Origin of the sequence: Mycobacterium kyorinense (assembly GCF_001672775.1) — a bacterium.
GTDB lineage: Bacteria > Actinomycetota > Actinomycetes > Mycobacteriales > Mycobacteriaceae > Mycobacterium > Mycobacterium kyorinense_A.
Map to the genome: position 1 here is coordinate 1 of NZ_LZKJ01000154.1, position 56770 is coordinate 56770.

Below are 56770 nucleotides of genomic sequence, written 5' to 3' on the forward strand. Positions count from 1 at the left end.
GAGTCGGCCATCGCGCGGGCTCCGGCTTCCGACATCTCGATCTGACCCGGCTCGCGGTGCAGTAACTCGTCGATCCATAGCCGCACTTTCTGGCGGTGCTCGGCAGGTACCCCGAGCATCCGGGTGATCACTTCGACCGGAAACAAGGCCGAAAAGTCTTGCACGACATCGAATTCGTCAGGACCAGCTGCCGCCAGAAATCGCTCGACTTGCTCAGTCACCATCGACTTGAGCGCCGTGATCGCCCGAGGGGTGAACACCTTGTTCACCAGGCTGCGCATGTGGCGATGGTCGGGCGGATCCATGAAGATGATCGATTTCTGGGGCACCTCGCCCGAACGCACCATCGCCAAATCGCAACCGCGGGCCGACGAGTAGGTCTCGAAATCCTTGAATGCGGCCGCCACGTCTTCGTGGCGGGTCAGCGCGTAGAAGTCTTCTTGCTCGTCGTAGTACAGCGGCGCGTCCTCGCGCATCCGTCGGTATGTCTCAAACGGATCGTTGAAATATTCCTCAGAGAACGGATCGAAGACCACCTTCGGCTTGGTCATTGCATCTCCTCAGCAGCGGCCCTGGGCTGGATCGTTACGACGGAAGGCGTGACTGTAACGCTAACGGTAAAACATTCACGGCGGGAAAGAAACACCCATTTACCCTTTCGACGCCGCGTCGATAACCTGGTCGAGCACGCCGAGGTTACTGCCGAGTTCGGTTGCGATACTTCTGGCTATCGCGACGTCTTTGCCCACGAATTCACCGGCCATCTCGGTGAATGTCGCGACGGAACCGCCGCCGGCAATCAGGTCCAGCACACGGCTGGCTGCGCTGCCGTGCGGAAGCGCCGCCAGCAGCGTCGACTCCGGTACGCCGAGCCGCTGTCCGAGGCCGACGGCCTCGGACAGCAGTCCGATATTCGCGGCGAACAGCGCATTGTTGACCAGCTTCACCTTCTGCCCAGCGCCGAGTGGGCCGACGTGCAAGACCGGATCGCCGTAGCAGCTCAAGACCGGCCGCACCCGAGCGACCGTTTCATCGGCTCCACCTACGAACACGGTCAGTTCACCGGCCGCGACGTTGTGCGGGCCGCCGCTGACCGGGGCATCCACCACCTCGACATCAGATGAGGCTGCGATGGTTTCCACGGTGCGCGGACTTCCGGTGGTATGTACCACCAGGGTCGAACCGGCCGCCATCGTGGCGAGCAGGTCGTTGTCCAGACAAACCTGGCGTACTTGCTCGTCGGTGAAAACGCAGACCACGACGACGTCGGCGCCGGCGCTCAATTCGGCCACCTCGGACACGCCCGTCGCACCCAATTGCGTGATGACAGCCCGTTTCTCGTCGGATCTGCCCAATGCCCGGACGTCGTGGCCGGCGTCGACGAGGCGGGCAACCATCGGCCGGCCCATCCGCCCTGCGCCGATGAAGCCGATTTTCACCGCGGGTGTTCCATCCGGGTCAGGGTGGCGTCGGCGGCGTCAAGCACGGCGCCGCAGGCGACGGCAGCCGTATCGGCAAGGTCGGCGACCAAGCGGGCGTCTTTCTGCAGTAGCGCGCCCGCAAGGCCGGCAAGCCGGTCCAAACCGCCGGCATCTCCACCAAGAGCATTGAGCGCGAAGCTGTTTCCGCTGCCGCGCGAGATGACCTCGGCGAGACGGGCCGGCAAGACGCCGAGCGCCTCGCCGAGCGACAGTGCGCTGGCCGCCGTCCCCAGGTTTGCGGTGAACAGCAGATTGTTCAGCAGCTTGGTGGTTTGACCAGAACCCAGGTCGCCGAGGTGCACGATCGGGTTGGCGTAGGTTTCGAACACCGGGCGGCAGCGCTCGACGACGTCGGCGTCGCCGCCGACCATCACCAGCAGACGACATTGTTCGACGGCGGGTGCCCCGCCGCTCACCGGAGCGTCGATCACCGAGACGCCCTGTGCGTCCGCCTTTTTGGCTAAGTCATGGCATGTCTTGGGATGTACGGTGCTGTGTACGGCGATGACGCTGCCCGGTTTGATGCCGGCCAGTAACCCGTTCTCGCCGCCCGCGACCTCCTCGATGTCCGCATCACCGACGACGCACAGGCAGACGAGGTCGCTGGCGGCAGCGAGCTCGGCCGGCGATTCGGCGACCTTGGCTGCGGTGTCGCCGAACGGCTCGAGGGAGGCCGGTCTGCGCGCCCACAACGTCGTCGGAAATCCGGCTTCGACGATCCGTCTGGCCATGGGAGCGCCCTGACTGCCCAGCCCGATGAATCCCACCTGCATCAACCGGCCTCCAAATCAGCTTGGGTAGCGAGACACTCCTCGACGAACGCAAAGACCTTCTCGTGGTACGCCCTGGCGGTATGGCCGAGGCTGAGATTGTGGCCCGCATCGGGTTGTTCGTTGATCACGAAGCTCGGCGCGGCGGAGAACAGCGCAGCGATCTCATCCAGCGCGGCCGGGTCGGACTGCCAGACCTTTTCGTGCTCGGCGACACTGAACTGTACGGGGATGCGCACTTGCGCGGCCACCAGCGGGAAGTCGTGACGGGGCCAATCGGTGACCATCGCCGCCTCGTAAGGTGCACCGCTGGCGGCGTTGGTGATTCCGCCCACCACTTCGGCGGGATACAAATGCGCCGGATGCCAAAGCAGTTCACGCAGCCCGGGCGGCCGGTGCGTCGGGCTTGCGGTCTTCAACACCTCCCGGGCCGCCGGGTGGTAGCGCAGACCGGTACCCGACATTTCCATCCCGAGCAGACCATGACCGCGGTCGTCGGCGGCCATCCGCAGCGCCAATTCGCAGCCGTTCGAATGCGCGATCAAGAACAGCCCGGCCCCAGAGGACCGTTCGCCGAGGATGCGGTCGACCGCGCCGTAGGCCAGGCCGACCCGCTGCTCGGGTTCTGCCAGCGCCTCCGGATACGGCGCAGAACTGCCGTAGCCGGGCCGGTCGAGCGCAATCACGGTGAAGCCGAGCGCAGCACCGGTGCGCAGCAACGACAGTGCCGGGTGGCCAGGGCAGTCGAAATACGCGGCGGTCGTACCGCCGCCATGCAATGCAACAACCGTCGCTCGGGGTTCCGGTGCTTCGGCGACAAGCGCGGACATCGGCACTCCGTCGACGATCACCACCCTCGGGTGGGGGTTCATGTGTCCGTCCGCAAGAGCAAAACGCCGCTGGGCGTCAACCCGCCGCTGCTGACCACGCCGACCCGCACGTCGGCGACCTGCCGGTCGCCCGCTTCACCGCGCAGCTGGCTGACCGCTTCGTGCAGCAGGCCCATGCCGTGCGTGCGACCGTGGGACAGCTGCCCGCCGTGGGTGTTGAGCGGTAGCTGGCCGTCGCGGGCGATGTTTTTACCGCCGTCCAAAAACTCACGGGCTCCGCCGATCTCACAGAAACCCAGCGCCTCGATCCAGGACAGGCAATTCATCGTGAACCCGTCGTAGAGCTCGGCCACGTCGACCTCGTCGGGTTTCAGCGACGTGCGCGACCACATGTGCGCCGACTGGCCCAGCACCTGCGGCTCATGAGTCAAAGTGCTCTGGTCCCAGTCAATTCGCTCGATGATCTGCGTTCCCACCGCCTCCACCAAGACCGGTGGCTTGGGCAGGTCGCGTGCAGCGTCCACGGCCGAGACGATGACGGCGATCGCCCCGTCGCACGGCACATCACAGTCGTAGAGCCCGAACGGCGTGGTGATCGGCCGCGCGGTCAGATAGTCGTCCATGGTCATCGGCGAGCGGTAGACCGCCGACGGATTGAGTTCGGCATTAGCGCGCTGGTTCAGCGCGATCCAGCCCAGTGTTTCCTTCGTCGTCCCGTAGCGGTGGAAGTGGCGTTGCGCGTTCTGCGCCAACGTATGTGCCGCCGAAGTCGCACCGAATGGCATCATCCAGCTGGTCGTACGTCCGTCGGGCGGGGCGATTTTGCCCTGCTTCATCAGCTCGTTGTAGGTGGCTTCCCACAGTGTTCGGAAACACAGCACGTGGCGGGCCAGTCCACCGGCGACGGCGAGCATCGCGGCGATCACCGAGCCGCCCGGACCGAACGTTTCGATACCACCGTTGTGCCACACGGGCCGAATTCCCAGTGCCGCCTCCAGGGCGGTGACGCCGCCCTCGCCGAAGCCGCCGAGGTTGCCGCCGCCGGGATATGTTGACAGGCCGTCGATGTCGTCGAGTGTCAACCCGGCATCGGCGACGGCGGCCTCGCAGGCCTGTACCGTCAGGGACAGCGGAGGCACCATCAGTCGACGGCCGATCTCCGACATGCCGACGCCGGTGAGGGCGACTTTGTCCTCGAACTTTTCCTGGGTGAGCATTGGCCGGACATGCTCACCGAAGCGCTCGGGCGCGATCTCGTCGACCGGCAACGGCGCCACGGCACCCCCGGTGGGGCGGAACAGCGGCAGCCATACGTCGTCGACCTGCTCGAAGACGACCTCCACTGGCTGGCCCAACTCCAGCTGATCGGGTTCGCACTCAACGATGTTGGTGGTCAACCGAACCCGCGGGTCTTCCTCGATCGCGACCTGCGCGACGACATAGGGAGCCGGCAGATCAGGCAGGCTGAATCGATGATTGACGGTGAACCCGGCCAGCGTCGCCCGACCGGACACTGCCCGCACCCCCATCTGCTGTGAGCGGCAGTACCTGCACACCGGCGCGGGCGGATGGATCAGCGCCGCACAGTCGGTGCACTCCTGCAATCGCAAGGTGCCGTCGGCCCCTGAGGTCCAGAAGAACTCATTCTCCGGCGTGATCAAGGGTAGCGGTCGTCCGGTCAACGGGTGAACCCCCACTCGGCCTCATTCTCTTCGGTTTTGAGGTCGGCGGCCGGATCCTCTGCGCAGTCCGACGGCGGATGGCTGTCGTCGGGTCTGCGTTCACCGATCTCCATGATGGCGTGCACCGGACAGTCCATCAGCGCGCGCATGACCGCGTCGTGGTCGTCCTCGGCGACGGTGCCGTCTCCGATCAGCGAGGCATACCCCCAGTCATCGAGCGAAAAGTACTGCGGCGCATGCTTGGCGCAGACACCGAATCCGTCGCAGATGGTGCGGTCGAGTCGAACCTTCATGGGTTCACTCATGCCGGCTCCACTTCGTAGGGCCGCCGGGCGTGGAACACTTCGGCTTGACATGCCGCGCAGCTATTGTCGCGATGACGTTCTACGGCGTGCGGAAACTGGTCGAGAAGGGATGCCGCGACATTGCATGCGGCGTCCAGCGTCGCGCAGGCACCGCGGCCGGGCAGCACCACCGACCAGCGCCGCAGCCGGACCAGGTCCTCGTCGGTGGCGACGCCGTCGCGCAGCGCGGCGGCGACGGCTGCCATCGCCGCCGTGCCGTTGAAGCACGAGCCGCACTGCCCGGCGTTTTCGCGGTCGAAGTAGGCCAGCACCGACGCAGCGACGGCCACCACGCAGTCATCGGTAAGCACCGTGACCGCCCCGGCGCCCAAGCCGCTGCCCAGACCACGCAGCGTCTCGTGGTCCATCGTGGCATCCAGCACGGTGCGGTTGAGCAGGCCGGCGAAGTAGCCGCCCATCAGCGCGCCTTTGACCTGGCCAGGTGAAACACCGTGCAGGGCAAGCAGGTCGGGGAACGCAACGCCGTGCGGAACCTCGTAGAGACCCGCGGGCCGTCCGGCGCCGGTGATCGTCATCAAGAAGGTCCCGGGAGACAGCGCCGTGCCCTGTGCGCGAAACGCTGTCGCGCCGTGTCGCTGCAGATACGGCAGATTGGCCAAGGTCTCGACATTGCTCACCAGCGTCGGGCGCCCGCCGACGCCCTGCTGGAACGGCCGGGGAGGCTTGTCGGTCGGCTTGACCGGCCCCCCGTTGAGTGCGCGGACCGCCGCGGTCTCTTCGCCGGCGACATATCCGGGATCGACTACCCGAATGTCGACGCTGACATCGCCGAGGGCGCTGGAGTCAATGTCGTTCAACGCGGATTCGACGCTGCGGGCCGATTCCAGGTCGGACATGTACACGTAGACCTGGTCGGCCGACACGATTGCCGCGGCCAACCGCAGCCCGTCGAGCACCAGGTGCGGTCGGTTGCGCAGCAGCCATCTGTCCTTGATCGAGGCGGGTTCGCCCTCTTCGCCATTCGCCACGACGACGGCGCCAGATCCACCGCGGCGGCCGTTGTCCCGCACGGCGAGCAGCTTGACCGCCAGCGGATAGGCGGCCCCGCCGCGGCCCAGCAATCCGCTGCGTTCAACGTCGTTCAGCAGGTCGTCGGCGGACTCAAGGCGGCGGTAGCCCCCCGATTCCCGATAGGACGCAAAGCCTTCGCGCCCGGGGGGATCGCGCAGCAGTCGCGGTTCGCAGCCGGGCCAAACGGCGACGGTGACCGCCGATGCGGTGGTGGTAGTTTCCATCAACGCTCCATCGCTACGCCTGGATCGCCCGACTCCTCCTCAGGCCATGCTGGCCTGCATCGTCGCCGGGCTAGGCTGGTGCGCATGCGAACCGCGGTGGTGCGGGTGAGTGTCGACCCGTCTGGTGCGCTCACCCCGGCGCAGTTAGACCAGGGCATGACCATGCTCCTGGAACTCGCTGAAGAAGCCGGCGCCGACGTGCTGGACATCAGCCTTGGCGCCATGCCGATCGGTCGGCGCGAGGTGCAACTGCTGATCGGCGGCAACGATGTCGAGACCCTCAAGCGGACCGCAGTCGAGCTGTGTCGCAAGGCGTTCGGTACCGATCCGGTGGCCGGTGTGGTGACCTACGTCAGCAGGGGAACCGACGACGATGTACACGGCGTCCTGGCCGGATTCGGGCTTACCGGCGAGATCGAGCGCGTAGCTGGGGACGACGGATTCGACGTCGTCTACGTGAGGCTGCGCCAGGCCGACCTGGACCGGATGCCGGAGAGCCGCATTCATACCGCGCTGGAATCCGCCCTCAACTCTGAGGTCCACATTCTCACCACGTAGCGTCATCGGCTGCCTAAGAAGTCCAGAATCGCGGGCGCAGCCTGCACCCAGGTGTCAAACATGTTGAAGCGATCCACCTTTCCGGTGGCCCGCTCTTCACCGGCTCGTTCCCAGGCATCTTCCGGCCACGGTGGATCGATGAGCTTGGAACCCTTGATCAGGCAATTGACTTCCAGCGACGTCCGCTTGGGATGATCCCAATCGTTCTCGCCCCCGCGGATGATCAGCGTGGGAACCGTGATCCGGTCGAACATCTCGTCGTCGACACCGGGGATGGTCTGGCCCGGCTTGGAGACGAACGCATTGAGCCAGCGCAGCATCACCGTGAGGAACTCGTCGCGGTCGAGGTCGAGCAGCCGTTGCTTGTTGTTCGGGTTCTCCTCGATGCGCTCGCGCCATTCGGGAACCTTGAGCAGTCCCTCGATCCCGCTGCCCCGGACCGCCAGAATGCTGGGGACCACGTAATACGAACCCAAGACGAAGGTTCCGTAGATACCGCCGACGATGTTCCACACCACCAGCTTGGTGACGAGCTCGGGGTAGAGCATGGTGGTCAGCATCGAATCCCGCGCTCCGCCCGAGCCACCGGCGATGATGCACGGTCCGGTATCGAGTGTGGTCAACAACCCGTGCAGCGTCTCGGCCCGCATGTGCGACTCGCTCTGACCATAGAACTGCACGTCAGAGGCCCCGCAATTCGGCCGGTCCCACAGCAATACCCGATATCCGCCGTCGACCAACGCATCGGCCAGGGGACGAAGCCCGGGGATCTCCTTGCTGAACCGGCCGCCCGGTGTCAAAACGATGAGATCACCGGTAGAGCCGAGGATTTCGTAGACGACCTCGCCGCCCTTGATCTCGATAGTCGACACGCGCGTTCTCCTCAACCTCAGGCCATTACCAGCACGTCATTGCCGACGACCCGGACCGGGTAAGTACGGATACTCCACTCCGGCTTGACCGCGGTGGTCCCGGTGGCCAGCTCGAAACCCCATTGGTGCCACGGACAGTAGATGTATTCGAGGTCACGGACCATCACCGCGTCGCCGGGTGCGCTCTCGTCGACGATGGTGCGGCCCCGGGCACGTCCCGAACACAGCGGACCGCCTTGATGCGGACAGTAGTTGGCGATGGCGTAGAACGTGCCGTTGACGTTGTAAACGCCAACGCCGTGACGTCCGATCGGCACCAACTTGTGGGTGCCCGGCGGGATTTCGTCCACGGTCGCGACGACATGCTCGCGGCCCTGTGCCAGCCGGGGCCGCTTGACTTCTTCGGGCATTCAGAGCACCCGTACCTGACCTTCGAGCACCGGAACCGTTTCCGGCAGATGATAAGTCGCGATGCCGTTCTTGAACATGACCGCCTCGCGGGCCGCCTTGGGCAAGTGCTTGACCAGCCAGCGCGGGTCGTCGAACGTCCAGTGCGGGTAGTCCGACGAGTACAGCAGAATCTTGTCGCACTCCATCCACTCCAGGGCACGGGTCAACTCGGTCTTGTCCTCCGGGTAGTCCAGTGGCTGGGTGGTGAACTTGATGTGCTCCTTGAGGATTTCCGACGGCTTGCGTTTGATGTCCAGCCACGACTTGCGGGCCTCGTAAATTGCGTCCATCCGCCACATCAGCGGCAGCACCCAGGTGAAGGCATGCTCGACGAACACGATCCGCAAAGTGGGGAAGCGGTCGAAGACGCCGTCGAAGATCAAGCTCATCACCTGATTGGCGGCCAGCAACGAGTAAGTCACCATGAAATCGTGGTTGTAGCTGGGGAATCCGACCGGCGGCATCGGCAGCTCTTCGAAGTGGCTGCGGGACAAGTGGCAGCTCACCGTGATGTCGTGCTTGGTCGCGGCGGCCCAAATCGGGTCGTACTTCGGATCCCCCCATGACGGACGCGGCTCGGCTTTGATCAGGATCTGCGCCATGTAGGGATGTCCGGCCCACCGCTCGATTTCGCGAACGGTGGCCTCCGGTTCCTCGATGGCGGCGCAGATCGACCCGCGCCACCGCTCGTGCCAGTTGTTGTGGCTATCGAGCCAATGGTTGGCCTGCCAGTCGTTCAAGGCGCACGACATCGCGTGCTGCGCCCCAGGTAGCCGTGCCGGGTAGGCGCCGGGTTCCAAGATCGCGATGTCGGAGCCGGCCTCCATGATCAGCTGCCGGAATGCCATGTCCGGATCGCTACCGGGGAACTCCCCGCCGGAGGGAAAGGTGTCGACGCGCATCGCATACGCGTGCGCGTAATCGGGAGCGTCGTAGTAAATCTGCTCGCCCACATTGCGGGCGAGGAAATACTTGCTGCGCCACGGTTCCGGGATGTACTGGGTCAGCTCACCACGTTTGGGTACCGGATGGACATCGGAGTCGACGCATCGGACAGCGATGCGCTCGGCTGCGGGGACCCGCTCCTGAGTCTGAATCGTCGTCATCGTGGTCTCCTTGCTTGACTTCTACTGTGCAGCCACGCCGGCCTGGACGTCTATGCCGTAGAGCTCTGCCGCGTTGCGCCAGCACAACTTGTCGCGCTGCTCGGCGGTGAAGGCACTGGGGATTTTTATCTCGTTGAACTGCCAGTGCGGGTAACTGGAGCCGAACATCACCATGTCGTCCTTGCCGGTGAAGCTGAACCATTCCCCGGCGAATTCCGCATCGCCGGGGCCGTCGAGACTGCCCTGCACGAAATAGACGTGGCCGGGCAGGTAGTCGCTCGGCATCTTCGGTGCCCACGGCGTCTGCTCGAGGTGCGGCCGGCCGAAACAGTCCATCCGCCAACTGAACGGCGTCACGAAATCCGCGGCGCCGTCGGCCCACACGAACTTGACTGCCGGGAACCGCTCGAACACACCCTCGGCGATCATGTTCATCAAGTGGTAGAGGTAATTCAGCGCCATGAAGCTGACGTACTGCTCATAGGTGCGGGTGTTGCCGGACGGCGTCGGTGGAAAAGCGATGCCAGAGCCGACCTCGATGTGCACGGCCACAGGTAATTTCGCGTCGGCTGCTGTTTCCCACAGTGGCCAGAACTGCGGTTTGCCGTAGAGCTCGCGCGACTGCAGCGGGATGCCGATTTGGACCACCTGCGGGTGGTCTTGGTACTTGGCGATCTCGCGCAGCGCACCGGCGATGTCGTCAGGGTTGACCCGGATGGTGCCGCGGAACCGGTCGCCGAACTCGGGGGATTCCAGCCAACGCGACACCATCATCTCGTTGTGCGCGGCACACAGTGCGCTGCCGAGGTGACGGTCGGGCATGATCCCGCGGCCCATCGGATGCAGCACTGCGATGTCGACTCCGCGTTCGGCAAACAGGTGGTTGCCGACCACCGCAGGGTCTGAGCCCGGGTAGCCGAGCTCACGCCCGCCGGTGCCTTTCGCGTACTCGCCGCCGGGTGCCCCGTACCAGTCCATCTCGTAATCGGGAAAGCCGCGGCTCTTGAACGGCTCACGGAGGAAGTCGCGAAGGTCGGGCGTCGACGCGGAGAAGATGTGCACGCTCGCGTCGATAACCGGTGTTCGTGTCCCGTCAGCGTGTTCGATCACGAAGGCCACCTTCCGGCTGCAGCGGGTTGACCGGCCGGGCCCATGTTGCCTGTCGATAGGTAATCTAACATTCTCGTTTGCCGCCAATCAACGAATTTCCGGTAAGCGTTTCGATTAATCACTGGGCTGCTGCTGGAGACCTGCTGTAAGCAAAATTCTTCCAGTACGAGAATAACATTCTGACCACGCGCGCGGCGGCCGGTCCACGTCGTGCGGCTTCTCGCCTTGTAGCTGCGGTTCATGCGGGTTGTTCGACGACAGGCGGTTTCGCCGCGGCCGAGACGGTTACTTTCGATAACGAGAATGCTATTCTCGAACGGTTGGCCACAGCAGCGAGGAGGCGTGCGAATGCTTTTGGAGTTCGATGCTGATCAGCGGCTGTGGCAGGACACCGTGCGTGATGTCGTCGCCAAGCAGTGCCCGCCGGCCCTGGTGCGAAGCGTTGCCGAAGACGACGCTGATCCGAGCCCGGTATGGAAGGTCTACGTCGATCTCGGCTGGACCGAGTTGAACGATGCGGCCAGCGCGGTGGAACTTGCGATTGTGACCGAAGAGTTGGGGCGTGCCACCGATCCCACCCAGTTCCTGGCGACAATGACCCAGTTCGCGCCGTTGGCAGTCGATCGGTTCGATCCGCACCGCTCCGGGACTGCGGTATACGCCGGCGTGTCCGCGCGCCGCGACGACGACGGGTGGGTACTGGACGGCACCGCCCGCCACGTGCTGGACGGCGATCGTGCCGAGCAGCTGGCCGTCGTCACCGACGCAGCGGTGTTCATCGTCGACGCCGGTGCGGTAACCGCCCGGCGCACTTCGGTGTTCGATCCGGTGCTGCATGTCGCCGACGTGACGTTTGCCGGCGTTCGGGTGCCTGACGCGGACCGGGTCAGCGTCGACACCGACCGGGCGTGGCACGTCGCGCTGACCGGTATGGCCATGACGATGGTCGGTGCCTGCCAACGCATCTTGGATCTGGTCCTCGAGCATGTCCGAAGCCGTCAGCAATTCGGGGTGCCGATCGGTTCATTCCAGGCGATCCAGCACAAGGCCGCCGATATGCACGTGGCGATCGAACGCGCCCGTGCCCTCGGCTATTTCGCCGCGCTGACGATCGCTGAAGACGATCCGCGCCGCCGGCTGGCCGCGGCGATGGCCAAGGCGGCGGCAGGGGAGTGTCAGTCACTGGTGTTTCGGCATGGTCTGCAGTCGTTCGGCGCGATGGGCTTCACATGGGAGAACGATCTGCAGTTCGCGCTCAAGCGCGCCAAGGCGGGCGAGCACATGCTCGGCGGCGCCGCCGAGCATCGCGCAATGATCGCAGAGGAATACCGTGCAGCTCACCTTTGATCCCGACGTCGAGACGTTTCGCGCTGATTTCTCGGTCTTCCTCGACGAACATCTGCCTGCCGAAGTCGAGACCCTCGAGCGCCCACGGTCGGTGTCGCATATGCCGGCATGGGCACGCCGCTGGCAGCGGTTGCTGTTCGACAACGGTTGGCTGCTGCCCGGCCAACCGCCGGAGTTCGGTGGCCGCAACGCGACGGTGTTGCAGCAGTTCGTCCACCTCGAGGAGCTGTGTCGTCGGCGGATCTACCACAGCTTCAACCCGCAGGGCGTGAACATCATTGCGGCATCGCTGTTGTCGTTCGGCAGCGACGAACAAAAGCAACGCTGGGCGGTGCCGATCCTTCGGGCCGAGATCACCGCGTCGCTGGGCATGAGCGAACCCAGCGCGGGCTCCGATCTGGCGTCCCTGCGTACCCGCGCGGTGCGCGATGGCGACGACTTTGTCGTCAATGGCCAGAAGGTGTGGACGTCGGGGGCTCACGATGCCGACGTGTTGCTGACCTTTGTGCGCACCGACCCCGACGCTCCAAAGCACAAGGGAATCAGCGCCTTACTGATCCCGACCGATACTCCCGGAGTGGCGCGCCGCCCGTTCCCGTCGATCTGCTCGATCGACGACCTCGATTTCAACGAGGTGTTCTTCACCGATGCACGGGTGTCGGCCGCGAACCTGGTCGGCCCGGAGAACCAGGGCTGGCGGGTGGCAAACGGATCTCTGGGTCACGAGCGCACGATGATGTGGCTGGGTTTCGCTGATCGGCTGGATAACCTGCTCGCCGATTTCCGTCCTGCCACGCCGCTGGAGCGTGACCAGTACGCCACGTTGGCGATGGATCACCAGGCCCTCCGACTATTGGGCTCGGTGGCGTTGGCGCGCGCCGCGCGCGGTGAGGAAGACGTGGCGGCCATCTCGGTGCTCAAACTGCTTGGCTCCGAGGCAGAGCGAAGCGCCAGCGAACATGCCTTGTCGGCGGCGGGCGCCGAGGGGCTGCTGCATCCCGCATTGACCGGACCGTATGCGCCGATGAACCTCGATCACTACTTCGCGAGTTGGTTTGAGCGCTATGCCCGCAGCTTCTCGGGCACTATCGCCGGTGGCACGTCGGAGATCCAGCGCAATATCATCGCCCAGCGCGTGCTGGGCCTGCCGCACTAGTCGGCGGAGCGCACTTCGAAACGGTCGAGATAGCGCTCGATGAAATCACGGGCCGCATCGTGGCCACGGGTGATGCCGAGACTTTGTTCGAGCAACATGATGCGCGCCAGACTCGTCAAGATCATCGACATCACCACCGGCGGAAACTCTTTCATGTCGACGCCGTGGGCGGCCATCGCCTCGGTCAGCGCGGCCGACTCCATGTCCCCGTATCGTTCGGCATAGGCGGCGATTTCGCTGCGAATCGCCTTACGGTGATTGGCCAGCGCCATGAACTCCAGCATCAACTGGGCACCTTGTGTGCTGTTGAGCCGCCACAACGTGTGTAGCGGCGCTTTGCCCGCCAAGGCTTGGTGTTGACGCTGCAGGGTGGCATCTGCCCCCGCTCGCAGGACGGCCACATAGAGCTCATCCATGCTCGGAAAGTAGTAGTGCACCAGCGCCGGCCGGACGCCGGCCTTGGTAGCGACTCGTCGCGATGTCGCGGCGGCGTAGCCCTCTTCGATGATGATCTCGGCTGTCGCTCGGATCAACGAGCGTCGGGTCGCCGAATCGCGAGCGCCAACCCTTGACCGCCCGCCCGAAGGGCTGCTAGACATGGCCTCAGCATAATAATTGGGCGATCGCCCAAACAAGGAGGACGTCATGGCGGGTCGCGTCGAAGGCAAGGTCGCGTTTGTCACCGGCGCGGCGCGCGGTCAGGGCCGCAGTCACGCGGTGCGGCTGGCCCGGGAGGGCGCCGACATCATTGCGGTCGATATCTGCGAGGGATTCGACAACTCGCCCGCGCCGGGCTCGACGCTCGAGGATCTCGCCGAAACGGCGGAGATGGTCAAAAACCTCGACCGCCGCGTCGTCACCGCCGAGGTCGACGTGCGCGACTTCGACGCCCTCGCAAAAGCATTGGACGGCGGCGTGGAGCAGCTGGGCCGACTCGACATCATCGTCGCCAACGCCGGCATCGGGACCATGGCCGACAAGCTGCACAAGACCAGCGAGCCGATCTGGCAAGAGATGATCGACGTCAACCTGAGCAGCGTGTGGAAGACGGTGAAAGCCGGCGTCCCGCATCTGCTGGCCGGTGGCGCAGGCGGGTCGATCATCCTGACCAGCTCGGTGGCAGGCCTGAAGGCCTATCCCTACATGGGTCATTACGTGGCCGCCAAACACGGCGTCGTCGGTCTGATGCGCACGTTCGCACTGGAATTGGGCCCACAGTCGATCCGTGTCAACTGCGTACACCCCACGCACGTCTGCACACCGCTGTTGCTCAACGAAGGCACCTATCGGGGCTTCCGGCCCGATCTGGACAACCCGGGCATCGACGACCTCGCGCCGATCTGTCAGACGTATCACGTGCTGCCGATCCCGTGGGTGCACGCCGAGGACATCAGCAACGCGGTGCTGTTCTTGGCTTCCGACGAATCCCGCTACATCACCGGCGTCACGCTTCCCGTCGACGCGGGAAGTTGCCTGAAGTAAAGGAAATACGCAGTGACACTCGCCAATGACACCGAGGTCTACTACGACCCCTACGACGTCGACATCGTCGCCAGCCCCTACCCGGTCTATGCCCGGTTGGTCGAAGAATCGCCGATCTACTACAACGAGCGCTACAACTTCTGGGCGCTGTCTCGCTATACCGATGTCGAACAGGCGCTGCTGAACTGGGAGACGTTCTCCAACAGCCGCGGCGACATCCTCGAACTCGTCCAATCAGATTTCGACATGCCGCCAGGCGTCATGATGTTCCAGGATCCGCCCATGCACACCATGCTGCGCGGAGTGATGTCGCGGGTCTTCACACCGCGCCGGATGGCGGAGATCGAGGATCAGGTCCGGCGATTCTGCGCGCGCTGCCTGGATCCGCACGTCGGCTCGGACGGTTTCGACATCATCGCCGAACTGGCCTCGATGATGCCGATGCGGGTGATCGGTATGTTGATGGGCATCCCGGAATCCGATCAGGTCAGTGTCCGAGATGCCAACGATGCCAACCTGCGCACCAAAGCGGGCGCGCCGATGAAGGTGATGGACCCCGACCGGATCGCCGACGGCCGAATCTACGCCGACTACATCGACTGGCGGGCCAAGAATCCCTCCGATGATCTGATGACCGCACTGCTCAACGTCGAATTCGACGACGAACGCGGCGTACGGCGAAAGCTGACCCGCGACGAGGTGCTGCGCTACACCCAGGTCGTGGCCGGGGCCGGCAACGAGACCACCGGACGGCTCATCGGCTGGCTGGCCAAGGTGTTCGCCGAGCACCCCGATCAACGCCGCGACGTATTCCAGGACCGGTCGCTGCTGAACCGTGCCATCAACGAAACCCTGCGGTTCGAGCCGACGGGCCCGCACGTGGCACGTTGGATGGCAAAGGATTTCGAGTGCTACGGCACGACGGTGCCGGCCGGCAGCGCCATGCTGTTGTTGTTCGGCGCTGCCAACCGCGACCCGCGCCGGTTCACCGATCCCGCTACGTTCAACATCCACCGCAACGACGGCCCACACCTGACCTTCGGTAAGGGTGCGCACTTCTGTCTCGGATCGAACCTGGCCCGCCTGGAAGGCAGGGTAGCGCTCGACGAGTTGCTCAACCGCTGGCCGGACTGGGACATCGACTACCAGACCGCACAACTGGCGCCGACCTCGACCGTCCGGGGCTGGGAGCGGCTGCGCATCGTGGTGGGGTGAAAGGCGCCGCCGACCAGCCCTAGTCGATGACGGCGACTTCCTTGCGCTCCGTGATCGGACGGGCGAGTTCCTGGTCGTCGCAGATTCTTTGCAACTTGTCCAAGGTCTCGTCCAGGCCGGCCCCCAGCGGACGGCCAGGGCTGAAGGTGGCCGGCAGGTGCCGCATGCCCTGGATGACCCCGATAGTTTCGTAGTGCACCGTACCGTCGGGGTCGCAGCGATAGTCCGGCATCCGGTCGAGCACCGCGGTCAGCATGGACTTGAATACCGTTCGCGCAACGTTGGAGCCGATGCAGCGATGCACACCGAGGCCGAAGCTGAAGTGCCGGTTGCCTTTGCGGTCCATGATGATCGTGTTGGGGTCGGCGAACACCGCCGGGTCACGGTTGGCCATCGCCCAGGAAATCCACAGTCGCTCGCCCTCTTTGAAGCGGGTTCCTTCGATTTCGACATCGTCGGAGAAGGTGCGGCCGTCACCGGGCGCAGGGGTGAAGTAGCGCAGGAATTCTTCGGTGGCCGAGTCGAGCAGGGTATCGCGCTGCCGGCTGAGCAACTCGCGTTGGTCGGGATTCTGCGAAAGCCATTCCATCGCATGCGCGGTCAGCGCAGTAGTGGTGTCGAATCCACCGCCGATCACCAGGCCGAGATTGCCCAGGATCTCCAAATCCGGTGCCGGTTCGCCGTCGATCCGCGCCGAAACGAGTGCGTTGACGATGCCGGGGCGCGGGTTTTCCCGGATTTCGATCATGTTGTTGAGCAGATCGAGCCCCATCTCGCGGTGCATGGCCACGACCCGCTCGAGGTCTGGCGAATGCTCCGGGGTGTACACCGCGGCGTGGGTCGGCTCGCTGTAGATCGCCCACTTCTTCAGCGGGATACCCATCATCGCCAACGTCAGCACCGCCGGCACGATGTTGGCGAGATCGTCGACGAAGTCGATGCGGCCTTCCTCAATCTTCTCGTCGAGGCAGGCCCGTGTCACGTCGTCGATGAATGGCACCCACCGTTTGACCGCCGCCGGCGACAGGTACGGATTGAGCACGTTGCGGTAGTTGCGGTGTTCGGGCTCGTCCATTTCCAGAATGCCGCCGCGTACGCCGCTGGCACGCTTGGCTTTCGGGATCGAAATGCCTTGGTAGCCCCGGCGTTCGCCGTTGACGTCATGATCGTTGGAGACGTGCGGGCAGCGGGCCAGTTCGAACACCGCCTGGCTGCCGCCGGCGACCCAGTGACCGTCGTAGGTCTCACTCCACGCGATCGGACATTTCGCATGGATCTCCTCGGTGATCTTTTCGAACTGGGTTCGGTACTCCGGTGTATGCCGGTCGAAGTGGTACGTGTTCTTCTTGCGATCGCTGTCACTGACGACGTCGTCGACGCTCAAGGCCCTTAATTCCCTGTCTCTTCAATGCAGATGGCTTGCTCAGGGCAGGACTGAGCGGCTTCTCGTACCTGCGATTCATGTTCGGGCGGAACGTCTTCGGTGACCGCCGAGGAATGGCCTTCGATGTCGTCGAGCACGAAGGAGTCCGGCGCGATCATGGCGCACAGCGTGTGTCCCTGGCAGCGGTCCGGGTCGACCCAAACCTTCACGTTTCTCCCCTTACTTGCTGAAGTCGTACCACTTCAGGTAGCCGCCGGCATCGACGCGCAACTGCACGCCGGTGACATAGCGAGCCTCGTCAGAGGCCAGCCACAGCACGGCGTTGCTGATGTCTTCAGGCTCGATGAACGGAATCCGCATCGCCTGCTGCACCCCGAAAACCGGCTCGGCGTCGGCGCGGGTCGGCTTCGGCAGGTCCGGCCGGAACGACTGATACATCGGGTCGCTCTGCAGCATCGGGGTGTTGGTGTTGGTCGGGTGGATGACGTTGGCGCGAATGCCCAGCGGCGCAAGCTCGGTCGCCAGGTCGTGCACGTAGGTCGACAGGGCACGCTTGGAATGCACGTAGGCCATGCCGCCGGGGTCGGTGCCCGGGTTGTCCTTCTTAGCGGTGTCCATCAGCGCCGCGGTAGAACCGGTGGCAATGATCGATGCGCCCTCACGCAGATGCGGCAGTGCCACCTGAATGGCGTTGATGGTGCCGATCAGGTTGGTGTTGATCACGTCGCACCAAGCCTGCAGCGGCGGTTGGCCTTTCATGCCGGCGACGCCGGCCTGGGCCACCACGATGTCGAGCTTGCCGAACTCGCCCAGACCGCTTTCCAAGGCGGTGCGCAACTCGCCCGCCTCGCGCACGTCGGCCTGGGCGATCACCACAGCCTGCCCGGTCTTCTCGATGAGACGGGCGGTCTCGTCGAGGTCCTCCGGGGCAGCCATCGAGTATCCGATGGTGTCGATGTCACGGCAGAGGTCGACCGCGATGATGTCGGCGCCTTCCTCGGCCAGCCGCACCGCGTGACTGCGGCCCTGGCCGCGCGCCGCGCCGGTGACGAACGCGACCTTCCCTGTTACCCGACCCACAACTGCTCCTTCCGGTTACGTGTTGCGACCGCCGTTGACACCGAGTATCTGTCCGGTGATGTAGCTGGCTTCCTCGGAGATCAGAAAGGCGCACGCCGCGGCGATGTCTTCGGGCCTGCCGATCCGGCGCACCGGCGTCGCGGCGATGTTCTTCTCGACGTCGCCGAGATGACCGTGTTCTTCGGCCTTGCGCAGCATCGGGGTATCGATGAAGCCCGGCGGGACCGCGTTGACCGTGATGCCGTTGGGGCCGTACTCCAGGGCCAGCGACTTGGTGAGCCCGTTGACGGCGGATTTGGCCGCCACATAGTGGGACATGTACGGCGTGCCGGAATGGGTGCTCGACGAGGAGATGTTGACGATGCGGCCCCAGCCGGCGTCCAACATGTCCGGCAGCACCGCCTGGATCATGTGGAAGACCCCGTTGAGGTTGACGTCGATGATCCGCTGCCAGTCCTCGAACTCGATGTGGGTGAAGCGTTTGAACCCGTCCAGCCCGGCGGCGTTGACCAGGACGGTCACCGCGCCCAGTTGCTCGCGGATTGCCGACAATGCGGCGTCGACTTGGGACCGGTCGGTCACGTCGGCGGTGAAGGCGTACTCGGTCTCGGACGGTTTGAGGTCGACGGTGGCGACTCGGTAGTCGCCTGCGCGGAGCCGCTCGGCGACGGCCAAGCCGATACCCGATCCGCCGCCCGTGACGACGGCGGTCTTCACGTCCCCGCTCCGTCAGAGACCGTCTCAAACACCAAGAATCTCCCTTCCGATTATGAGAACCCTACTCTCAGACCGAGCTCGGTCGCAAGGCTAGCCAGAAACCGTGCTCGGCCTGCGAAGACGGTGCGGCTTCGGGACATCGCGACACCCTCCGAGTACGGCAGTCTCGTTTCTCCTGTTTGGTTGAATTCTCGTACCTGGAATGTATGATTCGCCCGGTATGAGAATGCAATTATCCATGTGTCAAGGAGGGCGGAATGGGTGCGCAGGACACGGTGGCGACGGTCGAGGGAGATCGGCAGTCCGTGCCCGGCGATAGCCCCGCGCCGTCATCGGCCGACCGCAAATTGCTGATCGACGGTCGCCTCGTCACCGCAGAGCGGAGCTTCCCCTCGGTCAATCCGGCCACGGGCGAAGAGATCGGCCACGCACCGGATGCCGGCATCGACGAAGCGCAGGCCGCGATCGCGGCGGCGCGCCGCGCTTTCGACACCACCGACTGGTCGACCAACGTCGAGCTGAGGATCCGGTGCCTGGATCAGTTGCACCAAGCATTGGTCGACCACGCCGAGGAGTTACGCGACCTGACGATCGCCGAAGTCGGTGCCACCCGCGCGCTGACCCACGGCCCGCAACTCGATGAGCCGATCGGCATTGTTCGCTACTACGCCGACGTGCTCCGGACCTACCCGATGAGCGAGGATCTGGGCGAGATCGAATCGCGTGGCATGCAGCACCACCGCTGGGTGGAAAAGGAAGCCGCCGGGGTGGTGGGGGCGATCATCGCCTACAACTATCCCAATCAGTTGGCGTTGGCCAAGCTGCCGCCGGCGCTGGCGGCCGGGTGCACCGTCGTGCTCAAGGCCGCACCGGACACACCGCTGATCACACTGGCGTTGGGCGAGCTGATCGCCAACCACACCGACTTTCCGCCCGGTGTGGTGAACGTGCTGAGCTCGTCGGACCCGGCGGTCGGCGCCGCGCTGACCACCAGCCCCGACGTCGACGCGATCACGTTCACCGGCTCCACTGCCACCGGCCGAAAAATCATGGCCGCAGCCAGCGAGACGGTCAAGCGCGTCTTCCTCGAACTGGGCGGCAAGTCGGCGGTGATCATGCTCGACGACGCCGACTTCACCATGGCCAGCATGTTCGCGGCGTTCTCGATGGTCACCCACGCCGGCCAGGGGTGCGCCTTGACCTCCCGGCTGCTGGTGCCCAAAACACACCACGATCAGATCGTCGAGCTGATCGCGGCCAACTTCGCCAACGTGCGCCACGGCGACCCGGCCGATCCGAAAACCTATATGGGCCCGCTGATCAACGAGCGCCAACGGGACAAGGTCGACGGCATGGTGCAGCGGGCCGTCGCCGCCGGCGCGACCTTGGTCACCGGCGGACAGCGGCTGGACCCGGGCTACTTCTATGCGCCGACGCTGCTGACCAACGTCGATCCGGACAGCGAGATCGCGCAGGAAGAGATCTTCGGTCCGGTGCTGGTGGTCATCGGTTTCGATGACGACGACGACGCCGTGCGCATTGCCAACAACTCGATCTATGGTCTGGCCGGCGCGGTGTTCAGCGCCGACCAGGACCGGGCGTTGACGGTGGCCCGGCAGATTCGGGCCGGGTCGTTCTCGATCAACGGCGGCAACTACTTCGCTGCCGACAGTCCGTTCGGGGGCTTCAAGCAATCCGGCGTCGGCCGCGAGATGGGGGTGGCCGGGCTGGAAGAGTTCCTGGAACGCAAGACCTACGCCGTACCTGTTGCGGGGGGAGCCGCATGAGGCCACTGGAGGGGATCCGCGTTCTCGAGGTCGCCATGTACGGGTTCGTCCCGTCCGCGGGTGCGGTGCTGGCCGAATGGGGCGCCGACGTGATCAAGGTCGAACATGCCGTGACCGGTGACCCGCAGCGTGGCCTGCGCCAGACCGGCATGCTGCGGGTGGAGGGCGACCCCAACCCGAACATCGAGCACGCCAACCGCAGCAAACGCAGCCTCGGACTGGACATGTCGGTTCCCGAAGGCAAGGAAGTGCTCTACGAGCTGGCTCGCCGGTCGGATGTCTTTTTGACCAGCTTTCTGCCGGGGCACCGCAAGAAGTTCGGCATCGACGTCGACGACATCCGCGCGGTCAATCCCAAAATCGTCTACGCCCGCGGCAGCGCGCTGGGCCCCCGGGGGGCGGAGTCGGAAAAGGGCGGCTACGACATGACCGCCTTCTGGTGTCGGGCCGGAACGGCGGCCACCATCACACCGGCGGGTATGGAGGGAATGATCGGTCCACCCGGGCCCGCGTACGGCGACACCATCTCTGGCACCAACCTCGCCGGGGGCATCGCGGCGGCGCTGCTCAAACGGGAGCGCACCGGCGAGCCGTCGATCGTGGACGTCTCGCTGCTGGGCAGCGGCCTGTGGTCGATGGGGCACACGGTGGCGTTGACCGTCCATCTGGGACAGCGGTTGGAGGCGCTACCGCCCGGTGTGCACGGCGCCCCTAACAACCCATTGGTGGGGCTGTATGCGACGAAGGACGGCCGCTACATTTCGTTTGTCATGATGCAGCCCACCAAGTTCTGGGCTGACGTGTGCCAGCACATCGACCGCCCGGAACTGGCCGACGATCCGCGTTTCGGCACCGTCGAAGACATCGCCGCACATACGCCCGAAGCCGTGGAGATCCTCAGTACCGCAATCGCCGCCCGCACTCTTGTCGAATGGAGTGAGCGCTTCGCAACGTTGGCGGGTCCCTGGGCGCCGGTGCAGGACACCTTGCAGGCGGCCGACGACGCGCAGATCCGGGCTAATGAATACGTAATACAGGCAGGCGAACTCGAACTGGTGGCCAACCCGGTACAGTTCGACGTCGCGGCGCCCGCATCGGGGCCGGCGCCCGGATTTGCCGAGCAGACCGACGAGATCTTGGCGGAGCTCGGCTTTGACTGGGACCGGATCATCGAGCTCAAGACGGCCGGCGCCGTCACCTGAGGGGACCCGCGATGCCACACGTCGCTGCGATTGGCACCTACCTGCCGTGCTGGGGGACCCCCTATCACCGCGCGGCGGGTGACGACGAGGACGCCATCACACTGGCCGTCGAAGCCGGCCGCGCAGCGCTACGTGGTGGCGGCGCCGTGGAGAAGGTCATCGTGGTCAGCCGCAGCCTGCCGCTGACCGAAAGCAGCAACGCCGCAGTGTTACTGGCTGGGCTGGGGCTGGACCCCGAGCTGGAGGTCGACGAACGGCTGGGTGGGGCGCCGGCGACGCTTGACGCGCTGAGCTCGGCCCGCCCGCGCACGCTGATCATCGGCGTAGATCTCGACCCGGCCGGTGCCGCGGCGATCGTCACCGCCGAGGACGGACTGCACGTGCGCACCGCCGCCCGCATCGCTCGTAGCTTGCCGGTGCGCACGCGCAATGCCGTCGGAGTGGTGCACGACTACGGCGACCCGCGGCTGTTGCAGCAGCGCGGCGTGGTCGCTTCACTGAAGGCGGCCTGGGTCGACACCCCGCTGGCCGTCGCCGGTGTGGAACACGAGCAGGCCCTTGAGCTGTCCGCCGGTCAGCAGCCCCGGCTGCCCACCATCGGCTCGAGTTCTGGGCTGTTCGCGCTGGCCGACCTGTCGGCCGCACAGATGACCGGGCGGCTGGTCGCAGTCGAGCAGGCCAGCCTGTCCGGAATCACCGTGGTCGGCGGCGAGGCGCGCATCTACCGGCATCAGCCGGCCGCCCGTGAGATGCCGGAGACCACGTTCATCCCCGGGAGTGATCTGGCGATTTCGCTAGCTGCCTACGAACGCGCCTTCGAAGCCAAAGTCCGCTGGGAGGCAGGCAAACACGCGGGCAGCGACCAACTGGACTTTCCGCCGCGCTACCAAGTCGGCGACGACGGGACGTTGGCCACCGACTACGAGCTGGTGCCGCTGCCGCGCACCGGCACGGTCTACACCGCGGTCTCGGTGCACATGCCGGTGCCCGGTCTGCGCACGCCGTACGCGTTGGCCATCATCGAGCTCGACGACTCGGATGTGCGTGCGCTGGTGAAGGTGACTGGCGCCGAGCCGGACACGGTCGCGATCGGCGAGAAGGGGCGTCTCGTTTTGCGCAGAATCGCCGTGCGGTCGGGTGTTCCGGACTACGGTTACGCCTTCGAACCCGAGGAGGCGGCGGCATGAGGCCAGTGGCGATCGTCGGGGCGGGGATGACGCCGTTCGCCGAACACTTCGCCTTGGGTATCAAAGATCTGCTGCCGATGGCGTTCGCCGACTGCGCGGCCACCGTCGACAAGGGTTTGGCCAAAACCGATTTGCAGGCCGCCTGGTTCGGTGCGATGGGCACCACCGATGGATTCCCGTCGGGGATCTTGGCCGACGCTCTGGGCCTGACCGACGTCCCGGTCACCCGGGTGGAGAACTCCTGTGCCACCGGCAATGACGCGGTGCGCAATGCGCTTTTCGGGGTGGCATCTGGCGCATTCGACGTCGCACTGGTGATGGGCGCGGATAAGCTCCGCGAAACCGCGTCGAAGGACCTGCTGTGGGAGTGGGAGGCGATGGCTCGGGACATGGCTTGGGACTATCCGCTGGGCCTGGTCGCGCCCGCCGGATTTGCCCTGCACGTCGCGCGCTATCTGCACGAATCGGCTGCCACCAAAGAGCACATGGCCATGGTGGCGGTCAAAAACCACCACCACGGAGTCAGTAATCCCAAGGCGCGGCTGCGCTTCGAGATCACCCTCGAGCAGGCGTTGGCCGCGCCGACCGTGGTCAGCCCGTTCGGTCTTTACGACTGCGCGCCGCAAAGTGACGGAGCCGCTGCGCTCGTGCTCGCCGCCGAGGATGTGGTCGACCGGTTCACCGACCGGCCGGTGTGGATCCGCGGCGTCGGCCTCGGGCTGGATTCGGTGATGCACCAGCACAAGCCGGACATGACGACGTTTCCGGCGACCGTGCGCGCCGCCAAGCGCGCGTTCACGATGGCCGGCCTGACGCCGGCGAACGTCGACGTCGCCGAAGTCCATGACTACTTCACCGGTATCGAGCTGATCAGTTACGAAGATCTCGGATTCGCCGAGCGGTTCGGCGCACACAAACTCGTCGAAGAGGAGGTAACCAGCGTCGGCGGCGCGCTGCCGGTCAACCCCAGCGGCGGCCTGAAGTCCAAAGGACATCCACCCGGCGCGACCGGAGTGGCACAATGCGTGGAGCTTTTCGAGCAACTCCGCGGCGAGGCTGCCAACCAGGTGGATGGTGCGCGTATTGGACTGGCGCACAATATCGGTGGTCCGACGGCGGTATCGGCCGTCACCATTTTGGAAGGACCGGGCGCCGATGGCGAGTAAGGGAGCGGAGCGCTGGTCCACCGGAATCAGCTTGCCGAGCGGCTTTTCCGGCGCAATGCAGGCCGTCGGCGGGCTTTTCGCAATGTCTGCTGACGCAGTGAAATTCGTGTTCCGCCGGCCCTTCCAATGGCGCGAGTTCCTGGAACAGTCGTGGTTCGTCGCGCGCGTCTCATTAGCGCCGACACTGTTGGTGGCCATACCGTTTACCGTGCTGGTCAGCTTTATTCTCAACATCTTGCTGCGCGAACTCGGTGCTGCCGATCTGTCCGGCGCAGGGGCCGCGTTCGGGGCGGTCACCCAGGTCGGTCCGCTGGTGACCGTGTTGATCGTGGCCGGTGCTGGGGCGACGGCGATGTGCGCCGATCTGGGGTCGCGAACCATCCGCGAGGAGATCGACGCGATGGAGGTGCTGGGGATCAATCCGGTGCAGCGTTTGGTGACGCCACGCATGCTCGCGTCGGGATTAGTTGCCCTGCTGCTCAACAGCCTCGTCGTGATCATCGGAATTCTGGGCGGCTACATCTTCTCGGTGTTCGTTCAGGACGTCAATCCCGGTGCGTTCGCGGCGGGCATCACGTTGCTGACCGGAGTGCCCGAAGTAATCATCTCTTGCGTCAAGGCAGCCCTGTTCGGGGTGATTGCCGGCTTGGTGGCGTGCTATCGGGGCCTGACGGTCACCGGCGGAGGCGCCAAGGCGGTGGGCAACGCCGTCAACGAGACTGTGGTGTACGCATTCATGTCGCTCTTTGTCATCAACGTGGTGGTCACCGCCATCGGCATCAGATTCTCGAGCAAGTCATGACTGTGCGGACGCTGCGAGCCACCTACCCTCGGACGTTTCGCGCCCTCGGTCAATGGCGTAAGCCGGTCGGCGCTTTTGCCGAGCTGGGTGATCACACGTTGTTTTACGGCCGGGCGATCGGTGGGATGCCGCATGCCGTCATCCATTATCGGCGCGAAGTCATTCGCCTCATCGCCGAAATCAGCATGGGCGCGGGAACTTTGGCGATGATCGGTGGGACCGTCGTGATCGTCGGGTTCCTGACGCTGGCTGCGGGCGGCACGCTCGCGGTTCAAGGCTATAGCTCGCTGGGCAATATCGGTATCGAAGCGCTGACCGGGTTTCTGGCGGCATTCATCAACGTTCGCATCGCGGCGCCGGTGGTTGCCGGGATCGGTTTGGCAGCCACCTTCGGTGCCGGTGTGACTGCACAACTGGGCGCCATGCGGATCAGCGAAGAGATCGATGCACTGGAGTCCATGGCGATCCGCCCCATCGAGTACTTGGTCAGCACCAGGATCATCGCGGGTCTGATGGCGATCACCCCTCTTTACAGCATTGCCGTGATTTTGTCCTTCCTTGCCAGCCAATTCACCACGGTCGTGCTGTTCGGCCAATCAAGTGGCCTCTACAACCATTACTTCGATACATTCCTGAATCCGATCGACTTGTTGTGGTCGTTCTTGCAGGCCATCCTGATGGCGGTCACCGTCCTGTTGGTACATACCTATTTCGGCTATTTCGCCTCGGGTGGACCCGAGGGTGTCGGGGTCGCAACGGGCAACGCGGTCCGCACTTCGCTCATCGTGGTGATATCGGTAACGCTGCTGGTTTCGCTTTCCATCTACGGCTCCAACGGCAATTTCAACCTCTCGGGATAAGGAAAGGATTCGATGCAACACACTGGGATACGCGCACTGACGGGTCTGGCGACCGTGGCCGTAATCGCTGCGATCGTCGCCGTCGCCGTGGGCTTATTCCAGGGCAGTTTCACCGAAAGCGCACCGATTACCGTGATCTCGTCGCGGGCGGGCCTGGTGATGAACCCGGACGCCAAGGTGAAGATGCGCGGGGTGCAAGTGGGTAAAGTCGCCTCGATCGAGTCGCGGCCGAACGGTCAAGCGGTTCTTCACCTGGCGATGTATCCCTCGGAGATGCACTTGATTCCGGACAATGTGCTCGTCAACATCGCATCGCCAACGGTATTCGGCGCCAAGTTCGTCGACCTGGTACCTCCGGCGGAGCCTTCGCCGAAGTCCCTCCGTGCCGGTCAGGTGCTTCAGGGCCAACACGTCACGGTCGAAATCAACACGGTCTTCCAACGACTCACGTCGGTATTGGACAGAATCGATCCGGCCAAGCTCAACGCCACCCTTGGCGCCTTGGCGAAGGCGTTCAGCGGCCGCGGCGACAAGATCGGACAGGCGCTCAGTGACCTGGATTCTTTTCTGGAGAAGCTGGATCCAAGTTTGTCCGCGCTGAGCCGTGACACTGCACTTCTCCCCGCGGTGGCCGACGCCTACGCCGACGCGGCGCCGGACCTCGTCAAGACCGTCGACAACGCGACAACGATCAGCAAGTCGATCGTCGACGAGCAACGCAATCTGGACGAATTGTTAATCAGCGCCATCGGTTTGGCGAATGTCGGCAACGATGTCCTCGGCACCAACCGCCAGCCGCTGACAAATGTGCTACATCTGCTGGTGCCAACCACCGATCTCACCAATCAGTACAACGAGGCGCTCAACTGCGGCCTCGCCGGCCTCGCCGTATTGTCACATTCTCCGCCGCTGACTGAGCCGGGCATCTACATTTCGGCCACCATTCTGTGGGGCTCGGAACGTTATCGGTATCCGACGGACCTGCCCAAGGTCGCGGCAACAGGTGGCCCGCAGTGTACGTATCTCCCGAGGCTGCCCTTCAATACCTACGCGAAGTATGTGGTCGCCGACACCGGCGGCAACCCCTTTAAATACGGGAACCAACAGCTGCTGCTGAACTTCGACGGGCTCAAGCAGTTGCTGTACGGGCCAATTGAGGGGCCGCCGCGCAACTCCGCTCAGATCGGGCAGCCCGGATGAGAGGCTCGTTACGCGCGACGGTGGTGAAGTTCGCGGTCTTCGGGGTCGTGATGGCGGTGCTGACCGCGTTCCTGTTCTTCATCTTCGGTCAATACCGAACCGGTTCGACGACCGGATATTCGGCGGTGTTCGCCGACGCGTCGCGCCTGAAGACCGGAGATTCGGTGCGAGTGGCCGGCATTCGGGTGGGGACGGTTGATGGCGTCTCACTGCGCCCGGACAAAAAGGTCCTGGTGAAGTTCAACGCCGACCGCAACATCATGCTCACCGAGGGCACCAAGGCTGCCGTTCGCTACCTCAACCTGGTCGGTGATCGCTATCTGGAACTCGTCGACGGCCCGGGGTCGACCAAGCGGCTGCCGGCCGGCGGCCAGATTCCCGTCGGGCGCACCGCACCGGCGCTCGATCTCGATCTGCTGCTCGGCGGCCTGAAACCCGTTATCCAGGGCTTTAATCCACAAGACGTGAACGCGCTGACCGCATCGCTCATCCAGATCTTTCAGGGCGAAGGCGGAAACCTGGAGTCGCTGTTTTCGAAGACGACGTCGTTCTCGAATGCCCTGGCCGACAACGACCAAACGGTCCAGCAACTCATCGACAACCTCAACACCGTAGTGGCGACCCTTTCAAAGGACGGCGACAAGTTCTCCGGCGCAATTGATCGCCTCGAGCAACTGGTCACCGGATTATCGGACGACCGCGACACCATCGGTACGGCGATTGACTCGTTGAGCAACGGAACCGCGTCACTCGCGAATCTGCTGTCCAATGCCCGGCCTCCGCTGGCCGGCACGGTGGAACAGCTGAGCCGGGTGGCGCCACTGCTCGACGAGGACAAGGACCGACTCGACGCCACAATCCAGAGGATGCCGCAGAACTACCGCAAACTGGTGCGACTGGGCACCATGGGCGCCACCATTCCGTACTACGTCTGCTATTTGACGCTCCGGGGCACCGATCTCAACGGCAAGACCGTAGTAGCCCCGTTGTTCAGGTCAGAAGCGGGAAGGTGCTCGGAACCCCATGCTTAAGTACCGCGGAGTTGGGCTGATCAAGGCCGGATTCATCGGCGTTGTCGTGATCGTGCTTGTCATCCTGGTTGGCTTGTCGCCCGACCGGCTGGTGTCGTTGGCGACGGCCGTTAGGTATCAGGCGTTGTTTTCAGAAGCCGGCGGCCTCGCGGCCGGCAACGACGTGACGGTGTCCGGCATCAAGGTCGGCTCGGTGTCGGATGTGTCTCTGCGCCACGGCGATGCGCTGGTGACGTTCACTCTGAAGGGAAACATCCCGCTCGGGTCAGAGACCACCGCGCACATCAGGACCGGTACGCTGCTGGGCTCGCGGATGCTGACGTTGGAGTCGGCCGGCGGCGGCATGATGCATCCGAATGCGGTAATCCCGGTGTCGCGTACGTCGTCGCCGTACTCGTTGACCGAAGCCGTCGGCGACCTCACCACCAACACCGCCGGGACCAGCACCCAATCGCTGAACCAGTCATTGGACACGTTGTCCGCGACGCTCGACCAGATCGCTCCGCAACTGGGTCCGACCTTTGACGGGCTGACCCGGCTGTCGCGAACCCTCAACGGCCGCAATCAATCACTGGGCCAGCTGCTCAAAAGTGCCGGCGATGTCACCGGGATCCTGTCCGAGCGCAGCCAGCAGGTGAACAAGCTGATCCTCAACTCCGACGATTTGCTCCAGGTCCTGGTAGCGCGGCGGCAGGAGATTGTCGAACTGCTGGCCGCCACGTCGGCGGTGGCCCAGCAGCTGTCAGGATTGGTGCACGACAACGAGAGCAAATTGGCGCCGACGCTGCAAAGGCTGAATTCGGTGACGGCGATGCTGGAGAAGAACCGCGACAACATTGCCAAGGCGCTGCCGGGTCTGGCGAAATTTGAGATCACGCTCGGCGAGGCCGTTTCCAGCATGTATTCGTACTCGGCGTTCGTACCGAACCTCTCTATTCCGCAAATCTTCGGACCGTTCCTCGAGTATTTGTGGGGGTTCCGTACCTTCGATACCGCCCGTGGTCCGGGTTTCCCGTCGCCCCTACCGCGGTCGCTGGTCCCCTTCCCGTACAACGGGATTCCGGAGTGCCCTGGTTGTACCTTGGGCGGGCGGATCGGAGGGACACAATGATCGCGCGCAACAGGCTGTCGGTCTGGCTCGCGATCGCCTTGGCGGGACTCGTCGTTGTCGGTGGGGCTGTGCTCGTCCGCAACACGTTCTTTCGGCCCAAGACAATAACGGCGTACTTCACTACCACCACCGCGATCTATCCGGGGGACGAGGTGCGCGTCTCCGGTGTGAAGGTCGGCACGATCAAGTCCATCCAACCGGAGGGAACCCGGGCCAAGATGACCTTGCACGTCGACCACGACGTGCCCATTCCAGCAGACGCGAAAGCAGTGATCGTCGCGCAGAATCTGGTCGCCGCCCGCTACGTTCAGCTCACGCCCACGTACCGGGACAGTGGCCCTGTCATGCCCGACGGCGCGACGATACCGGTCGACCGCACCGCGGTACCTGTCGAGTGGGATGAGGTCAAGACCCAATTGATGCGGCTGGCAACGGATCTGGGACCCAGAAGTGGCGTTTCGGACACGTCGGTAGGGCGGTTCATCGACAGCGCCGCCAACGCATTGGACAACGGCAACGCCGACAAACTGCGCCAGACGTTGGCCCAACTCTCCGGGGTAGGCCGAATCCTGGCCGACGGCAGCGGCAACATCGTCGATATCATCAAGAATCTACAGACCTTCGTCACCACGCTGCGTGACAGCAACGTTCAGGTCGTGCAGTTCAACAACCGGCTGGCCACCCTCACCAGCGTGGTCAACGACAGCAAATCCGACTTGGACGCCGCGCTGACCAATCTGTCTACGGCGGTCGGCGAGGTGCAGCGGTTCATCGCGGAAACCCGGGACCAGACCAGCGAGCAGATCGCGCGATTGGCCGATGCTACCCAGCCGCTCGTCGACCAGCACATGGCGCTGGAGAACATTCTGCACGGCGCGCCGACGGCGATCGCCAACTTCATGAACGACTACAACCCGGACACCGGAACTATCAACGGCGGCTTCGGAATCGTACCGTTCGCGAACCCTACCCAGTCGGGTGCGATTGTTCCGTTGCCGATTCCCGGCTGCTCGCAGCTGGCAAGCGTCGAGAATGTCACGGCGGTCGAAACGGGCAAGCTGTGTGCGCTGTTCCTCGGCCCCGGATTGCGGGTGCTCAACTACAACAACCTGCCCTTCCCCGTCAACCCATTCCTGATGCCGTCGGCGAACCCGGAAAACATCATCTACGCCGAGCCGCGTCTGGCGCCCGGTGGTGAGGGTCCGAAGCCCGGAGCGCCCGAGATCCCGCCGGCGGTGTCCGCGTACACCGGCCTGCCGGGTGACCCGGTAGGACCCCCCGGAGCGGTGCCGCCGGCGCGGATACCGGGTGCGGCGATGCCGTTGCCGCCGGCGCCCTCGGTACCGATGGAATCGCCGCCGCCACCGCCACCGCCGCTGCCGGGGCCATTGCCCGCTGAAGGGCCGCAGCCATGACGGCCCGGGTCGCCGTCCGGCGAGTGCTCGCCATCGGTTGTTGCGTGGTGTTGACCGCAACCGGATGCGCATTTCACGGACTGAATTCACTACCACTGCCGGGCGCGGTGGGACGCGGGGCGGGTGCCGACACCTATCACGTCGAGGTCAGGAATGTCGGCACGCTGGAGTCGAATTCGCCGGTGATGATCGACGACGTCATTGTCGGCAGCGTCGGCAAGATGACGCCGAATACGGCGAATGCGGTGAAGGGATGGCACGCCGACGTCGAGATCTCGGTAAAGCGCGATGTCGTCATCCCCGCCAATGCGGTAGCCAGCATCGGTCAGACGAGCTTGCTCGGGTCGATGCACTTGGAGCTCAATCCGCCGCTCGGTCAGCCGGGGATAGGGCGACTGCAACCGGGCGCCACCATCCCGCTGAACCGGGCGTCGACGTATCCATCGACAGAGCAAACCCTTTCGTCGCTATCGGTGGTCGTCAACGGTGGCGGGCTGGGTCAGTTCGGTGAGATCGTCCACAATTTCAGCGCCGCCCTGTCCGGTCGGGCGGGCGCCGTGCGGGATCTGATCACCCGCCTGGACAAATTCGTCGGCACGTTCGACCAACAGCGTGACAACATCGTCTCGTCCATCCAGGCGCTGAACCAGCTTGCCAGCAAGTTCGCCGCACAGAACGACGTCCTCACTCAAGCGCTGCGCAAGGTCCCCCCGGCGTTGGAGGTGCTGAACAAAGAGCGGCCGCGCCTGACGGAAGCCCTGGACAAACTTCGGGTCTTCAGCGATACCGCTACCAAGCTTGTCAATGACAGCCAGGCCGATCTGGTCAAGAACCTGAAAAACCTGGAGCCGACGATCCGAGCGCTGGCCGACGTCGGGCCCGAACTCGGTGCGGCTCTCGCGCAGTCGGCGGTCTTCCCGTTCACTCAGAATTTCGTCGATCGAGCAGTGCGCGGCGATTACTTCAATGTATTTGCGGAGCTCGACCTTACGATTCCACGCCTCAAGCAAGGACCGTTCTTGGGAACCCACTGGGGGCAGCTGAAGGCCATCGAACCACCGGCACCGGGTGACCCGCCTTACCTGAACTACACACTCGATCCCTTGCATGCCGGCGCGGGTGCGGCACCACCCGGCACTCCGCCGCCGCCTAACGCTGCGCCGCTGCCTGGCCCTCCGCCACCGGCCGGACCGCCACCGGGACCGCCGGCGGATGCGCCGTCGCCTGCTACCCCGCCGGGGCCCGCTGTTTTGCCGCCGGGAATCCCGCCGACGGAAGGCGGCGGATAGATGCTGTCGCGCTTTGTCCGAATCCAGCTGGCGATCTTCGCCACCGTCGGGATCATCGGTGTGGTCGCGATGGTTCTCTTCTACATCCAAGCGCCGACCCTGCTGGGCATCGGACGGATGACGGTCACGTTGGAGCTGCCCGCCACCGGAGGCCTCTACCGGTTTTCCAACGTGACTTACCGCGGCGTGCAGGTCGGCAAGGTGACGGCGGTCAGCCTGACGCCCAACGGCGCGAAAGCGACGCTTTCCCTTAGCAACTCGCCCAAGATCCCGGCAGACCTGCAAGCCGAGGTACGCAGCGTCTCCGCGGTCGGCGAACAATATGTGGATTTACGGCCGCGAACCGACTCGCCCCCGTATCTGCGCGACGGTTCAGTAATCGCCATGGGCGACACCACGATTCCGCAAGCAGTCGGGCCCATGCTCGATCAAGTCAGTGCCCTGGTCAACAGCATCCCTAAGAACAAACTCGGTCAGTTACTCGACGAGTCATTCCAGGCGTTCAACGGGTCCGGTTACGATGTCGGGTCACTTTCGGACTCGTCCGCGCGGATCGCCGGGGACGCCAACGCCGTCGTCGACCGCACCCGCGCTTTGATCGAGGACAGCGGACCGTTCCTGGAAGCTCAGGCACAGACCACCGATTCGATCAGAGCGTGGGCGCGCAGCTTGGCTGGCATCTCGGATGTGCTGGTCACCGATGATTCGAACGTGCGCACCGTGTTGCACGACGGTCCCGGCGCAGCAAAACAAGCGACTGCGCTGCTCGAGCAAGTCAAACCGACGCTCCCTATTCTGCTGGCCAACCTCACCACCATTGGCCAGATCGGTGTCACCTACCACCCCGGGCTGGAGCAACTGCTGGTGTTGCTACCGCCACTTGTTGCCGTCGAGCAAACGGCCAACGCCACGAACTGGCCGAACGGTTTGGCCCATGGCGACTTCGCACTCACGGTCGACGATCCGCCTATCTGCACGGTCGGCTTCATGCCGCCCAGCCAGTGGCGATCGCCGGACGACGAAAGCGACATCGACACACCGGACGGGCTGTATTGCAAACTGCCGCAGGATTCGCCACTCTCGGTGCGCGGCGCCCGTAACTACCCGTGCATGGACAAGCCCGGCAAGCGCGCGCCGACGGTCGAAATCTGCAAGAGCGACCAGCCATACATGCCGCTGGCGATGCGCCAGCACACGCTTGGTCCGTCCCCGCTCGACCCAAACCTGCTTTCGCAGGGCATCCCGCCTGATGATCGAGTTACCGTCAACGACAGGATCTTTGGCCCTGTCGAGGGAACACCGCTGCCGCCGGGGGCGGTCCCGCGCGGCACACCGCCGGGGCCGCGAGGGACCTACGGGCCGCCGGGCCCGGGATACGCTGCGCCGCCGCTGCCGTCATCGGCCACCATGTCGACGCAAGCCGCTGATTATCCGCCGATAGCGCCGCTGGACGTCCCCGATGTGCCCCCGGCACCGCCGATCGCCGTACCCGCACCGGCTGAGGGACCGACTGGCGTTGGGCCGCAGGCGGCTCCGAGTTCGTTCGGAGACAAGGCTTCTCAACCGCGACCCGCCGTCGCGGTCGCCCAGTACGACCCACGTACCGGTCGATATGTCGGTGGCGACGGCCACCTATACCAGCAGTCAGATTTGGTGAAGTCGGCTGGGGCCAAAAAGTGGCAGGACTTGCTCCCCACCTGAAGCCGAGCACGGACGCTCGATCACCCGATCCTGTCCAGCCGTAGCGGCATTTCGATGGTAAGCCACTGGTTTTGTCCGCAGGCGCCGCTGGGACCGATTGTCTTATCCTTACCGGCCAGGACGGGCGATCCGATTTGCACGACACCCGTGCCGTTCGGGTCCACCGGATAGAAATAAAATTCCTGGCGCCCAGTGAATGAGGTGCCGTCCTCGCACGTTTCCCAGTTGGGCACGTCGTGTGTGACATACCACTGGAGTCCGTCTTTCAAAATGAGCGGCGCGGTCCATCCCTGGTCGCTGCTGGCCGTGCCGCTGCACGACATGAAGCTGGTGCACGTGGAGCTGAGCGTCCATGTGGTGGTGACAACCGGCTCTTGGTTGTATTGGCGGTTGATCTTGGCCATGTTGCCGTTGGACGTGACTTGATAAGTCCCGTTGAGGGCGACCTCCTCTTTAGTGGTCGCCCCAGCCGGCGAGGCAGCGCCCAAGGCGCCGAATATGTTGGCTGCCAGCAACATCGCGGTAGCGATCGTTCCCGCTGAACGCATCGCGTCCTCCTTGACGCCAATTGAACCGCCTACCCGGGTTTCTCGGCGCCGGCAACGGCGTCGTTGAGCGATGAGAGTAGCACCGGCTGCGTCGCCGGGTTGCCGATTCGCGGCACCGGCCGCCCAAGCCATCACAACGGGTCTAACTTTGCTATCAGCCAGGATTCCTCAACCTTTGTCAGCGTTACCAGGACGCTGCTGGCTGTCGTCAACGGTTCGGGCTTGTCCTGGCTCGCGGTGTTCTGGTTGATAAACACCAACACGGTTGCCGAATCCGGGTGCAACTCCGACACGGCGGCTCGCAGTACTTTGGCCGACGCCGTAAGTTTCCCTTGCCGCGCCGTCGGCGCGACGAACTGCTCGCTGAACTTGCTGTAGTAGTCCAGAAATTCGCCGGTAAGGTGCGACTTCGCCTTGGCGAAGTCGCCGTCCAGATTGCCGTACGAGTACGACAGCACCGCCACGGCACCGTCCGAGGCCGCTTGGACTACCCGACGTGCCGCTGCGTCGCCGAAACGCTGAGCCGGCCGGTACTGGAAGAAGAACAAACCGGCAGCAACCCCGATCGCTGCCACGACCAACGTTGTCGCAAGCAGGGGACGCCACCGTGTCAGACAGCTTCGGGTGAGGCGGCCGACCGCGGCCAATCCGCGGGCGCGCGCCGATCCCTGGCCGGCGGATGGTTGCTCCGCGTCGGTGACGGGCGGAGTTTCTGCGTTGTCGACCGACGACCCTTGCTCGACAGTCATTGCAAGAAATCGACTTTCGACATCTTGAGCTGACCAGCGTCCCGCTCGATCGTGACGCTGAGCCGCCACAACATGGGAGGCCGTTTCGTGTTATCAGCGTTGGTGACATCGGTTTTCGCTGCAACGAGCGCAACTCCCGAATTGCCGGTCACCGACTCGACACCGACGCCTTCCACCGTCGCCCTGCTCGTCACCTTCGTTTCTTCGGCTTGTTGAACCATGAAGGCCGATCTCGCTTCGACTTCGGCCTTGAGCTCGCCCGTGCACGCGTCGATGATGTGCTGAACATCCTCCTTCGCGTGGCGGGGGTCAATCGACATAAACGTTGTAACCCCTTGTCGGGCTGCCGCTGCGAACTCTGGGACGAGCTGCCGTTTGTGCATGATCGTCCGGTCCTGCCACACCATGTAACCGCTCGCCGCGATCGAGGCGCAGAAGAGCACAATCCCAGCGGCAACAGCGACCGTCTTCCGTTCCGGTCGGCGCAGCCACCGTAGCCGCGAGCCAACCGGTTCTGCGGCAGGTTGCTCGGCGTCACCGTCGCCGGCAGTTTCGGCTATGTCGCTCTCGTCGCTGGGAGCGGTATCGGCTGCTTGGCGCAACCGTGTCGCACGTGCCCGGGCTTCCTTAGCGCGCGCCTCCGCCTGGGCGGCCGCGTCCTCCGCTTCGGCTACCGAAATGGGGTTGGAATCGGTCACGCCCCCCGGCGCGTCGCCCGGCTCACCGTCAAGTTCTTCCGGTGGACGCTGCCGCGACGGCATGATGACCTCCTGGTCCGCTCGCTCGGAGAACCACATTATCACTGGCTTTCAAGTGCCCACCGCTGCGATTGAACGGTGAGCGCTGGCCGTAGACGTGCGTAAATCGTCGATTGCCCGGTGACGAAGCGGGTACGGTTTTGCACGCAATTCGGCGCTCGAGAGCTCTTTGGCTTTAGCAGCCTTCTCCAAAGAGGAGAACTTTCTTTTCGGCTGTGGCAGAGTGATCGGGTGCGATTCCTCGTGGCAGTGGCTGCCGCGTTGCTCTCTGTGGGTGGGCTGGCGGCGCCGCCCGCGGCTGCTGGGCCGACCGTGTGCGACTACCCCGACTGCACCCCTGGGATCGCCGCGCATGTGGCCCTCGGTGCGCCGTGTGACAACACTACCTATTACGTCTTCGGGACTGCAGACTATAACGTCTTCCCGGGGTCGCAGCCGGGACGGCTGTTGTTCTGCGGTTCACCGAGACGATACGAGCCCCGGTGGTTCCGGTCGCCCCCGATGGCGGGGGTCAAAGAAGAGGGCGCCAACTGCTTGCAATACCAGAATTATGTCGCACAGGCGCCTGACGGCCTGTTTTTGGTGTGCATAGGCCACGATGGTCAAACGACCTGGGTCCGCGCTGACACGTAGCCCCGTTACCGTCATCGTGTGAGCAGAGTGGCCGACGCGCCGCGTAAGGCCGTCACCGTGTCGTCGATCCGGTATGCGGCCGGTCTTGCCTTCGCTCATCTTCTCAGCGTCGCCGAAGTCCTCGTCATTGTCGTCGCACTCAGCGGCCACGTCACCGGCGGCGCCGCTGCGCACTTCAGCGACAGGTACGTGATCACTTCGGTGACGGTGGTTTCGCTGGCCACGCTCGCCGTGCTGATCGGCGGCGTCGTGGTGATCACCCCGTCGCTGCGCTGGTTTGTGCCCGGCCGGGAGCCCGACACGAATCAACGCCGCGCCGCAATGAAACTCATGCGCAACCAGTCGATCGTCTTGGCGGCCACGTGGACGGCCAGCGGCGCGACCTTCGTCGCGCTGGACCTCGACGGTGGGCTCACGGTTGCCGTGTCGACCGGTTTGGCCGTCCTCTTCGGCGGCGCTGCGGCAACGGGCACCGCCGTTCTGCTCAGCCAGCGAACGGTCCGTCCGATCATCGCCGCCGCCACAAAGGGATTCGAGGGCTTCGTGACGGCGCCCGGAGTGATGACGCGACTGGTCACCATGTGGTTGCTGTGCAGCGCGCTGCCGTGCGTGGCCATCGCCGTGCTGGTTTTCCTGCGGGCAAACGGCTGGATCATTCCGAAAAGCGCGTCGGTCGAGATCCCGGTGCTGGTGCTCTCGATTGTCGCGGTGATGCTGGGGCTGCGGGGAATGATCCTGGTATCGCGGTCGATCTCGGATCCGGTTCGCGAGGTCATCGACGCGATGGCCGAGATCGAACACGGCCGGATCGGCGTGTTCGTCGACGTCTACGAGCGGTCCGAAATCGGGCGCCTGCAAAGAGGGTTCAACCGCATGGTCGCCGGGCTCAGCGAACGCGACCGGCTGCGTGACCTGTTCGGCCGTCATGTCGGTGCCGACGTCGCCCGCCGCGCGGTCAAAGAAGGCGCATCGCTGTCGGGCGATGTCGGGGAAGCGGCAATCCTGTTCGTGGACCTGGTGGGTTCGACGCAGCTGGCGGCCAGCCGGCCACCCGAAGAGGTCGCCGAGGTGCTCAACGATTTCTTCCGGATCGTGGTCGGCGCTGTCGACGAGCGGCACGGACTGATCAACAAATTTCAGGGCGATGCTGCGCTGGCGGTGTTCGGGGCGCCGCTGCGTACCAGCGGTGCCGCCTCAGCGGCATTGGCGACGGCACGGGTGTTGGGCACTCGGCTGCGTCGGCTACCTGTTGTCGACTTCGGCATCGGCGTATCGGCCGGATCCGTCTTCGCCGGGAATATCGGAGCCGAAAACCGTTACGAATACACCGTTATCGGCGACGCGGTCAACGAAGCGGCGCGCCTGGCCGATCTCGCAAAAACCTTCCCAGGGCGAGTGCTGTGTTCGGCTGCTGCTGTCGATCGTGCCGATGACGCCGAGGAGCAGCACTGGGACTCAGGCGATTCGGCGGTGCTGCGCGGTCGCTCGGAAGCGACGCACATCTGGACGCCGGCGGTTAGCGAGCAGCCGTGAAGGTGAGGTGCAGTTCGCTGAGGCCACGCAGGATATACGTCGGCTCGTAGGTGTAGCGGCGATCGTCGGCCGGTCCGTGTTGGGCCTCGTTGATACGCAGTTCGGGCATCCGGTCCAAGATGCGCTCGATTGAGACTCTGCCCTCCACTCGAGCCAGCGGCGCGCCCGGGCAAGAATGCACCCCGCGGGCGAAAGCCATGTGCTCACGGACATTCTTGCGGTCGAGTTGGAACTCGTGCGGATTGTCGAACCGGCGCGGGTCGCGGTTGACCGCGCCCGGAAGGATCATCACGATCGTACCGACGGGGATGTCGACACCGCCGATGGTGGCGGGCTTGCGTGCCAGCCGCGAGTCGCTCTTGACCGGGCTCTCCATCCGCAGCGATTCCTCAATGAAGGCGGGAATCAGGCTGCGGTCATCGCGCAGCCGTTGCTGGATATCGGCCCGCTCACCGAGCACCTGCAGGGCAGCCGAGAGCAGTTTGGCGGTGGTTTCTTGTCCGGCGGCGAAAAGGAAAGTGGCCGAGCGGACTACGTCGATGACCTCGGGCGTGGAGCCGTCCGGATAATTCGCCGTCGCCAGCGAGGTCAAGACGTCATCGCGCGGTTCGCGCCGCCGGTCCTCGATGTAGGCGCAGAACTTCTCGTCCAGCCACTCCAGTGGGTTGATGCCGACCGATTCGTGGTCGAGCGCACCCACCCGTGCGCCGGGACGATCGGCGCCCAGCACGGTGCGGAACTGCGTGTGGTCTTCCTCGGGAACCCCGAGCAGGTCGGCGATCACCAAGGTCGCGAAGGGCTTGGAGTACTCGGCGATGAACTCGCACTCGCCTTGGCCGAGGAACTCGTCGAGCTGGCGGTCGGCCAGCCGCCACATGAAGTCCTCGTTCTCCTTGAGCCGGCTCGGCGTCAGCAGTCGGCTCAACAACGAGCGGGCGCGGGTGTGCTCGGGCGGGTCCATCGTCACCATGTGTTCGAACATCGGAAATTGGTCACGGTGCGCGTCAATCAGGGAACTCAGATCGTCGCAGTCGACTTCGAACGGCAACGGCGGGAATGGGCCGCCGAGCGCGACACAGTTCGAGAATGTGTCGGGGTCCTTGTAGACCGCGTTGGCTTCTTCCCAGCCGGTGACGGCGACGACGTTGTGGTGCGGCAGCCGAAGCACCGGGTTCTGGTCACGCAGGTAGTCGAAGTAGGCGTAAGGGTCGGGCACCAAAGACGCGTCGGTGAAGAAGTCGATCGACTCGAACGTTGAATCGAAGGTTGTCATGTTGTTACGCGCCTCCTGCCGGCTTGGGCTGTCTGTCGGCGGCGAGACGTAGCACCGCCCGCGTATGAGATCGTGCCGAAACATTCACATTGTGCTGAGCACCTGCTTAGCATGACGCTAATGTCGTGGTCAAGGTCGAGCGCCGGGTCGGGGCTACGATCAGGTGTGCAGCAAGGATCGACGAAAGTGCGAAGCTCAGCATGACTTCCGCGCGACGGATCGGAGCGCCGGACGCCAAGAATCGCGGCGTGCTGCTTGATGCGGCCGAACAGTTGATGCTCGAAGAGGGTTACGCCGCAGTCACTTCCCGGCGCGTCGCCGAGAAAGCGGCGCTGAAACCACAGCTGGTTCACTACTACTTCCGCACGATGGACGACCTGTTCCTGGCGGCGTTCCGCCGGCGCGCCGAAGAGGGACTCCAGGTGCAGGCGCAGGCGCTGCAATCGCCCCAGCCGCTGTGGGCGCTGTGGCGGTTCAGCACCGACCCGGCGGCTACCGCGCTGACGATGGAATTCGTCGCGCTGGCCAATCACCGCAAAGCGCTCAAAGCCGAGATCGGCTACTACGCCGAACGTTTCCGCGAAGAGCAGCACAAAACCCTCTCGGCCGTCCTCGAGCGCTACGGCATGGCATCCGACGAGGTGCCGCCGTTGGTCTGGTCGGTGCTGATCACCAGCATCTCCCGCATGCTGGTGCTCGAGCAAGCGCTCGGGATGTCGGCCGGCCATGCCGAAACCGTCGGGCTCGTCGAACGCTATCTGCATCGGCTGGAAGGCGAGCCGGGTAACGCTTACCAGTGACGTATCGAGCAGAGCACACCCTTCGGACCGTCCTTGGATACCACGACTTTCCCATCGACCGTGAGAGTGCAGTGCAATCCGGGTGTGCCCGGTTCGGTGCCGGTGCTGGCTGAGACCATCGCCCACACCTCGGGTTTGGCCAGGTCCAACTCATAGCTCCACGGTTTGCCTGGGGCGATATCGACTTTGACGTTGGGGACGAACTGGTAGGGGTTGTGGCTGTAGTCGGCGAAGATCGGCGGTTCCTGATCCAGGTAGTAGATGTCGGTGTAGATCGGGTTGTCCGCCGAGACGGTGTATTTGACGTGATGCATGACACCGGCGTCATCGGCGCGCGAGGGCGCGGCGACAATGCCGGTCGCTGCCAAGAGAACTGTCAACATCGTGAGCGCTCGGCTGCTGGCTGTCACGTCGCACCTCCGGCCCGGGAGTTGTTGCTGCGGTTCATCACTCGATCAGCGGCCTGCCAATGAGCGTCGCTCACCCACAGCCGCGCGAACGCTTGCACCGCTTCGTCAGCGGAAACCCCGCGCACGACACGCTTGATCTCACCGGCCGGACGGCCGGCCAACGTGCGGGCGATCATCCGCCAATCATCGTCGAAAGTGGGCCGCGGCAACACCTGATCGACCAATCCGATGCGTTCGGCCTCGGCGGCGTCGAGCACGGTCCCGGTCCCGGCCAGTAGCAGCGCCCGGCTCTTGCCGACCAGCGCGGCCAGCCTTTCTGCGCCGCCCCAGGCCGGCATGATCTCCAGCGACACCTGGTTGAAGCCGATCTTGATGTCGTCGGCGGCCAGCCGGATGTCGGCGGCGACGGCGACCTCGGCGCCACCGCCGAGCGCGTGACCGTTCAGCGCAGCGATCACCGGCGCGGGAAAGTTCGCCAGCCGATCGCAGATCGACCGCATGCGCCGCGCCATGGCCGCCGCTTCGTCCTCGGTCCGGATTGCGCTGAGTTCTTTGAGGTCGCCGCCGGACACGAAGGCGCGGTCACCGGCACCGGTGATGGCCAGCGCGCTGGCGCCCTCGGCCGCGTCGATCGCCTTCTCCAATTGATCCATGGTGTCCAGGGCGATGGCGTTGCGCGCATGCGGGCGGTCGATGGTGAGCACCGCGAGACCCTGGTCGAACTCCACGTCCACCATGCGGCACTCCATCGCCCGATATTGGCATTCTCCTCAGCGGAGAATAGCATCGCCATCTCGCTGGCAGGGCGTCGCTCCCCGGCCGCCTGCTACCAGGGGGCATTGCGGTAGCCTCTCGGTGAGAATAGTATTCTCGCAAACTGCGAAGGAGGATTTCATGGGGCAGTTGTCGCATCGGGAAGACGTCCCGTTTCCAATCTTTGACGCGGATAACCATCTCTACGAGCCGCCGGAAGCGCTGACCAAGTTCCTGCCCAAGGAGTACAAGGACTTCGTCCAGTACGTGCAGATCAACGGGCGCACCAAGATCGCGCTGCGCGGCGTGATCAGCAACTACATTCCCAACCCGACCTTTGAGGTCGTCGCCAGGCCGGGCGCCTGGGAGGAGTACTTCAAGTACGGCAACCCGGACGGTAAGTCCAAGCGCGAGCTGTTCGGTGAGCCGATGCGCGCGATCCCGGCTTTCTTCGAGCCCGGCCCGCGCCTGGAGAAGATGAACGAACTGGGCTTGGACCGCACCCTGATGTTCCCCACGCTGGCCAGCTTGATCGAGGAGCGGCTGCGCGACGACCCGGTCGCCATCCACGTCCTGATCCATGCGCTGAACCAGTGGCTCGATGAGGTCTGGGGCTTCAACTACCAGAACCGGATCTTCACCACCCCGGTCATCACGTTGCCGATCGTGGAGAAGGCGATCGAGGAGCTGGAGTGGGTGGTCAAGCGTGGTGCCCGCGCCATCCTGGTCCGCCCGGCGCCGGTTCCCGGCTTCCGCGGCCCGCGGTCGTTCGCGCTGCCCGAGTTCGACCCGTTCTGGGAGCGGGTCGTCGAACACGACGTGCTGGTCGGGATGCACTCGTCCGACAGTGGCTACTCCCGCTACACCTCCGAATGGGACGGTGCCGACCAGGAGATGCTGCCGTTCCAGACCAACGCGATGGGCATCCTCAACGAGTGGCGGCCGATCCAGGACTCGGTGGGGTCGTGGGTGATTCACGGTGCGCTCTACCGCCATCCCAAGCTGAAGGTCGCGATTGTCGAGGCCGGTTCGAAATGGATGACCCCGTTGCTGGACGGGCTGGCCGAGGTCTTCCGCAAGGCGCCGGAAGCCTTCCCGAGCGACCCGGTAGAGATGGTCAAAAACCGCATCCACGTCAGCCCGTTCTTCGAGGACGGCATCGACGATCTGGTCAACCTCGTCGGCGTGGATCAGGTCTTGTACGGCTCGGACTGGCCGCACCCGGAAGGGTTGGCGGAGCCGACCTACTACGTCAATGCGCTGTCGCACCTGTCCGTCGAGGATCAAGCAAAGATCATGGGCGGCAACCTCGGTCGGCTCGTCACGGTGTGACGCCCGCCAGTAGGACCTGGCAGACCATCCCCGAGATGGTCGTGAGCGCAGCGGACCGCTTCGGCGACGCGGAAGCGATTGTCGACGGTCCGCTGCGCTTGAGCTTCACCGAAGTCGTCGATCGAATCCGCCGTGCGGCAGGTGCTTTCGCTGACTTCGGTATCGACAAAGGCGATCGAGTCGCCATCTGGGCGCCGAACTGCGCGGAATGGATCATCGCGGCGTTCGGGCTGCTCACCGCCGGCGGCGTGCTGGTGCCGGTCAATACACGGTTCACGGCCGACGAAGCCGGCGACATCATCGTCCGCAGCCAGGCCAAAGCCGTCCTGGTTCAGCAGGGTTTCCTGGGCCAGGACTACACCGCGCCGGCGGGGATACCGATCATCAATCTGAAATCCGACTTTTTGTCCAGCGGTTCGCCATTCGAGCGGGCGGTGAGCGGCACCGACATCGCCGACATCATCTTCACGTCGGGCACGACCGGCCGCCCGAAGGGCGCGATGATGAATCATCAACAGACGCTGCGGATGTATGAAGAGTGGGCCACACTCGCAGATCTGCGCGAGGGCGACCGCTACCTGCAAATCAACCCGTACTTCCACACGTTTGGCTTGAAAGCGGGTCTCGTCGCGTCCTTCCTCCGCGGTGCGACGATGCTTCCCGTCGCGATGTTCGACATCGGCGCCGTGATGGATCTCATTGACCGCGAACGCATCACGATGCTGCCCGGACCGCCGACGCTGTACCACTCATTGCTGAGCGTCACTGACAAGGCCAAGCTGTCGACGTTACGGGCAGGGGTGACCGGCGCCGCCGACATCCCTGTCGAACTGGTCCGTCGCATCCACGATGAGCTGCCCTTCCAAACGTTGATGACCGGTTACGGCCTAACCGAAGCGGGCAACGTCACGCTGTCCCGGCCCGGTGATTCGTTCGAGGCGGTGGCCACAACTGCGGGCCTGCCCTGCGAGGGCGTTGAGGTGCGCATCGCCGACGACGGCGAAGTGCTGGCCCGTGGTTACGGCGTCATGCAGGGCTACCTCGACGAGCCCGCGGCGACCGCGCAGGCAATCGACGCCGAAGGATGGTTGCACACCGGCGATATGGGTACGCTTGACGCGGCGGGTCGGCTACGGATCGACGGGCGCAAGAAGGACATGTTCATCGTGGGCGGGTTCAACGCCTACCCGGCCGAGATCGAGGGCTTCCTGCTGGAACACCCCGCAGTTGCCCAGGCCGCTGTGATCGGTGTTCCCGACGAGCGACTCGGCCAGGTGGGCAAAGCCTTCGTGGTGCCGAAAACATCGGTGTCCGAAGGCGATTTGATCGCGTGGTCCCGCCAACGGATGGCGGGATTCAAAGCGCCGCGATACGTCGAGTTTCTCGACGAGCTGCCGTTGAATGCCACCGGCAAGGTGATGAAGGACAAGCTTCGGTGAGTGCCGTCGAGCCGCATCCGCATTCGATGGTGATCGCATCGGATTACCGAGTTCCAAATCCAGACCGGGTGTGGCCGCTGCTGAAACGGCGCAAGTCGGCCCTCGCGGATATCGGCGCGCACCATGTGCTCGTCTACAAATCCATCCACGACTACGGGCGCGTGCTGGTGATGATCGGGGTGCGTAGCAGAGAGCCGATCGTGGAGCTGCTGCGGTCGCGGGTCTTCTTCGACTGGTTCGATGCCGTAGGCGTCGAAGACATTCCAGCAGTCTTCGCCGGGAAGATCGTCGATCGTTTCGAAGCGTCGCCATCGGCCAAACCGCGGGCACCCGGGGTGGTTGTGGCCGCGATCGCAGCCGTCGACGACGTACCAGCGATGAGCTTGGACGTACGTCGCGCGCTCGACAAGTTCACCACTGCGGGCGTGCGGAAGACGTGGCTTTTCCAGGCTTTCGACGACGGGCAGGAAGTGATGATCCTGCAGGAACTCGACGACGAGGACAGTGTGCGGAGCTGGATCGACCATCCTGACGCGGCCGCGCAGTGGATGACCGGCCTGGGTAGGGGAGCATACCCGCCGCTGTTCGTGGGCAGATTCATGGACATGATGCGGATCGAGGACTGAACGGACCGCTAGCCCCATGGCGGCGACCCGCTGCGCCCGGCGCCCTTCGCCGCGCTTGCGATCGCCGCTAGCGACGCGCGCTGCCGTCCGGCGACGTGGGCCGCGCCAGTTCGATGAGCAGTTCGGGAATGTCGAAGCGCGGAACGACGGCTTCGACGAGCACCATCCGGTCTTGATGCTCGGCGGCGGCGGTCAGGGCGTCGTCGAGCTCACCGTAGGTCTTCGCCCGGAATGTCAGCTGGTTGGTCACACCGAGCGCAGCGGCGACTTTCGACCAGTCCCAGCTCACAATGTCGTTGTAGGGGGCGGTCTTTCCATGAATCGCCCGCTCGACGGTGTAGCCGTCGTTGTTGACCACCACGACCACCGGCGAGAGCTTTTCGCGGGAGATCACGCCCAGTTCTTGCACGGTGAGCTGAGCTGCTCCGTCACCGATCAACAGCACCGGCCGGCGATCCGGATGGGCCAGCCCCGCACCGAGCATGGCGGGCAGCGTGTAACCGATCGACCCCCACAGGGGCTGGCCGATAAACGTCACCCCGCGCGGAAGCCGGTGCGCCGCCATACCGTAGAACGAGGTGCCCTGATCGGCGAGCACCACATTGCCCGGCGTCAGCGCGTCACAAAGCCTGTCCCACAAAACCTCCTGGCTCAGTGGCCGCTCCCGCTCCGGCGGATCCCGGCTGACGTCGTCGGCCGTGGGCGTGATCGCCGGCGACTTCACGGCGCGCCGGTCGAGGATTTCGGTGAGCGCCGTCAACGCCGCGGGCAACTCTACCGGAGCGAAAACCTGTGTGCCAACGGTGCTTTGTTCCGCACCGATATCGATGGTGCGCGCCGGGTCGATGCGCTGGCTGAAGAATCCGCTGACCATGTCGGTGAACACCACGCCTGCGGTGACCAGGACGGGCGCCTCTTCGATCGCCCGGCGTACCGGCTCGGCGCTGGCCGCGCCGGCGTAGATGCCCAAAAAGTTGGGCGAGCTCTCGTCGACCAGACTTTTGCCCCACATCAGCGTGGCATGCGGCACCACATCGGCGGCCAGCAACGCCTCGAGTTCGTCGACGGCATGCAACCGGTGCACCAGGAAGTCCGCCAACACCGTGAGCTGGTGCTCACCGATGAGTTCGGTTGCGGCGTCGGCGAACAGCGCCAGCGCGCGCGGGCTGGTGCCGCCGGTGTATCGCGGCAGTGGCGCGGCGGGCGGCTCGGTTTCGAAACGTGCCACGTCAGTGGGCAGCAGCAGGTAGCCGGGCTGCTTCTGCTCACGTACCTCAGACAGCACGCGGTCGATTTCCCGGGTTGCCGTTGCCGGCATGAGACTGGCTTGGGCGCAGGTGATTTCCCGGCTGATCCGCAGGAAGTGCTCGAAGTCGCCGTCGCCGAGCGAATGATGAAGTGCCCGGCGCGTCCCCTGCGCGTCTTTGGAAGGTCCGCCGACGATGTGCACCACTGGGACGTGCTCGGCATAGCTGCCCGCGATCGCATTGGCCACAGATAGCTCGCCGACCCCGAATGTCGTTACCACAGCTGCCATTCCGCGAAGCCGGCCGTAGCCGTCGGCGGCATAGCCGGCATTGAGTTCGTTGGCGTTGCCCACCCATCGAAGGTCAGGGTGGGCCACGATGTGGTCGAGGAATTCGAGGTTGTAGTCGCCGGGAACTCCGAAGACGTGCTCGACGCCCAGTTCGACGAGGCGGTCCAGCAGGTAGTCGCCGACGGTATAGACAGTCACCAGACCGACGCTACGCTGCGTCGAAAATACCACCGGGCAAGACGCGGCCTCGCTATGGTGCGACCATGGCAGTGCAGGATTCCCGCGAAGTCGTCATCGAAGCAAGCCCGGAGGAGATCCTCGACGTCATCGCCGACGTCGAGAACACGCCGTCCTGGTCGCCGCAGTACCAGAGCGCCGAAATACTTGACACCCACGACAGCGGTCGGCCGCGCCGGGTGAAGATGAAAATCAAGGCCGCCGGCCTCACCGATGAGCAGGTCGTCGAATACACCTGGGCAGCCGACAGCGTCAGCTGGACCTTGGTGTCGGCGGGGCAATTGAAGGCCCAGGACGCCAAGTACACGCTGACACCCCAAGGCGACAAGACCAAGGTCCGATTCGACATGGACGTCGACCCGTCCGTGCCGATCCCCGGATTTCTGCTCAAACGCACGATGAAGGGCGGCATGGAAACCGCCACCGACGGACTGCGCAAACAGGTGCTCAAAGTCAAGAAGGGCTGACTGTCGATGACGCACCCCGGACCGCTGGCGGGCGTGCGCGTCATTGAACTCGGCGGCATCGGGCCCGGTCCGCACGCGGGGATGATGCTCGCCGACCTGGGTGCCGATGTGGTCCGGGTGCGCCGCCCCGGCGGCCTGGTCATGCCGGCCGAAGACCGCGACCTGCTGCACCGCGGCAAACGCATCGTCGACCTCGACGTCAAGACGCAGCCCGGACAGCTGCTCGAGCTGGCCGCCAACGCCGACGTGTTGCTGGACTGCTTCCGGCCGGGCACCTGTGAGCGCCTCGGAATCGGTCCCGAGGATTGCGCTGCGGTCAATCCCCGATTGATCTTCGCGCGGATCACCGGCTGGGGGCAGGACGGGCCGCGGGCCGCGACGGCCGGCCACGACATCAACTATCTGTCGCAGACCGGGGCGCTGTCGGCACTGGGCTACCGCGACCGACCGCCGATGCCGCCGCTGAACCTGGTCGCCGACTTCGGTGGTGGCTCGATGTTGGTGTTGCTGGGCATTGTGGCCGCGCTGTATGAGCGGGAGCGGTCCGGGCTCGGTCAGGTCGTCGACGCGGCGATGGTCGACGGCGTCAGCGTGCTGGCCCAGATGATGTGGACGATGAAATCGACCGGGGCCCTGCGCGACGAGCGCGAATCGTTTCTGCTCGACGGCGGCGCGCCGTTCTACCGCTGCTATGAGACCGCCGACGGCAAGTACCTGGCCGTCGGCGCCATCGAGCCGCAGTTCTTCGCCGAGTTGCTGCGTGGGCTCGAGTTGTCCGCCGACGAGGTGCCGGGCCAACTCGACATCGGGTCGTATCCGCGGATGCGCGAGATTTTCACCGAATGCTTCGCCAGCAAGACCCGCGACGAGTGGGCGGAGATCTTCGCGGGCACCGACGCATGTGTCACCCCGGTTTTGACGTGGGCCGAGGCCGCCGGTGATGCGCACATGACCGCACGCGCGACGGTGATTAGCGCGCACGGCGTCGAGCAGGCCGCTCCGGCGCCGCGGTTTTCCCGCACGCCGGCCGGTCCGGTCACGCCGCCGCCGAACGGGACGACAGCCCTGGGCGACATCGGCTGGTAATCCCGGTCGCGAGCCCGGTCCGGTTATAAGCTTGGTGCCAGTGGCCGTACGAGCATCACGCGAAATCGTCATCGACGCGCCGCCGGATGCGATCCTCGACGCGCTAGCTGACATTGGCTCGGTGCCGTCCTGGTCGTCGGTTCACAAACGGGCCGAGGTGCTGGACTGCTATCCCGACGGTCGTCCCCACCACGTGAAGGTGACCGTCAAGGTGGTCGGCATTGTCGACAAGGAAGTTGTCGAATACCACTGGGGCCCTGACTGGGTCGTGTGGGATGCGCGCAAAACGGGTCAGCAACATGGGCAGCACGTCGAATACACGCTGCAACGCGAAGGCGACGACAAAACCCGCGTGCGATTCGACATCACCCTGGAGCCGTCGGCCCCGCTGCCCGAGTTTCTGGTCAACCGCGCCCGCAAAAGGATCCTGCACGCCGCCACTGAGGGGCTGCGCAGACGGGTGATGGGTGTCGACCGGCCGGATCAGCAGGGCTGAGGGCGGGACCGGTGGCCGTACAAGCGTCGCGAGAAATCGTCATCGACGCGCCGCCGGACGTGGTCATGGCGGCGCTCGCCGATGTCAGCACGTTGACGTCGTGGTCAACGGTGCACCGACGGGTCGAAGTGCTCGACCGCTACGAAGACGGCCGGCCGCATCATGTGCGGGCCACTATCAAGATCTTCGGGTTGGTCGACAAAGAGATCCTCGAATATCACTGGGGTCCGGACTGGGTGGTCTGGGATGCCGAAGAGACCTTCCAGCAGCGTGGGCAGCATGTCGAGTACAGCCTCAAGCGTGAGGGTGTCGACAAAACGCGGGTGCGCTTCGACATCACCGTCGAGCCGTCGGGACCGGTGCCGGAGTTCATCGTCAAGCGGGCCAGCAACATCGTGCTCGGCGCGGCGACAGAGGGCCTACGCAAGCGGGTCATGGGTGGCGAGAGCGCAACACCGCCAAACGCTTGATCGCCTCGTCCAGAGTGTCTTCGCGTTTGGCAAAAGTGAAGCGCACCAGGTGATTCCAAAGCTTGCCGGCGTCCGGTTCGCAGAACGCCGACATCGGGATCGCCGCCACGCCGGCCTGCTCCGGTAACGCCGCGCAGAACGCCGTGCTGTCGTCGTAGCCGAGCGGGCGGGGGTCGGCACACAGAAAGTAGGTGCCCGAGCTGTCGTGCACTTCGAAGCCGATCTCAGTCAGCCCGTTGGCGAGCCGGTCGCGTCGTTGCTGCAACGAGGACCGCAGTGCGGCCACCCAGGCGTCTTCGGTGTTGAGTGCGTGGGCCACCGCGGGTTGAAACGGCGCCCCGCCGACGTAGCTCAAGTACTGTTTGGCCGCCCGCAGCCCGATGATGAGTTCGGCTGGCCCGCAAGCCCATCCGATCTTCCAGCCGGTGCAGTTGAACATCTTGGCGGCACTGGAAATCGTAATCGTGCGCTCGGCCATGCCGTCGAAGCCGGCCAGTGGTAGATGCCGGCGGCCATCGTAGACCAGATGCTCGTAGACCTCGTCGGTGATGACCAGCAGCTCGGCGTGGACGGCGATCTCGGCGATGGCCGTCAGTTCTGTCTCGCTCAGCACCATGCCGGTCGGGTTGTGCGGCGAGTTGACGATCAGCGCCTTGGTCCGCGGTGTCACCGCACGCCGCAGCGCGTCGATATCCAGCGCGAAGCCGCGGCCGTCGGGCACCAACGGCACGACGACCCGTTGTGCGCCGGCCATGGCCACCACCGGCGAGTAGGAGTCGTAGAACGGCTGGATCAGGATCACCTCGGAGCCGGGCTCGACCAGGCCCAGCACCGCCGACGCGATGGCCTCGGTGGCCCCGACGGTGACCAGCACCTCGGTATCCGGGTCGTAGTCGATGCCGAAATGCCGTTTGCGCTGTGCGGCGACGGCTTCTCGCAGCGGTGCGATGCCCAGGCCCGGCGGATATTGGTTGACGCCGTCGGCGATAGCGTCCTGAGCGGCCTTGAGCATTCCCGGCGGCCCGTCCTCGTCGGGAAAACCCTGCCCGAGGTTCACCGCGCCGATCCGGGCCGCCAGCGCCGACATCTCGGCGAACACCGTCGTCGCATACGGCCGCAACCGCGACACCGTCATGGTCGTCGAGCTTAAAGCGCCGAGCGTGAACGTAGCTTCACGCTCGGCATCGAAAGTGAACGTAGCTTCACGCTCGGCATCGAAAAAGGCTCCCAACCAACAGGTTGATCGGCCGCCCTGTTAGGCTGGCCGGCAGAGGACTAGCGTCCCCGATGGACGGATCCGAAACCCACGTGTGAAGAGGAATCAGCCATGTCCGAAGAAGCTTTTGTCTACGAAGCCATCCGCACCCCGCGAGGCAAGCAGCGCAACGGGTCGCTGAACGAGGTGAAGCCGCTGAACCTGGTCGTCGGCCTAATCGACGAACTGCGCAACCGGTTCCCCGACCTCGACGAGAACCTGATCAGCGACGTCATCCTGGGCGTGGTGTCGCCCGTTGGCGACCAGGGCGGCGACATCGCCCGTACCGCCGTGCTGGCGGCGGGCCTGCCCGACACCACCGGCGGCGTGCAGCTCAACCGGTTCTGCGCGTCGGGCCTGGAAGCGGTCAACACCGCCGCCCAGAAGGTGCGCTCCGGCTGGGACGACCTGGTACTGGCCGGCGGCGTGGAGTCGATGAGCCGGGTGCCGATGGGCTCCGACGGCGGCGCCTGGGCGCTGGACCCGGCCACCAACTACGACCTGGGCTTCGTGCCGCAGGGCATCGGTGCCGACCTGATCGCCACCATCGAGGGATTCTCGCGCGAGGACGTCGACGCCTACGCGCTGCGCAGCCAGGAGAAGGCCGCCGCGGCGTGGTCGGGCGGTTACTTCGCCAAGTCGGTGGTGCCGGTCCGCGACCAGAACGGCCTGCTGATCCTCGACCACGACGAGCACATGCGGCCCGACACCACGATGGAAGGCCTGGCCAAACTCAAGCCCGCCTTCGAAGGCGTTGCGGCGCTGGGCGGTTTCGACGACGTGGCGCTGCAGAAGTACCACTGGGTGGAAAAGATCGACCACGTGCACACCGGCGGCAACAGCTCCGGCATCGTCGACGGCGCCGCGCTGGTGCTGGTCGGCAGCGAAAAAGCCGGCCAGTCGCAGGGTCTGACGCCCCGGGCCCGCATCGTGGCGACCGCCACCAGCGGGTCCGAGCCGACGATCATGCTGACCGGCCCGACGCCGGCCACCCGTAAGGTGCTCGACCGGGCCGGACTGACCGTCGACGACATCGACCTGTTCGAGCTCAACGAGGCGTTCGCGTCGGTGGTGCTGAAGTTCCAGAAGGACCTGGACATCCCCGACGAGAAGCTCAACGTCAACGGCGGTGCGATCGCGATGGGCCACCCGTTGGGTGCGACCGGCGCGATGATCCTGGGCACCATGGTCGACGAGCTGGAGCGCCGCAACGCCCGGCGCGCATTGGTCACGTTGTGCATCGGCGGCGGCATGGGCGTCGCGACGATCGTTGAACGAGTCTGAGAGGGTTTCGAACAGCAATGCCTGAGAACACGATTCAGTGGGACAAGGACGCGGACGGCATCGTCACGCTGACCTTGGACGACCCGACCGGGTCGGCCAACGTCATGAACGAGCACTACGCCGAGTCGATGACCAAAGCTGTCGAACGCCTTGTCGCGGAAGCAGATTCGATTACCGGTGTGGTGATCACCAGCGCGAAGAAGACCTTCTTCGCCGGCGGTGACCTGAAGGGCATGATCAACCTCGGCCCGGAAGACGCCGGGCAGGCCTTCGACACCGTCGAGCGGGTCAAGAAGGATCTGCGCACCCTGGAGACGTTCGGCAAGCCCGTCGTCGCCGCCATCAACGGAGCAGCGCTGGGCGGGGGCCTGGAGATTGCGCTGGCCTGTCACCACCGCATCGCCGCCGACGTCAAGGGCAGCCAGATCGGTTTGCCCGAAGCGACATTGGGGCTGCTGCCCGGCGGCGGCGGCGTGACCCGCACTGTGCGGATGCTGGGTATCCAGAACGCGTTCGTGAACGTGCTCGCTCAGGGCACCCGCTTCAAGCCGGCCAAGGCCAAGGACATGGGTCTGGTCGACGAGGTGCTGGGCAGCGTCGAGGAACTGGTGCCTGCGGCCAAGGCGTGGATCAAGGCCAACCCGGACAGCCACACTCAACCGTGGGATGTCAAGGGCTACAAGATGCCTGGCGGCACGCCGGCGTCGCCGTCGCTGGCAGCCATCCTGCCGTCGTTCCCGTCGAACCTGCGCAAGCAGCTCAAGGGCGCGCCGATGCCCGCACCGCGGGCCATCCTGGCCGCGGCGGTGGAGGGCGCACAGGTCGACTTCGACACCGCCAGTCGCATCGAGAGCCGTTACTTCGCTTCGCTGGTCACCGGCCAGGTGGCCAAGAACATGATTCAGGCGTTCTTCTTCGACTTGCAGCACATCAACGGCGGCGGCTCGCGGCCCGACGGCATCGAGCCGGTCAAGATCAAGAAGATCGGCGTGCTCGGTGCCGGCATGATGGGCGCCGGCATCGCCTACGTTTCCGCCAAGGCCGGCTTCGACGTGGTGCTCAAGGACGTCAGCCTGGAGGCCGCGCAGAAGGGCAAGGGCTATTCGGAGAAGCTGGAAGCCAAGGCACTCGAGCGTGGCAAGACCACCGAAGAGAAGTCCAAGGCGCTGCTGGGCCGCATCACCCCGACCGGGGAGGCCTCCGACCTCGCGGGCGTCGACTTCGTGATCGAGGCGGTATTCGAGAACCAGGAACTCAAGCACAAGGTGTTCCAGGAGATCGAAGACGTCGTCGAGCCCAACGCGCTGCTGGGCTCCAACACCTCCACGTTGCCGATCACCGGTCTGGCGACCGGCGTCAAGCGGCAGGAGGACTTCATCGGGATCCACTTCTTCTCGCCGGTCGACAAGATGCCGCTGGTGGAAATCATCAAGGGCGAGAAGACATCTGACGAGGCGCTGGCCCGGGTGTTCGACTACACCCTGGCCATCGGCAAGACCCCGATCGTGGTCAACGACAGCCGCGGCTTTTTCACCTCGCGGGTCATCGGCACCTTCGTCAACGAGGCGCTGGCGATGCTCGGCGAGGGTGTGGAGCCGGCTTCGATCGAGCACGCGGGCAGCCAGGCCGGCTACCCGGCCCCGCCGCTGCAGCTGTCCGACGAGCTCAACCTGGAGCTGATGCACAAGATCGCCGTCGCTACCCGCAAGGGTGTGGAGGATGCCGGCGGCAGCTACGAGCCGCACCCGGCCGAAGCCGTCGTCGAGAAGATGATCGAGCTCGAGCGGCCCAGCCGGCTGAAGGGCGCTGGGTTCTACGAGTACGTCGACGGCAAGCGCACCCGGCTGTGGCCGGGCCTGCGGGAGACCTTCAACTCCGGCTCGTCGCAGCCCCCGCTGCAGGACATGATCGACCGGATGCTGTTCGCCGAGGCGCTGGAAACCCAGAAGTGCCTCGACGAGGGTGTGTTGACGTCGACAGCCGACGCCAACATCGGTTCGATCATGGGCATCGGCTTCCCGCCGTGGACCGGTGGCACCGCGCAGTATGTCGTCGGCTACCCGGGCGGTAAGGAGGGCTTTGTCGCCCGCGCCCGCGAGCTGGCCGCCAAGTACGGCGACCGGTTCACCCCGCCGAAGTCGCTGACCTAGCGAGAACGTAGCTGCGCGCGGTAAACCGCGCTGCGAATTTGTTTTGCGATGTCCACCGCGGCTCATCGGCGGCCGACAGCAGCGTCCATGCCGGCATGAAGCGGCGCTCGATCTCGGCTTGCTCGACTCCTTGTGGTCCGAAGCGGCCGCTGGGCTGGAAGGCGATCATGAACAGCCGCGCGCCCGGGGCGGCGATCGCACTGACCTCTCGGACGTAAAGGTCGCGATCGCCGTCGCTCATGCCGTGGAAGCAGCCGTTGTCCACGATCATCTGGAAGTCGGCGCCGATCCCGGCCTGACTGAGGTGCGTGACATCGGCGTGGACGAAGTTGACCGTAACGTCGGCGGCGCGGGCTTTTGCGCGGGCCTCGTCGAGTGCCTTCGGTACGAAATCCGCTCCGGTGACTTGCCATCCGTGTTGCGCCAGGTAGATCGACGCATCTCCGGTGCCACACCCGAGGTCCAGCGCGGACCCGGGGGGAAACGCATTGCTTCCCTCGACAAGCTCGCGCAATGTCGCTGACTGCGGATGACCGTCCCACGGCGTGAACCCGAGTCGGTAGAAGACCCGAAACAGCCTGTGCCTCGATGCCATAACCTCACACCTCCCCAAGGTCGGCGGATAGCCAGTGCTGCGGTTGCAGGTAGATGACGACGTTCTCCCCGAGTTCGTTGCGGGCGTACTCCAGATAAGCGTCCACCCGTTCCGGCGCCAGATAGCGACGAGCCAACTCGACAAGTTGATCGTCAGTGCCCGGCTCGATTCGGCTGACCGGCCCGTCGACCGCGACGTAGCGCACCGTCGGCTCGAGCCGCTCGACCATCAACGAGAAGTAGCCGGTTGCCTCGATGAGCCGCGCCTTGCGTGACCCCGCTCCGGTCAGTACCCACGGTTCAGCGCCGGGCGCATATTGGTACCAGATCGGCACGGTCAACGGCCCGCGGCTATCGCCGGCATTCACCGACAACGCGGCGATGTGCGGCTCGGCCAGAAATTGTTCGCGTTCGTCGTCAGCAAGCGCCATGTACGCCAGGCTAACCGCGGCAGGCGACAGCGAGGCGGCGCCGGTCAGGATCACGGTCTGCTCCGGGAGCAGCAGCGGACCGTCTCCCAAAGCCGCGCGGGCGGCGGCGGTGTACTCCGGGGTGTCAAACGCTTGAACGGTAATCGGGCACCGGTATCGAGTCGTGCATGCGCACACCGGTGGTGTTCAGCTTCGCGACCGCGCGGCTGACGGGTGTGGGCAACGCCGACACCAGTTGGGCACCTCGGGTCACTGCCCACAGCGCGGCCGTCGAGGCGGGGACGACGGTTTTGGCGGCTTTGCGTGCAAAAGCGCGGCTGCGGCGCACCGGTTCGCGCATCTGCTGTTCGTAGGCTGCGAACGCCGCTGCGTAATCGCCGCGCGCGCGGGCCAACTCGCCGGCCAACACGTACGCACCGACCACCGCGAGGCTGGTGCTGCCGCCCACCGCCGGCCCCGGGCAGTAGCCGGCGTCGCCGACCAGCGTGACCCGTCCGCGCGACCAGCGCTCGAGTTGCAGTTGGGTGATCGAATCGAAGTAGAACGCCGGCGTCGTGTCGAGCTGTTCGAGCCAGCCGTCCACCTGCGGCGCCATTCCGGTGAACGCGTTGCGCAGTATGTCCTTCTGCCGCAGTACATCTCGATGGTGGTATTGGAGTTCAGAGCTGTGGAACATGAACAGCACCCGCGCGTCGTCCAGATGCTGTGCGCTGTAGATCCCCGCGATGCGGCCGATGTCGACCTGACCGACCATCTCGCCATCGGGCACCAGCGATTTCGGTGCCGACGCGACTGCCAGGTAACCCCCGAGGTGCTGGGTGAAACCGGCGTCGTCACCGAACGCCAACCGCCGCACGTTGGAGTGCAGCCCGTCGGCGCCGACCACGACGTCGAACCTGCGGGGGGCTGCATGCTCGAATGTCACTTCACCGTCTGCGCCGATAGCTGTGATCGAGTCGCCGAACAGGTACTCGACATCGGCGGCACGGTAATAGATTTCGCTGAGGTCGTCGCGCATGACCTCGACATGCCGGTCGGAGGCGGCGCCGTAAATCTTGGTGAGGTCGACCCGGATCGGTCGCCCGGCGTCGCCGCGGTAGATGTTCAGTTGCGTCGTGTCGGTGGCGTGCGCTTCGATGCGGGGGAGCACGCCCATCTTGGCCGAGATTTCGATCGCCGGGCGGAACAAGTCGACGGCATGGCCACCGGTTTTGCGCAACGCCGGAGCGCGCTCGACGACGGTCACGTCGAATCCATACCGGTCCAGCCAGAACGCCAGCACCGGTCCGGCGATGCTCGCACCCGAGATCAATACGCGCATCTCGCACCTCCTTACTTACCGATAGGTAAGCGTAGCACGGCGGCTTACCTATCGGTAAGTCAGTTAAACTGGCACGGTGACCAGGCCGCGTTCGGATACGCGCGAGCGCATCCAAGACGCCGCGCGGGAACTGTTCGTGCAACAAGGCGTGCAACGGACCAGCCTGCAAGACATCGCCGACAAGCTGGGAATCACCAAACCGGCGTTGTACTACCACTTCCCGTCGCGAGAAGAGCTGGTACGCAGCATCCTCGAGCCGTTGATCGAGGAGGGCGAGCACTTCATTGCGGACCACGAGACAAGGCGAAACGCCGACGCCCGCGAGTTGCTCGAGGGCTACTTCGACTTTCACTACCGGCACCGTGGCGACCTGATGTTGGTGGTGACGGAGTTGACGACGCTGGCCGAACTGGGACTAATCGACAAGCTCCTGGCGTGGCGGGAACGGTTGGGCCGGTTGATTTTCGGGACCCAACCGACTCTGAGCCAGGCTACCCGGGCAGTGATCGCGTTCGGCGGTCTGCAGGACTGCTGCCTGCAGTTCCCCGATACGCCATACGGCGAGTTGCGCTCCGCAGTGATTGACGGCGCGCTCGCCGCCCTGGACATCTGATGCGGGGTTAAAGTCCCAAGCTATGCGCTTTGGACTTTTCATCCCGCAGGGCTGGCGATTGGATCTGGTCGGCATCGCAGCCGACAAGCACTGGGCGGTGATGCGCGAGCTGGCCGGCTACGCCGACGACAGCGCATGGGACTCGTTGTGGGTGTACGACCACTTCCACACGGTGCCGATGCCCACCGGCGAAGCCACCCACGAGGCGTGGTCGCTGATGTCGGCCTACGCGGCCACGACGTCGCGGATCAAACTCGGCCAGATGTGCACGGCGATCAGCTACCGCAATCCGGTCTATCTGGCGAAGGTGGCCGCCACCGCCGACATCATCTCCGGAGGCCGGATCCAGATGGGCATCGGCGGCGGGTGGTACGAACACGAATG

57 protein-coding genes and 1 pseudogene are annotated in these 56770 nt (G+C 64.8%); 31 read left to right on the plus strand and 27 right to left on the minus strand.

The features are described from left to right. The 7 genes and pseudogenes from A5707_RS17010 to A5707_RS17040 all read right to left on the minus strand — a co-directional run. Positions 1 to 551 (minus strand): annotated as a pseudogene (locus A5707_RS17010) (cytochrome P450); the annotation flags it as partial. 99 nt (positions 552 to 650) lie between these two features. Beyond that, the gene (locus A5707_RS17015) at positions 651 to 1439 is read right to left on the minus strand and encodes an NAD(P)-dependent oxidoreductase (RefSeq protein WP_082969518.1); all 789 of its coding nucleotides are present in this window, start codon (positions 1437 to 1439) and stop codon (positions 651 to 653) included. Further along, positions 1436 to 2254: an NAD(P)-dependent oxidoreductase gene (locus A5707_RS17020; protein WP_065015630.1), complete on the minus strand. Its 819-nt coding sequence runs from the start codon at positions 2252 to 2254 to the stop codon at positions 1436 to 1438. The genes A5707_RS17015 and A5707_RS17020 overlap by 4 nt, the downstream gene beginning before the upstream one ends. Beyond that, positions 2254 to 3123 carry an alpha/beta hydrolase gene (locus A5707_RS17025; protein WP_065015631.1) on the minus strand — a complete coding sequence of 290 codons (870 nt, stop codon included), beginning with the start codon at positions 3121 to 3123 and terminating at the stop codon, positions 2254 to 2256. Before A5707_RS17025 ends, A5707_RS17020 begins: the two co-directional genes overlap by 1 nt. Then, complete coding sequence (locus A5707_RS17030; protein WP_156658077.1) at positions 3120 to 4778, minus strand: thiolase C-terminal domain-containing protein; 1659 nt, start codon at positions 4776 to 4778, stop codon at positions 3120 to 3122. The genes A5707_RS17025 and A5707_RS17030 overlap by 4 nt, the downstream gene beginning before the upstream one ends. Then, positions 4760 to 5056, minus strand: a complete 297-nt coding sequence (locus tag A5707_RS17035; RefSeq protein WP_082969519.1) for a ferredoxin — start codon at positions 5054 to 5056, stop codon at positions 4760 to 4762. Before A5707_RS17035 ends, A5707_RS17030 begins: the two co-directional genes overlap by 19 nt. Before the next feature lie 8 nt (positions 5057 to 5064). Then, entirely contained in the window at positions 5065 to 6363 is a 1299-nt protein-coding gene (locus A5707_RS17040) for an NADH-ubiquinone oxidoreductase-F iron-sulfur binding region domain-containing protein (RefSeq protein WP_065015633.1), read from the minus strand. A gap of 84 nt (positions 6364 to 6447) precedes the next feature. Here A5707_RS17040 and A5707_RS17045 point away from each other — a divergent pair, with 84 nt between their 5' ends. Then, positions 6448 to 6921, plus strand: coding sequence for a hypothetical protein (locus A5707_RS17045; protein WP_065015634.1), 474 nt, complete (start codon positions 6448 to 6450; stop codon positions 6919 to 6921). Between the two features lie 2 nt (positions 6922 to 6923). On the opposite strand, the gene A5707_RS17050 is transcribed toward A5707_RS17045, so the two are convergent. The 4 genes from A5707_RS17050 to A5707_RS17065 are packed head-to-tail and all read right to left on the minus strand — an operon-like array spanning position 6924 to position 10459. Next, complete coding sequence (locus A5707_RS17050; protein WP_065015635.1) at positions 6924 to 7793, minus strand: alpha/beta fold hydrolase; 870 nt, start codon at positions 7791 to 7793, stop codon at positions 6924 to 6926. Between the two features lie 17 nt (positions 7794 to 7810). After that, positions 7811 to 8203 carry a Rieske (2Fe-2S) protein gene (locus A5707_RS17055; RefSeq protein ID WP_065015636.1) on the minus strand — a complete coding sequence of 131 codons (393 nt, stop codon included), beginning with the start codon at positions 8201 to 8203 and terminating at the stop codon, positions 7811 to 7813. Continuing rightward, complete coding sequence (locus A5707_RS17060; RefSeq protein WP_065015637.1) at positions 8204 to 9349, minus strand: amidohydrolase family protein; 1146 nt, start codon at positions 9347 to 9349, stop codon at positions 8204 to 8206. A gap of 21 nt (positions 9350 to 9370) precedes the next feature. Continuing rightward, positions 9371 to 10459 (minus strand): amidohydrolase family protein, encoded by a 1089-nt coding sequence (locus A5707_RS17065; protein ID WP_065015677.1) that lies wholly within the window; start codon positions 10457 to 10459, stop codon positions 9371 to 9373. A gap of 348 nt (positions 10460 to 10807) precedes the next feature. Here A5707_RS17065 and A5707_RS17070 point away from each other — a divergent pair, with 348 nt between their 5' ends. Together A5707_RS17070 and A5707_RS17075 are read left to right on the plus strand one after the other, a co-directional pair. Beyond that, positions 10808 to 11806, plus strand: coding sequence for an acyl-CoA dehydrogenase family protein (locus A5707_RS17070; protein WP_065015638.1), 999 nt, complete (start codon positions 10808 to 10810; stop codon positions 11804 to 11806). Beyond that, complete coding sequence (locus tag A5707_RS17075) at positions 11790 to 12962, plus strand: acyl-CoA dehydrogenase family protein (RefSeq protein ID WP_065015639.1); 1173 nt, start codon at positions 11790 to 11792, stop codon at positions 12960 to 12962. The genes A5707_RS17070 and A5707_RS17075 overlap by 17 nt, the downstream gene beginning before the upstream one ends. On the opposite strand, the gene A5707_RS17080 is transcribed toward A5707_RS17075, so the two are convergent. Beyond that, on the minus strand, positions 12959 to 13561 hold the full coding sequence (locus A5707_RS17080; protein WP_082969520.1) for a TetR/AcrR family transcriptional regulator: 603 nt from the start codon (positions 13559 to 13561) through the stop codon (positions 12959 to 12961). The genes A5707_RS17075 and A5707_RS17080 overlap by 4 nt on opposite strands. A gap of 46 nt (positions 13562 to 13607) precedes the next feature. Here A5707_RS17080 and A5707_RS17085 point away from each other — a divergent pair, with 46 nt between their 5' ends. After that, positions 13608 to 14444 (plus strand): mycofactocin-coupled SDR family oxidoreductase, encoded by an 837-nt coding sequence (locus A5707_RS17085; RefSeq protein WP_065015640.1) that lies wholly within the window; start codon positions 13608 to 13610, stop codon positions 14442 to 14444. 12 nt (positions 14445 to 14456) lie between these two features. Further along, positions 14457 to 15659 carry a cytochrome P450 gene (locus tag A5707_RS17090; RefSeq protein ID WP_065015641.1) on the plus strand — a complete coding sequence of 401 codons (1203 nt, stop codon included), beginning with the start codon at positions 14457 to 14459 and terminating at the stop codon, positions 15657 to 15659. Between the two features lie 19 nt (positions 15660 to 15678). Here the strand turns inward: A5707_RS17090 and A5707_RS17095 are convergent, their stop codons facing one another. Genes A5707_RS17095 through A5707_RS17110 form a run of 4 tightly spaced genes read right to left on the minus strand, consistent with a single transcriptional unit; the run spans position 15679 to position 18840 of the window. Beyond that, complete coding sequence (locus A5707_RS17095) at positions 15679 to 17043, minus strand: cytochrome P450 (RefSeq protein ID WP_065015642.1); 1365 nt, start codon at positions 17041 to 17043, stop codon at positions 15679 to 15681. 5 nt (positions 17044 to 17048) lie between these two features. Beyond that, entirely contained in the window at positions 17049 to 17252 is a 204-nt protein-coding gene (locus A5707_RS17100) for a ferredoxin (protein WP_065015643.1), read from the minus strand. Between the two features lie 10 nt (positions 17253 to 17262). Then, the gene (locus A5707_RS17105; protein WP_065015644.1) at positions 17263 to 18123 is read right to left on the minus strand and encodes a mycofactocin-coupled SDR family oxidoreductase; all 861 of its coding nucleotides are present in this window, start codon (positions 18121 to 18123) and stop codon (positions 17263 to 17265) included. Positions 18124 to 18138: 15 nt separating this feature from the next. Next, complete coding sequence (locus A5707_RS17110; RefSeq protein ID WP_065015645.1) at positions 18139 to 18840, minus strand: SDR family NAD(P)-dependent oxidoreductase; 702 nt, start codon at positions 18838 to 18840, stop codon at positions 18139 to 18141. Between the two features lie 257 nt (positions 18841 to 19097). Between A5707_RS17110 and A5707_RS17115 the strand changes: the two genes are divergently transcribed. The 12 genes from A5707_RS17115 to A5707_RS17170 are packed head-to-tail and all read left to right on the plus strand — an operon-like array spanning position 19098 to position 33591. Then, positions 19098 to 20627, plus strand: a complete 1530-nt coding sequence (locus A5707_RS17115) for an aldehyde dehydrogenase family protein (protein ID WP_065015646.1) — start codon at positions 19098 to 19100, stop codon at positions 20625 to 20627. Beyond that, positions 20624 to 21829 (plus strand): CaiB/BaiF CoA transferase family protein, encoded by a 1206-nt coding sequence (locus tag A5707_RS17120; RefSeq protein ID WP_065015647.1) that lies wholly within the window; start codon positions 20624 to 20626, stop codon positions 21827 to 21829. Before A5707_RS17115 ends, A5707_RS17120 begins: the two co-directional genes overlap by 4 nt. Before the next feature lie 11 nt (positions 21830 to 21840). Then, complete coding sequence (locus A5707_RS17125; protein WP_065015648.1) at positions 21841 to 23016, plus strand: Zn-ribbon domain-containing OB-fold protein; 1176 nt, start codon at positions 21841 to 21843, stop codon at positions 23014 to 23016. Continuing rightward, a complete protein-coding gene (locus A5707_RS17130) occupies positions 23013 to 24182 on the plus strand; it encodes a thiolase C-terminal domain-containing protein (protein WP_065015649.1) in 1170 nt (389 codons plus the stop codon). The genes A5707_RS17125 and A5707_RS17130 overlap by 4 nt, the downstream gene beginning before the upstream one ends. After that, positions 24172 to 24984, plus strand: a complete 813-nt coding sequence (locus tag A5707_RS17135) for an MlaE family ABC transporter permease (protein WP_065015650.1) — start codon at positions 24172 to 24174, stop codon at positions 24982 to 24984. The genes A5707_RS17130 and A5707_RS17135 overlap by 11 nt, the downstream gene beginning before the upstream one ends. After that, a complete protein-coding gene (locus tag A5707_RS17140; protein ID WP_065015651.1) occupies positions 24981 to 25844 on the plus strand; it encodes an MlaE family ABC transporter permease in 864 nt (287 codons plus the stop codon). Before A5707_RS17135 ends, A5707_RS17140 begins: the two co-directional genes overlap by 4 nt. Before the next feature lie 12 nt (positions 25845 to 25856). Beyond that, positions 25857 to 27044, plus strand: coding sequence for an MCE family protein (locus A5707_RS17145; protein ID WP_082969521.1), 1188 nt, complete (start codon positions 25857 to 25859; stop codon positions 27042 to 27044). After that, entirely contained in the window at positions 27041 to 28075 is a 1035-nt protein-coding gene (locus A5707_RS17150) for an MCE family protein (RefSeq protein ID WP_065015652.1), read from the plus strand. Before A5707_RS17145 ends, A5707_RS17150 begins: the two co-directional genes overlap by 4 nt. Continuing rightward, on the plus strand, positions 28068 to 29186 hold the full coding sequence (locus tag A5707_RS17155; RefSeq protein WP_065015653.1) for an MCE family protein: 1119 nt from the start codon (positions 28068 to 28070) through the stop codon (positions 29184 to 29186). Before A5707_RS17150 ends, A5707_RS17155 begins: the two co-directional genes overlap by 8 nt. Next, the gene (locus A5707_RS17160; RefSeq protein ID WP_065015654.1) at positions 29183 to 30601 is read left to right on the plus strand and encodes an MCE family protein; all 1419 of its coding nucleotides are present in this window, start codon (positions 29183 to 29185) and stop codon (positions 30599 to 30601) included. The genes A5707_RS17155 and A5707_RS17160 overlap by 4 nt, the downstream gene beginning before the upstream one ends. Next, positions 30598 to 31890 (plus strand): MCE family protein, encoded by a 1293-nt coding sequence (locus A5707_RS17165; protein ID WP_065015655.1) that lies wholly within the window; start codon positions 30598 to 30600, stop codon positions 31888 to 31890. The genes A5707_RS17160 and A5707_RS17165 overlap by 4 nt, the downstream gene beginning before the upstream one ends. Then, positions 31891 to 33591, plus strand: coding sequence for an MCE family protein (locus tag A5707_RS17170; RefSeq protein WP_065015656.1), 1701 nt, complete (start codon positions 31891 to 31893; stop codon positions 33589 to 33591). It abuts the gene before it with no gap. 20 nt (positions 33592 to 33611) lie between these two features. Here A5707_RS17170 and A5707_RS17175 read toward each other — a convergent pair whose 3' ends face one another. From A5707_RS17175 to A5707_RS24200, 3 genes are all read right to left on the minus strand, one after another. Next, positions 33612 to 34139, minus strand: coding sequence for a hypothetical protein (locus tag A5707_RS17175; protein WP_065015657.1), 528 nt, complete (start codon positions 34137 to 34139; stop codon positions 33612 to 33614). A 131-nt stretch (positions 34140 to 34270) separates the two neighbouring features. After that, entirely contained in the window at positions 34271 to 34888 is a 618-nt protein-coding gene (locus tag A5707_RS17180; protein WP_065015658.1) for a hypothetical protein, read from the minus strand. Further along, positions 34885 to 35649, minus strand: coding sequence for a hypothetical protein (locus A5707_RS24200; protein ID WP_065015680.1), 765 nt, complete (start codon positions 35647 to 35649; stop codon positions 34885 to 34887). Before A5707_RS24200 ends, A5707_RS17180 begins: the two co-directional genes overlap by 4 nt. 240 nt (positions 35650 to 35889) lie before the next feature. On the opposite strand from A5707_RS24200, the gene A5707_RS24595 reads away from it, so the two are divergent. Together A5707_RS24595 and A5707_RS17195 are read left to right on the plus strand one after the other, a co-directional pair. Further along, entirely contained in the window at positions 35890 to 36279 is a 390-nt protein-coding gene (locus A5707_RS24595; protein ID WP_065015681.1) for a hypothetical protein, read from the plus strand. A 27-nt stretch (positions 36280 to 36306) separates the two neighbouring features. Further along, positions 36307 to 37812 (plus strand): adenylate/guanylate cyclase domain-containing protein, encoded by a 1506-nt coding sequence (locus A5707_RS17195; protein ID WP_232000743.1) that lies wholly within the window; start codon positions 36307 to 36309, stop codon positions 37810 to 37812. Here the strand turns inward: A5707_RS17195 and A5707_RS17200 are convergent. Continuing rightward, a complete protein-coding gene (locus A5707_RS17200) occupies positions 37796 to 39085 on the minus strand; it encodes a cytochrome P450 (RefSeq protein WP_065015659.1) in 1290 nt (429 codons plus the stop codon). The genes A5707_RS17195 and A5707_RS17200 overlap by 17 nt on opposite strands. 200 nt (positions 39086 to 39285) lie before the next feature. Here A5707_RS17200 and A5707_RS17205 point away from each other — a divergent pair, with 200 nt between their 5' ends. Further along, positions 39286 to 39885 (plus strand): TetR/AcrR family transcriptional regulator, encoded by a 600-nt coding sequence (locus A5707_RS17205; RefSeq protein WP_065015660.1) that lies wholly within the window; start codon positions 39286 to 39288, stop codon positions 39883 to 39885. Here the strand turns inward: A5707_RS17205 and A5707_RS17210 are convergent. Both A5707_RS17210 and A5707_RS17215 read right to left on the minus strand, forming a co-directional pair. Beyond that, complete coding sequence (locus A5707_RS17210) at positions 39876 to 40268, minus strand: hypothetical protein (protein ID WP_065015661.1); 393 nt, start codon at positions 40266 to 40268, stop codon at positions 39876 to 39878. The two genes, A5707_RS17205 and A5707_RS17210, sit on opposite strands and share 10 nt — an antisense overlap. Positions 40269 to 40291: 23 nt before the next feature. Further along, the gene (locus A5707_RS17215; RefSeq protein WP_065015662.1) at positions 40292 to 41032 is read right to left on the minus strand and encodes an enoyl-CoA hydratase/isomerase family protein; all 741 of its coding nucleotides are present in this window, start codon (positions 41030 to 41032) and stop codon (positions 40292 to 40294) included. A 157-nt stretch (positions 41033 to 41189) separates the two neighbouring features. Between A5707_RS17215 and A5707_RS17220 the strand changes: the two genes are divergently transcribed. Genes A5707_RS17220 through A5707_RS17230 form a run of 3 tightly spaced genes read left to right on the plus strand, consistent with a single transcriptional unit; the run spans position 41190 to position 44445 of the window. After that, positions 41190 to 42380, plus strand: a complete 1191-nt coding sequence (locus A5707_RS17220; protein ID WP_065015663.1) for an amidohydrolase family protein — start codon at positions 41190 to 41192, stop codon at positions 42378 to 42380. A 35-nt stretch (positions 42381 to 42415) separates the two neighbouring features. Further along, complete coding sequence (locus tag A5707_RS17225; RefSeq protein ID WP_065015664.1) at positions 42416 to 43819, plus strand: FadD3 family acyl-CoA ligase; 1404 nt, start codon at positions 42416 to 42418, stop codon at positions 43817 to 43819. 26 nt (positions 43820 to 43845) lie between these two features. Continuing rightward, positions 43846 to 44445, plus strand: a complete 600-nt coding sequence (locus A5707_RS17230) for a fatty-acid--CoA ligase (protein WP_065015683.1) — start codon at positions 43846 to 43848, stop codon at positions 44443 to 44445. A 67-nt stretch (positions 44446 to 44512) separates the two neighbouring features. On the opposite strand, the gene A5707_RS17235 is transcribed toward A5707_RS17230, so the two are convergent. After that, a complete protein-coding gene (locus A5707_RS17235; protein WP_065015665.1) occupies positions 44513 to 46180 on the minus strand; it encodes an alpha-keto acid decarboxylase family protein in 1668 nt (555 codons plus the stop codon). A gap of 65 nt (positions 46181 to 46245) precedes the next feature. Between A5707_RS17235 and A5707_RS17240 the strand changes: the two genes are divergently transcribed. The 4 genes from A5707_RS17240 to A5707_RS17255 are packed head-to-tail and all read left to right on the plus strand — an operon-like array spanning position 46246 to position 48738. After that, positions 46246 to 46686 (plus strand): SRPBCC family protein, encoded by a 441-nt coding sequence (locus A5707_RS17240; RefSeq protein WP_065015666.1) that lies wholly within the window; start codon positions 46246 to 46248, stop codon positions 46684 to 46686. A gap of 6 nt (positions 46687 to 46692) precedes the next feature. Next, entirely contained in the window at positions 46693 to 47772 is a 1080-nt protein-coding gene (locus A5707_RS17245) for a CaiB/BaiF CoA transferase family protein (RefSeq protein WP_065015667.1), read from the plus strand. Positions 47773 to 47812: 40 nt separating this feature from the next. Beyond that, a complete protein-coding gene (locus A5707_RS17250; RefSeq protein ID WP_065015668.1) occupies positions 47813 to 48268 on the plus strand; it encodes an SRPBCC family protein in 456 nt (151 codons plus the stop codon). Positions 48269 to 48279: 11 nt separating this feature from the next. Then, a complete protein-coding gene (locus A5707_RS17255) occupies positions 48280 to 48738 on the plus strand; it encodes an SRPBCC family protein (protein WP_065015669.1) in 459 nt (152 codons plus the stop codon). On the opposite strand, the gene A5707_RS17260 is transcribed toward A5707_RS17255, so the two are convergent. Beyond that, positions 48701 to 49873 carry a pyridoxal phosphate-dependent aminotransferase gene (locus tag A5707_RS17260; protein WP_065015684.1) on the minus strand — a complete coding sequence of 391 codons (1173 nt, stop codon included), beginning with the start codon at positions 49871 to 49873 and terminating at the stop codon, positions 48701 to 48703. The two genes, A5707_RS17255 and A5707_RS17260, sit on opposite strands and share 38 nt — an antisense overlap. A 192-nt stretch (positions 49874 to 50065) precedes the next feature. On the opposite strand from A5707_RS17260, the gene A5707_RS17265 reads away from it, so the two are divergent. Both A5707_RS17265 and A5707_RS17270 read left to right on the plus strand, forming a co-directional pair. Beyond that, positions 50066 to 51277: an acetyl-CoA C-acetyltransferase gene (locus A5707_RS17265; protein ID WP_065015670.1), complete on the plus strand. Its 1212-nt coding sequence runs from the start codon at positions 50066 to 50068 to the stop codon at positions 51275 to 51277. Positions 51278 to 51294: 17 nt separating this feature from the next. After that, positions 51295 to 53427, plus strand: coding sequence for a 3-hydroxyacyl-CoA dehydrogenase NAD-binding domain-containing protein (locus A5707_RS17270; protein WP_065015671.1), 2133 nt, complete (start codon positions 51295 to 51297; stop codon positions 53425 to 53427). On the opposite strand, the gene A5707_RS17275 is transcribed toward A5707_RS17270, so the two are convergent. From A5707_RS17275 to A5707_RS17285, 3 genes are all read right to left on the minus strand, one after another. Next, complete coding sequence (locus A5707_RS17275) at positions 53402 to 54022, minus strand: class I SAM-dependent methyltransferase (RefSeq protein ID WP_065015672.1); 621 nt, start codon at positions 54020 to 54022, stop codon at positions 53402 to 53404. The two genes, A5707_RS17270 and A5707_RS17275, sit on opposite strands and share 26 nt — an antisense overlap. Before the next feature lie 4 nt (positions 54023 to 54026). After that, positions 54027 to 54452: a pyridoxamine 5'-phosphate oxidase family protein gene (locus tag A5707_RS17280; RefSeq protein ID WP_065015685.1), complete on the minus strand. Its 426-nt coding sequence runs from the start codon at positions 54450 to 54452 to the stop codon at positions 54027 to 54029. A 124-nt stretch (positions 54453 to 54576) separates the two neighbouring features. Next, complete coding sequence (locus A5707_RS17285) at positions 54577 to 55773, minus strand: FAD-dependent monooxygenase (RefSeq protein ID WP_065015673.1); 1197 nt, start codon at positions 55771 to 55773, stop codon at positions 54577 to 54579. A gap of 76 nt (positions 55774 to 55849) precedes the next feature. Between A5707_RS17285 and A5707_RS17290 the strand changes: the two genes are divergently transcribed. Beyond that, a complete protein-coding gene (locus tag A5707_RS17290; RefSeq protein ID WP_065015674.1) occupies positions 55850 to 56386 on the plus strand; it encodes a TetR/AcrR family transcriptional regulator in 537 nt (178 codons plus the stop codon). A gap of 22 nt (positions 56387 to 56408) precedes the next feature. Further along, positions 56409 to 56770: LLM class flavin-dependent oxidoreductase (locus tag A5707_RS17295; RefSeq protein ID WP_156658081.1), on the plus strand; the 362-nt coding region annotated here is incomplete at its 3' end.

Coding starts and splice junctions, on each gene's coding strand:
- A5707_RS17020 (WP_065015630.1), bottom strand. CDS start 2,254: ATGCAGGTGGGATTCATCGGGCTGGGCAGTCAGGGCGCTCCCATGGCC.
- A5707_RS17025 (WP_065015631.1), bottom strand. CDS start 3,123: ATGAACCCCCACCCGAGGGTGGTGATCGTCGACGGAGTGCCGATGTCC.
- A5707_RS17035 (WP_082969519.1), bottom strand. CDS start 5,056: ATGAAGGTTCGACTCGACCGCACCATCTGCGACGGATTCGGTGTCTGC.
- A5707_RS17040 (WP_065015633.1), bottom strand. CDS start 6,363: ATGGAAACTACCACCACCGCATCGGCGGTCACCGTCGCCGTTTGGCCC.
- A5707_RS17045 (WP_065015634.1), top strand. CDS start 6,448: ATGCGAACCGCGGTGGTGCGGGTGAGTGTCGACCCGTCTGGTGCGCTC.
- A5707_RS17055 (WP_065015636.1), bottom strand. CDS start 8,203: ATGCCCGAAGAAGTCAAGCGGCCCCGGCTGGCACAGGGCCGCGAGCAT.
- A5707_RS17060 (WP_065015637.1), bottom strand. CDS start 9,349: ATGACGACGATTCAGACTCAGGAGCGGGTCCCCGCAGCCGAGCGCATC.
- A5707_RS17070 (WP_065015638.1), top strand. CDS start 10,808: ATGCTTTTGGAGTTCGATGCTGATCAGCGGCTGTGGCAGGACACCGTG.
- A5707_RS17080 (WP_082969520.1), bottom strand. CDS start 13,561: ATGTCTAGCAGCCCTTCGGGCGGGCGGTCAAGGGTTGGCGCTCGCGAT.
- A5707_RS17085 (WP_065015640.1), top strand. CDS start 13,608: ATGGCGGGTCGCGTCGAAGGCAAGGTCGCGTTTGTCACCGGCGCGGCG.
- A5707_RS17115 (WP_065015646.1), top strand. CDS start 19,098: ATGGGTGCGCAGGACACGGTGGCGACGGTCGAGGGAGATCGGCAGTCC.
- A5707_RS17120 (WP_065015647.1), top strand. CDS start 20,624: ATGAGGCCACTGGAGGGGATCCGCGTTCTCGAGGTCGCCATGTACGGG.
- A5707_RS17125 (WP_065015648.1), top strand. CDS start 21,841: ATGCCACACGTCGCTGCGATTGGCACCTACCTGCCGTGCTGGGGGACC.
- A5707_RS17130 (WP_065015649.1), top strand. CDS start 23,013: ATGAGGCCAGTGGCGATCGTCGGGGCGGGGATGACGCCGTTCGCCGAA.
- A5707_RS17135 (WP_065015650.1), top strand. CDS start 24,172: ATGGCGAGTAAGGGAGCGGAGCGCTGGTCCACCGGAATCAGCTTGCCG.
- A5707_RS17140 (WP_065015651.1), top strand. CDS start 24,981: ATGACTGTGCGGACGCTGCGAGCCACCTACCCTCGGACGTTTCGCGCC.
- A5707_RS17145 (WP_082969521.1), top strand. CDS start 25,857: ATGCAACACACTGGGATACGCGCACTGACGGGTCTGGCGACCGTGGCC.
- A5707_RS17150 (WP_065015652.1), top strand. CDS start 27,041: ATGAGAGGCTCGTTACGCGCGACGGTGGTGAAGTTCGCGGTCTTCGGG.
- A5707_RS17155 (WP_065015653.1), top strand. CDS start 28,068: ATGCTTAAGTACCGCGGAGTTGGGCTGATCAAGGCCGGATTCATCGGC.
- A5707_RS17160 (WP_065015654.1), top strand. CDS start 29,183: ATGATCGCGCGCAACAGGCTGTCGGTCTGGCTCGCGATCGCCTTGGCG.
- A5707_RS17165 (WP_065015655.1), top strand. CDS start 30,598: ATGACGGCCCGGGTCGCCGTCCGGCGAGTGCTCGCCATCGGTTGTTGC.
- A5707_RS17170 (WP_065015656.1), top strand. CDS start 31,891: ATGCTGTCGCGCTTTGTCCGAATCCAGCTGGCGATCTTCGCCACCGTC.
- A5707_RS17175 (WP_065015657.1), bottom strand. CDS start 34,139: ATGCGTTCAGCGGGAACGATCGCTACCGCGATGTTGCTGGCAGCCAAC.
- A5707_RS17180 (WP_065015658.1), bottom strand. CDS start 34,888: ATGACTGTCGAGCAAGGGTCGTCGGTCGACAACGCAGAAACTCCGCCC.
- A5707_RS24200 (WP_065015680.1), bottom strand. CDS start 35,649: ATGCCGTCGCGGCAGCGTCCACCGGAAGAACTTGACGGTGAGCCGGGC.
- A5707_RS17200 (WP_065015659.1), bottom strand. CDS start 39,085: ATGACAACCTTCGATTCAACGTTCGAGTCGATCGACTTCTTCACCGAC.
- A5707_RS17205 (WP_065015660.1), top strand. CDS start 39,286: ATGACTTCCGCGCGACGGATCGGAGCGCCGGACGCCAAGAATCGCGGC.
- A5707_RS17210 (WP_065015661.1), bottom strand. CDS start 40,268: ATGTTGACAGTTCTCTTGGCAGCGACCGGCATTGTCGCCGCGCCCTCG.
- A5707_RS17215 (WP_065015662.1), bottom strand. CDS start 41,032: ATGGTGGACGTGGAGTTCGACCAGGGTCTCGCGGTGCTCACCATCGAC.
- A5707_RS17220 (WP_065015663.1), top strand. CDS start 41,190: ATGGGGCAGTTGTCGCATCGGGAAGACGTCCCGTTTCCAATCTTTGAC.
- A5707_RS17225 (WP_065015664.1), top strand. CDS start 42,416: ATGGTCGTGAGCGCAGCGGACCGCTTCGGCGACGCGGAAGCGATTGTC.
- A5707_RS17230 (WP_065015683.1), top strand. CDS start 43,846: ATGGTGATCGCATCGGATTACCGAGTTCCAAATCCAGACCGGGTGTGG.
- A5707_RS17240 (WP_065015666.1), top strand. CDS start 46,246: ATGGCAGTGCAGGATTCCCGCGAAGTCGTCATCGAAGCAAGCCCGGAG.
- A5707_RS17245 (WP_065015667.1), top strand. CDS start 46,693: ATGACGCACCCCGGACCGCTGGCGGGCGTGCGCGTCATTGAACTCGGC.
- A5707_RS17260 (WP_065015684.1), bottom strand. CDS start 49,873: ATGACGGTGTCGCGGTTGCGGCCGTATGCGACGACGGTGTTCGCCGAG.
- A5707_RS17265 (WP_065015670.1), top strand. CDS start 50,066: ATGTCCGAAGAAGCTTTTGTCTACGAAGCCATCCGCACCCCGCGAGGC.
- A5707_RS17270 (WP_065015671.1), top strand. CDS start 51,295: ATGCCTGAGAACACGATTCAGTGGGACAAGGACGCGGACGGCATCGTC.
- A5707_RS17275 (WP_065015672.1), bottom strand. CDS start 54,022: ATGGCATCGAGGCACAGGCTGTTTCGGGTCTTCTACCGACTCGGGTTC.
- A5707_RS17280 (WP_065015685.1), bottom strand. CDS start 54,452: ATGGCGCTTGCTGACGACGAACGCGAACAATTTCTGGCCGAGCCGCAC.
- A5707_RS17285 (WP_065015673.1), bottom strand. CDS start 55,773: ATGCGCGTATTGATCTCGGGTGCGAGCATCGCCGGACCGGTGCTGGCG.